The 57,671-nt window shown below is 74.3% G+C and carries 45 protein-coding genes, 1 tRNA gene and 1 pseudogene (2 of these 47 running past the window's edge); 29 read left to right on the forward strand and 18 right to left on the reverse strand.

The genetic code is table 11. The features are described from left to right. A protein-coding gene (locus tag GXP71_RS00785) for a glycosyltransferase family 2 protein (protein WP_162351096.1) crosses the window boundary here: on the reverse strand, window positions 1-135 show its 5' portion. The gene continues 795 nt to the left of window position 1, outside the view; 135 of the gene's 930 nt are visible here — the first part of the coding sequence; it begins with the start codon at window positions 133-135; the stop codon falls past the left edge of the window. Window positions 136-248: 113 nt separating this feature from the next. On the opposite strand from GXP71_RS00785, the gene GXP71_RS00790 reads away from it, so the two are divergent. The 9 genes from GXP71_RS00790 (at window position 249) to GXP71_RS00830 (ending at window position 17,130) form a co-directional block, all read left to right on the forward strand. Next, window positions 249-1,361 carry a glycosyltransferase family 4 protein gene (locus GXP71_RS00790; RefSeq protein WP_202924304.1) on the forward strand — a complete coding sequence of 371 codons (1,113 nt, stop codon included), beginning with the start codon at window positions 249-251 and terminating at the stop codon, window positions 1,359-1,361. A 184-nt stretch (window positions 1,362-1,545) separates the two neighbouring features. Continuing rightward, window positions 1,546-3,078 (forward strand): sugar transferase, encoded by a 1,533-nt coding sequence (locus GXP71_RS00795; protein ID WP_162351097.1) that lies wholly within the window; start codon window positions 1,546-1,548, stop codon window positions 3,076-3,078. 166 nt (window positions 3,079-3,244) lie between these two features. Further along, window positions 3,245-4,492, forward strand: coding sequence for a DUF1972 domain-containing protein (locus GXP71_RS00800; RefSeq protein ID WP_162351098.1), 1,248 nt, complete (start codon window positions 3,245-3,247; stop codon window positions 4,490-4,492). Then, the gene (locus tag GXP71_RS00805) at window positions 4,489-5,289 is read left to right on the forward strand and encodes a CDP-alcohol phosphatidyltransferase family protein (RefSeq protein ID WP_162351099.1); all 801 of its coding nucleotides are present in this window, start codon (window positions 4,489-4,491) and stop codon (window positions 5,287-5,289) included. The genes GXP71_RS00800 and GXP71_RS00805 overlap by 4 nt, the downstream gene beginning before the upstream one ends. Then, window positions 5,286-5,966, forward strand: coding sequence for a hypothetical protein (locus GXP71_RS00810; protein WP_162351100.1), 681 nt, complete (start codon window positions 5,286-5,288; stop codon window positions 5,964-5,966). Before GXP71_RS00805 ends, GXP71_RS00810 begins: the two co-directional genes overlap by 4 nt. Window positions 5,967-6,176: 210 nt before the next feature. Continuing rightward, a complete protein-coding gene (locus GXP71_RS00815) occupies window positions 6,177-9,707 on the forward strand; it encodes a PKD domain-containing protein (RefSeq protein WP_162351101.1) in 3,531 nt (1,176 codons plus the stop codon). A 270-nt stretch (window positions 9,708-9,977) separates the two neighbouring features. Continuing rightward, window positions 9,978-14,687, forward strand: a complete 4,710-nt coding sequence (locus GXP71_RS00820; protein ID WP_162351102.1) for a PKD domain-containing protein — start codon at window positions 9,978-9,980, stop codon at window positions 14,685-14,687. Window positions 14,688-14,725: 38 nt separating this feature from the next. Next, a complete protein-coding gene (locus tag GXP71_RS00825; RefSeq protein ID WP_238402538.1) occupies window positions 14,726-15,763 on the forward strand; it encodes a glycosyltransferase family 2 protein in 1,038 nt (345 codons plus the stop codon). After that, complete coding sequence (locus GXP71_RS00830; protein ID WP_162351103.1) at window positions 15,760-17,130, forward strand: flippase; 1,371 nt, start codon at window positions 15,760-15,762, stop codon at window positions 17,128-17,130. The genes GXP71_RS00825 and GXP71_RS00830 overlap by 4 nt, the downstream gene beginning before the upstream one ends. Window positions 17,131-17,185: 55 nt before the next feature. On the opposite strand, the gene GXP71_RS00835 is transcribed toward GXP71_RS00830, so the two are convergent. From GXP71_RS00835 to GXP71_RS00850, 4 genes are all read right to left on the reverse strand, one after another. Beyond that, window positions 17,186-18,229 carry a glycosyltransferase family 4 protein gene (locus tag GXP71_RS00835; protein ID WP_162351104.1) on the reverse strand — a complete coding sequence of 348 codons (1,044 nt, stop codon included), beginning with the start codon at window positions 18,227-18,229 and terminating at the stop codon, window positions 17,186-17,188. Window positions 18,230-18,401: 172 nt separating this feature from the next. Further along, window positions 18,402-19,451 (reverse strand): glycosyltransferase, encoded by a 1,050-nt coding sequence (locus GXP71_RS00840; protein ID WP_162351105.1) that lies wholly within the window; start codon window positions 19,449-19,451, stop codon window positions 18,402-18,404. After that, complete coding sequence (locus GXP71_RS00845) at window positions 19,448-20,671, reverse strand: O-antigen ligase family protein (protein WP_162351106.1); 1,224 nt, start codon at window positions 20,669-20,671, stop codon at window positions 19,448-19,450. Before GXP71_RS00845 ends, GXP71_RS00840 begins: the two co-directional genes overlap by 4 nt. 177 nt (window positions 20,672-20,848) lie before the next feature. Beyond that, window positions 20,849-22,642: a polysaccharide biosynthesis tyrosine autokinase gene (locus GXP71_RS00850; protein WP_162351107.1), complete on the reverse strand. Its 1,794-nt coding sequence runs from the start codon at window positions 22,640-22,642 to the stop codon at window positions 20,849-20,851. Window positions 22,643-23,050: 408 nt separating this feature from the next. Between GXP71_RS00850 and GXP71_RS00855 the strand changes: the two genes are divergently transcribed. Both GXP71_RS00855 and mfd read left to right on the forward strand, forming a co-directional pair. Next, a complete protein-coding gene (locus GXP71_RS00855) occupies window positions 23,051-23,503 on the forward strand; it encodes an adenylyltransferase/cytidyltransferase family protein (RefSeq protein WP_162351108.1) in 453 nt (150 codons plus the stop codon). A gap of 238 nt (window positions 23,504-23,741) precedes the next feature. After that, window positions 23,742-27,419 carry a transcription-repair coupling factor gene (gene mfd / locus GXP71_RS00860; RefSeq protein ID WP_162351109.1) on the forward strand — a complete coding sequence of 1,226 codons (3,678 nt, stop codon included), beginning with the start codon at window positions 23,742-23,744 and terminating at the stop codon, window positions 27,417-27,419. Window positions 27,420-27,480: 61 nt separating this feature from the next. Here the strand turns inward: mfd and GXP71_RS00865 are convergent, their stop codons facing one another. Further along, window positions 27,481-27,789, reverse strand: a complete 309-nt coding sequence (locus tag GXP71_RS00865) for a transcriptional regulator (RefSeq protein ID WP_124341021.1) — start codon at window positions 27,787-27,789, stop codon at window positions 27,481-27,483. Beyond that, the gene (locus tag GXP71_RS00870) at window positions 27,786-28,277 is read right to left on the reverse strand and encodes a hypothetical protein (protein ID WP_124341020.1); all 492 of its coding nucleotides are present in this window, start codon (window positions 28,275-28,277) and stop codon (window positions 27,786-27,788) included. Before GXP71_RS00870 ends, GXP71_RS00865 begins: the two co-directional genes overlap by 4 nt. 137 nt (window positions 28,278-28,414) lie before the next feature. Between GXP71_RS00870 and GXP71_RS00875 the strand changes: the two genes are divergently transcribed. The 13 genes from GXP71_RS00875 to GXP71_RS00935 all read left to right on the forward strand — a co-directional run bounded on the left by GXP71_RS00875 (window position 28,415) and on the right by GXP71_RS00935 (window position 44,320). Next, window positions 28,415-29,020 (forward strand): hypothetical protein, encoded by a 606-nt coding sequence (locus GXP71_RS00875; protein ID WP_162351110.1) that lies wholly within the window; start codon window positions 28,415-28,417, stop codon window positions 29,018-29,020. An 11-nt stretch (window positions 29,021-29,031) separates the two neighbouring features. Beyond that, entirely contained in the window at window positions 29,032-29,679 is a 648-nt protein-coding gene (locus GXP71_RS00880) for a MazG family protein (protein WP_238402540.1), read from the forward strand. Between the two features lie 238 nt (window positions 29,680-29,917). Beyond that, window positions 29,918-31,480, forward strand: coding sequence for a Re/Si-specific NAD(P)(+) transhydrogenase subunit alpha (locus GXP71_RS00885; protein ID WP_162351111.1), 1,563 nt, complete (start codon window positions 29,918-29,920; stop codon window positions 31,478-31,480). Further along, window positions 31,480-32,865, forward strand: coding sequence for a Re/Si-specific NAD(P)(+) transhydrogenase subunit beta (gene pntB / locus GXP71_RS00890; protein ID WP_162351112.1), 1,386 nt, complete (start codon window positions 31,480-31,482; stop codon window positions 32,863-32,865). The genes GXP71_RS00885 and pntB overlap by 1 nt, the downstream gene beginning before the upstream one ends. 136 nt (window positions 32,866-33,001) lie before the next feature. Next, the gene (locus GXP71_RS00895) at window positions 33,002-35,041 is read left to right on the forward strand and encodes an endo-1,4-beta-xylanase (RefSeq protein ID WP_162351113.1); all 2,040 of its coding nucleotides are present in this window, start codon (window positions 33,002-33,004) and stop codon (window positions 35,039-35,041) included. A gap of 156 nt (window positions 35,042-35,197) precedes the next feature. Continuing rightward, entirely contained in the window at window positions 35,198-36,481 is a 1,284-nt protein-coding gene (eno, locus tag GXP71_RS00900) for a phosphopyruvate hydratase (protein ID WP_162351114.1), read from the forward strand. A 357-nt stretch (window positions 36,482-36,838) separates the two neighbouring features. Continuing rightward, window positions 36,839-37,525, forward strand: a complete 687-nt coding sequence (locus tag GXP71_RS00905) for a septum formation initiator family protein (RefSeq protein ID WP_238402542.1) — start codon at window positions 36,839-36,841, stop codon at window positions 37,523-37,525. A 50-nt stretch (window positions 37,526-37,575) separates the two neighbouring features. Further along, window positions 37,576-38,139, forward strand: a complete 564-nt coding sequence (locus tag GXP71_RS00910; RefSeq protein WP_370520961.1) for a DUF501 domain-containing protein — start codon at window positions 37,576-37,578, stop codon at window positions 38,137-38,139. 179 nt (window positions 38,140-38,318) lie between these two features. Beyond that, window positions 38,319-39,272: an exopolyphosphatase gene (locus GXP71_RS00915; protein WP_162351116.1), complete on the forward strand. Its 954-nt coding sequence runs from the start codon at window positions 38,319-38,321 to the stop codon at window positions 39,270-39,272. A 220-nt stretch (window positions 39,273-39,492) separates the two neighbouring features. Beyond that, window positions 39,493-39,849, forward strand: coding sequence for a PadR family transcriptional regulator (locus tag GXP71_RS00920; protein WP_162351117.1), 357 nt, complete (start codon window positions 39,493-39,495; stop codon window positions 39,847-39,849). Further along, window positions 39,846-41,027 (forward strand): hypothetical protein, encoded by a 1,182-nt coding sequence (locus GXP71_RS00925; RefSeq protein WP_162351118.1) that lies wholly within the window; start codon window positions 39,846-39,848, stop codon window positions 41,025-41,027. The genes GXP71_RS00920 and GXP71_RS00925 overlap by 4 nt, the downstream gene beginning before the upstream one ends. A 138-nt stretch (window positions 41,028-41,165) precedes the next feature. Continuing rightward, complete coding sequence (locus tag GXP71_RS00930; RefSeq protein WP_162351119.1) at window positions 41,166-42,683, forward strand: GH1 family beta-glucosidase; 1,518 nt, start codon at window positions 41,166-41,168, stop codon at window positions 42,681-42,683. A 134-nt stretch (window positions 42,684-42,817) separates the two neighbouring features. Beyond that, window positions 42,818-44,320: an NAD(P)/FAD-dependent oxidoreductase gene (locus tag GXP71_RS00935; RefSeq protein ID WP_162351120.1), complete on the forward strand. Its 1,503-nt coding sequence runs from the start codon at window positions 42,818-42,820 to the stop codon at window positions 44,318-44,320. Window positions 44,321-44,493: 173 nt separating this feature from the next. On the opposite strand, the pseudogene GXP71_RS00940 reads toward GXP71_RS00935, so the two are convergent. Further along, window positions 44,494-45,144, reverse strand: a pseudogene (locus GXP71_RS00940) (alpha/beta fold hydrolase); the annotation flags it as partial. Between the two features lie 137 nt (window positions 45,145-45,281). On the opposite strand from GXP71_RS00940, the gene GXP71_RS00945 reads away from it, so the two are divergent. Beyond that, a tRNA-Leu gene (locus tag GXP71_RS00945) sits at window positions 45,282-45,355 on the forward strand. 44 nt (window positions 45,356-45,399) lie between these two features. Here the strand turns inward: GXP71_RS00945 and GXP71_RS00950 are convergent. Beyond that, a complete protein-coding gene (locus tag GXP71_RS00950; protein WP_162351121.1) occupies window positions 45,400-45,798 on the reverse strand; it encodes a VOC family protein in 399 nt (132 codons plus the stop codon). A gap of 80 nt (window positions 45,799-45,878) precedes the next feature. Here GXP71_RS00950 and GXP71_RS00955 point away from each other — a divergent pair, with 80 nt between their 5' ends. After that, complete coding sequence (locus GXP71_RS00955; protein WP_162351122.1) at window positions 45,879-46,400, forward strand: flavodoxin family protein; 522 nt, start codon at window positions 45,879-45,881, stop codon at window positions 46,398-46,400. A gap of 93 nt (window positions 46,401-46,493) precedes the next feature. Here the strand turns inward: GXP71_RS00955 and GXP71_RS00960 are convergent, their stop codons facing one another. The 6 genes from GXP71_RS00960 to GXP71_RS00985 all read right to left on the reverse strand — a co-directional run bounded on the left by GXP71_RS00960 (window position 46,494) and on the right by GXP71_RS00985 (window position 50,762). Further along, a complete protein-coding gene (locus GXP71_RS00960; protein ID WP_162351123.1) occupies window positions 46,494-47,720 on the reverse strand; it encodes a trans-acting enoyl reductase family protein in 1,227 nt (408 codons plus the stop codon). After that, entirely contained in the window at window positions 47,717-48,076 is a 360-nt protein-coding gene (locus tag GXP71_RS00965; protein ID WP_162351124.1) for an HNH endonuclease, read from the reverse strand. The genes GXP71_RS00960 and GXP71_RS00965 overlap by 4 nt, the downstream gene beginning before the upstream one ends. Window positions 48,077-48,106: 30 nt before the next feature. Beyond that, window positions 48,107-48,718, reverse strand: a complete 612-nt coding sequence (locus GXP71_RS00970) for a hypothetical protein (protein ID WP_162351125.1) — start codon at window positions 48,716-48,718, stop codon at window positions 48,107-48,109. 79 nt (window positions 48,719-48,797) lie between these two features. Then, the gene (locus GXP71_RS00975) at window positions 48,798-49,118 is read right to left on the reverse strand and encodes a hypothetical protein (RefSeq protein WP_162351126.1); all 321 of its coding nucleotides are present in this window, start codon (window positions 49,116-49,118) and stop codon (window positions 48,798-48,800) included. Between the two features lie 168 nt (window positions 49,119-49,286). Continuing rightward, window positions 49,287-50,153 (reverse strand): siderophore-interacting protein, encoded by an 867-nt coding sequence (locus GXP71_RS00980; protein ID WP_162351127.1) that lies wholly within the window; start codon window positions 50,151-50,153, stop codon window positions 49,287-49,289. A 153-nt stretch (window positions 50,154-50,306) separates the two neighbouring features. Continuing rightward, on the reverse strand, window positions 50,307-50,762 hold the full coding sequence (locus GXP71_RS00985; protein WP_162351128.1) for a MarR family winged helix-turn-helix transcriptional regulator: 456 nt from the start codon (window positions 50,760-50,762) through the stop codon (window positions 50,307-50,309). Between the two features lie 73 nt (window positions 50,763-50,835). Here GXP71_RS00985 and GXP71_RS00990 point away from each other — a divergent pair, with 73 nt between their 5' ends. Beyond that, entirely contained in the window at window positions 50,836-52,074 is a 1,239-nt protein-coding gene (locus GXP71_RS00990; RefSeq protein ID WP_162351129.1) for an MFS transporter, read from the forward strand. 2 nt (window positions 52,075-52,076) lie between these two features. Here GXP71_RS00990 and GXP71_RS00995 read toward each other — a convergent pair whose 3' ends face one another. The 3 genes from GXP71_RS00995 to GXP71_RS01005 all read right to left on the reverse strand — a co-directional run bounded on the left by GXP71_RS00995 (window position 52,077) and on the right by GXP71_RS01005 (window position 55,156). Beyond that, on the reverse strand, window positions 52,077-53,204 hold the full coding sequence (locus tag GXP71_RS00995; RefSeq protein WP_162351130.1) for a serine hydrolase: 1,128 nt from the start codon (window positions 53,202-53,204) through the stop codon (window positions 52,077-52,079). Window positions 53,205-53,348: 144 nt separating this feature from the next. Beyond that, complete coding sequence (locus GXP71_RS01000) at window positions 53,349-54,215, reverse strand: ABC transporter permease subunit (protein WP_162351131.1); 867 nt, start codon at window positions 54,213-54,215, stop codon at window positions 53,349-53,351. Next, a complete protein-coding gene (locus tag GXP71_RS01005; RefSeq protein ID WP_162351132.1) occupies window positions 54,212-55,156 on the reverse strand; it encodes an ABC transporter ATP-binding protein in 945 nt (314 codons plus the stop codon). Before GXP71_RS01005 ends, GXP71_RS01000 begins: the two co-directional genes overlap by 4 nt. A gap of 242 nt (window positions 55,157-55,398) precedes the next feature. Here GXP71_RS01005 and GXP71_RS01010 point away from each other — a divergent pair, with 242 nt between their 5' ends. Together GXP71_RS01010 and GXP71_RS01015 are read left to right on the forward strand one after the other, a co-directional pair. Continuing rightward, a complete protein-coding gene (locus tag GXP71_RS01010) occupies window positions 55,399-56,223 on the forward strand; it encodes a Bax inhibitor-1/YccA family protein (protein ID WP_162351133.1) in 825 nt (274 codons plus the stop codon). A gap of 88 nt (window positions 56,224-56,311) precedes the next feature. Further along, window positions 56,312-57,671 carry the 5' portion of a cystathionine beta-synthase gene (locus GXP71_RS01015; protein WP_162351134.1) on the forward strand. The gene runs 47 nt beyond the window's last position, so only the first 1,360 of its 1,407 coding nucleotides appear in the window; it begins with the start codon at window positions 56,312-56,314; the stop codon falls past the right edge of the window.

A 57,671-nucleotide genomic window follows, 5' to 3' on the forward strand; every position in this document is an offset into this window, starting at 1 on the left:
GCGCTCGCGCGGACCCTTGAAGTTGTCGACGACCACCACCGCGGCCGGTCGGCGCAGGGCGGCGACGTCGACGTCGGCGAGGTTCGCGCGCAGCAGCGAGGCGGAGCCGTAGCTCACGACGACGATCCCGAGCACGGACGAACGCTATCTTGTCGCACACCCCGCGACGGCGGCCGGGAGCGGGTGAGACCGCAGGCCGGACGGCCCTCCGGCCCCCGCGGGGTCACCCGGACGACGAGGAGAGACCCGTGACGACAGCGAGCGCCGCCGGCGCCGGCCGCACCGCGCTGCCGCGCGTCCGGCTCTACGAGACGCTGCGCACCGCGCACCTCGAGCGGGCCCACGAGCTCGCGCCCGCCTCGATCGTCTACCGGCGGCGTCGCTACGACTTCGACACGGCGCTCGCGCGCGGGCTCGACCTCGTCGAGGCGGGGCCCGCCCGCGCGGCGTGGGTGCTCGCGCGGTCCGACGTGCGCGAGGTCGAGGTGAACGAGCCGCTCATGGTGTCGAGCCTGCGGCGGTCCGCGCTCGCGCTCGCGGCCGTCGACCTGTCGCGGCGCGTCCGGCGCCGGCCCCGCGCCCTCGTCGTCACCTACGCGATCGCGAACGACGACCCCTTCCGCCCGCCTGCACGTCCCGGACCCGCCGGCCGCGCCCGGCGCTGGCTCGACGCGCGCCTGATCGCACGCGTCGCGGGCCGCGTCGACCGCGTCGTGTTCGGGACGCCCGCCGCGCAGGAGCTCTACGGTGCGCGGGTCCCCGCGCTGCGGCACGCGGACCAGGTGCTGCTGCCCGCGCTGCCGACGGCGTGCACGTGCGGACCGCTCGACGGCAAGGACGTGGACGAGGTGCTGTTCGTGGGCGCCTTCGAGGAGCGCAAGGGGGTGCGCGAGCTGCTCGCGGCGTGGCCCGCCGTCGTCGCGGCTCGCCCCGGGGCGCGGCTCACGCTCGTCGGCAAGGGCCCGCTCCTGGACGAGGTGCGGGCGGCCGTGGCCGACCGGCCCGAGGTCACGGTGGTGGTCGACCCGCCGCGGGCGGAGGTGCACGCCCACCAACGGCGGGCCGCCGTCGCGGTGCTGCTGTCGCAGCGCACGCGGACGTGGCGAGAGCAGGTGGGTCTGCCGGTCGTCGAGGGGCTCGCGCACGGCTGCGCCGTGCTCGCCACGACCGAGACGGGGCTCGCCGCGTGGCTCGCGGACCACGGTCACGGGGTCGTGGCGCCCGACGCGCCGCCCGCCGAGGTCGCCGCCGCGCTCGTCGACCTCCTCGCGTCGCGCCGCCCGGTGGCGTCGGTGCTGGCCGACCTGCCGGAGGTCGACGGCCGGCTCGCCGCGGACGCCTGGCTGCTGCGCGCGCGCTGACCTGGACGGACACCCTGCACGCGCGGAGAGCGCTGCCCGGAGGGTCCGGCACCGGGTGAACACGATCGGGTGTGAGTCAGGGCACAGTCGGGCGCACGGGTGAAAAGCGGTCTAGCGTGATGAATCAGACATACACCCCGTATTACGTTCATCCACAGTTCTCGCACGAGGGGGGTGGGTGTTCATGACGCTGACAGCCGGGCACGGGTCCGAACGGACCGACGCGTGGCTCGAGCGGCGCCGACCCGCCAAGTTCCCCCGACGCTCGTGGGCGTCCCCGGAGCCGTTCGTGCGCCGGGCGACCGAGCACAACTCCGGCGAGGACGCGCTCGGCGCGCTCCCGTGGGTGCACAGCGCGTCCGGCTACCAGCGCGTGACGGTCGCCATCGACGCGATCGCGGTCGGCGCGGGCGTGACCGCGGCCGCGGCTCTCGGCGGGGACTCGTGGTCCTCCGCCCTGCTCCTCGGCGGGCTGTCCGCCGTCGCGCTGCCCGTCACGGTCGCCGCGATGCGCGGCTACGAGCGACACAACCTGGGCGACGGTCCGGGCGAGTTCCAGGTGCTGCTGCGCTCGTCGGTGCTGCTCGCGGCGCTCGTCATGGCCATCGCCTACCTCACGACGCTGCCCGTCCCGCGTGAGGTCGTCCTCGTCGGCGTCCCCGTCGCGGCGGCCGCGGCGTGCACCGCGCGCTACGTGCACCGCCGGTTCCTGCACGCCCGACGCAACCGCGGGCAGGCGATGATGCGGACGATCGTGGTCGGCGACACCGTGGCCGTCGCCGACGTGATCGACGACCTCGGCCTCGCGCCCTACCACGGCTACCTCGTGATCGGCACGTGCCTGTCCGACGTCGAGCCCGAGACCGAGGTGCCGGTCCCGACGCTCGGCGCGCTCGCCGACATCCCGCAGATCGTGTCCGACTACGCCGTGTCGGTCGTCGTCGTCGCGGGCAACGCCCTGAGCGGGCAGGCACTGCGCCGCCTGTCGTGGGCGCTGCGCCGCGCGGGCGCCGAGCTCGTCGTCGCGCCGGGCCTCGTGGAGGTCGCGCAGGAGCGTGTGAGCGTGCACCCGACCGCAGGCCTGTCGCTGCTGCGGCTCGAGATCGAGCCCCCGCGCCGGCGCCTGGTCGCGAAGGCGGTCATGGACCGCGCGCTCGGCCTCGTGGCCCTCATGCTCGTCGCGCCGGTCATCCTGGTGGCCGCGCTCGCGGTGCGGCTCACGTCGCCCGGGCGCGCCTTCTACACGCAGACGCGAGTCGGCGTGGACGGGCGCGAGTTCACGATCTGGAAGCTGCGCAGCATGTACCGCGACGCCGACCGGCGCCGGGCCGAGCTGCTCGACAGCAGCGACCGTGACGGGCTCATGTTCAAGATGGCGCGCGACCCGCGGGTCACGCCCGTCGGACGCGTGCTGCGGCGGTTCTCGCTCGACGAGCTCCCGCAGTTCTACAACGTGGTCCGCGGCGACATGTCGCTCGTCGGCCCGCGCCCGCCGCTGCGCGAGGAGGTGCTCGGCTACCACGACGCGGTCCACCAGCGCCTGCGCGTCAAGCCCGGCATCACGGGCCTGTGGCAGGTGAGCGGCCGCTCCGACCTGCCGTGGGACGAGTCGATCCGGCTCGACCTGCGCTACGTGGACAACTGGTCCGTGACGATGGACCTCATGATCCTGTGGAAGACGTTCCGCGCCGTGGTCACCGGCGCCGGCGCGTACTGACGCAGCGCCGCCCGCACCGCGGCGAGCTCCCGGTCCGGTCGCGGCCGGAACGGACACAGACGGACGACCCGGACGGCGGTACCCCGCCGCGCCCGCGGCGAGGGATGCTCGACGTCCCCCCACGGACCGGGCCCACTCCCGCGTGCGGGACGACGGAAGGACCCACATGACGCGCTCGCAGGACGGGCCGCTGCGCATCGCGCTCATCGGCACGCGCGGCGTCCCGGCACGCTACGGCGGCTTCGAGACCGCGGTCGACGAGGTCGGCGGCCGGCTCGCCGCGCGAGGGCACGACGTGCTGGTCTACTGCCGAACGCCCGAGCCCGCGGACCGCGTCCCCACGTACCGCGGCATGCGCCTCGTGCACCTGCCCGCGCTGCGCCGTCGCTCGCTCGAGACGCTCAGCCACACCGCGCTGTCGGTCGGGCACCAGGTGGCGCACCGGCACGACGCGGCCGTCGTCTTCAACGCCGCGAACGCCGTCTTCCTGCCCGCGCTCCGCGCCGCGCGCATCCCCGTCGCGACGCACGTCGACGGCCTCGAGTGGCGCCGGGCGAAGTGGGGCGGCGCGGGCCGTCGCTACTACCGGGCCGCCGAGGCGCTCGCCGTCCGCTGGTCCGACGCGCTCATCGCCGACGCCGCGGGCATCGCGGACTACTACACGGCCGAGTTCGGCGCGCGCACCGAGCAGATCGCGTACGGCGCGCCGCTCCTCGACGGCCTCGGCACCGACAAGCTCGCCGACGCCGGGCTCGAGCCCCGCGGCTACCACCTCGTGGTGGCGCGGTTCGAGCCGGAGAACCACGTCGAGCTCGTCGTCGAGGGCTACCGCCGCTCGGGCGCCCGGCTCCCGCTGGTCGTCGTCGGGTCCGCGCCGTACGCCGACGAGTACACGCGCCGCGTGCACGCCGCGGCCGACGACCGCGTGCGCTTCCTCGGGGGCGTCTGGGACCAGGACCTGCTCGACCAGCTCTACGCGCACGCGCTCACCTACCTGCACGGGCACAGCGTCGGCGGCACCAACCCGTCGCTGCTGCGCGCGATCGGCGCGGGCGCCCCGACGGTCGCCTACGACGTCTCGTTCAACCGCGAGGTGCTGGGGGACGCGGGCCGCTGGTTCGCGACGCCCGACGACGTCGCGCGGCTCGTCGAGAACGCGGAGGCCGACCCGGCCGGTGCGCTCGTGCGCGGCGCGGCAGCCCGCCGACGGGCCGAGGACTACGACTGGGACGACGTCGCCGACGGGTACGAGCGGCTGTGCCGCCGGCTCGCCGCGGGTGAATTCCGCGGGCGGCGCCGGCCGTCGGGCCGCCGGCGCCCCGCGTCCGACGCGACGGCGGTACCGTCGCCTGACCCCGCACCCGTGCGCGTCCCCACCGACGCCGTCCCGGCCCGTCCGGACGGTGCCGCATGACGACCACGCCGCTGCACCAGGAGGAGCCGGTGACCACCTCGGTCTCGGAGTCGTTCAGCGAGACGCTCGGTCGTCTCGGCTCCGTCCAGAAGGGCGCCCGCGGGGCGCCCGCCTACTCGCGGTTCGTCAACCGCCGGGCGGGCCGCGTGCTGGCCGCGTGGGCCTACCGCGCGGGGCTCACGCCCAACCAGGTCACGGCGATCAGCGCGGTCTGGACGTTCGCCGCGATCGGCGTCCTCGCCCTCGCGCCCGTCGCGTGGTGGACCGGCGTGCTCGTGGCCGTCCTGCTGCTGGTCGGGTACGCGTTCGACTCGGCCGACGGGCAGGTCGCGCGGCTGCGTGGCGGCGGCAGCATCGCGGGGGAGTGGCTCGACCACATCATCGACGCGGTCAAGGTGTCGAGCCTGCACCTGGCGCTGCTGGTCGGCCTGTACCGCGCCGACGCCGTGCCGGACGCGTGGCTGCTCGTGCCGCTCGCGTACTCGGCGGTGTGGTCGGTGCTGTTCTTCGCGATGATCCTCAACGACCAGCTCCGCCGGCAGGCGGGCGTGACGATGCGGGCGACCGCGGGCGGCGAGCGGCCGTCGGTGCTGCGCTCGCTGGTCGTCGCGCCGACGGACTACGGCGTGCTGTGCCTGTCCTTCCTGCTGTACGGGTGGACCACGGGTTTCGGCGTCGTGTACGCGCTGCTCGCGCTCGCGACCGCCGGGTACCTCGCGCTCGCGCTGCGCTCCTGGTTCGCGGAGATGCGCACGCTGCGCCGTCCCGTCGGCGACGCCCGGGGTGGTGAGGCGTGAGCGAGGCACCGGCGCGCCGGCCCGTGCCGCGCTGGGCGGTCGTCGCCGTCGCGGTCCTCGTCGTGCTCGTGACGGGCGGGGTCGTCTGGGCCGCCGTCGCGCAGTCGGGGAGCGCGGAGGCCGGGCCCACGTCGTCCGCGACGCCGTCCCGCTCCACGGCCCGAGCGACCAGCGCACCCGCGACGCCCGTCGAGACGCCGACCGCACCCGCACCCGGTGAGCCGGGCGGCGGCGCGACCGACGACGCCGACCCCGCGGCCCCGTTCACACCGGTCACCGAGCCCGCCGTCGCCCTCGACCAGCCCGCGGCGTTCGCGTCGGGGGTCACCGCCGAGCTGACGAAGGTCGAGTCGGTGGCCGGCGAGGCGCAGGGCCCGGGTGAGGTGGCCGGGCCGGCGGTCCGGGTGACCGTCCGCCTGACCAACGGCACCGCTGCGGCGGTCCCGCTCACCCAGGCCGTCGTCAACGTCTACGCGGGGCAGGACCTGGCTCCCGGCGAGCCCCTCAGCGGGCCGGGCGGCAGGCCGTTCACGGGTTCCGTCCCGCCGGGGGCGACGGCGACCGGCGTCTACGTCTTCAACGTGCCGGCCGACCAGCGCGACCGCCTCCAGGTGACCGTGAGCTACGACCCGACCGTCACGACGGTCCTCTTCGAGGGCGCCGGCCCGAGCGCCTGAGCACCCGACGCACGCCCGGCCCGAGCCGCACCCGGCGCGGGCCGGGCGACGTGCGTCTGCGCAGGTCATCGCGTCCCTCCCGCTCGGACGGGTGTCCGAGTATCACCCGTCGTGACCGGTGTTTTCACCCGTCCTGTCCTGTTTTGCGCGGTTTCGCGCTCGTAGGATCGTGCGCGTTCGCCCACTGTCCGAGCGCCCCGGGGTGTCGTCATGTCTCTGCGTCCAGTCACCGACCGTCGTCCGGTCGCTCGTGCGTGGGCCCTTCTCACCGCTGCGGCGACGGTCGCCGTCGGGCTGGTCGTCGGCGCCGCGCCGGCGCAGGCCGACACCGCCCCGCCGCCCGGGCTGCCCCCGACGGTCGCCGCCGACGCGCTCCCCACGGTGCAGATCAACGGCGTCGTGTGGCAGCAGACGATGGTCGGCAACCAGGTGTACGCGGGCGGTGACTTCCAGAACGCGCGCCCGGCCGGCGCGGCGGCGGGAGTCAACACGGTCACGCGCACCAACCTCCTGCGCTTCGACGTGACGACCGGCGTGCTCGACGGCGGGTGGGCGCCCAACCCGAACGCGCAGGTCCGCGCGGTCGTGAAGTCGCCCGACGGGTCCCGCATCTACGTCGGCGGCAACTTCACCAGCATCGCCGGCGTCACGCGCTACCGGATCGCCGCTTTCGACGCCGCGACCGGCGCCCTGGTCTCGACGTTCAACGCGGGCACCAACGGCCAGGTCCGGGCGCTCGCCGCGACCAACACGACCGTGTACGCGGGCGGCATCTTCACGCAGGCCGGCAGCGCGACGCGGACGCGGCTCGCCGCGTTCAACGCCGCCAACGGTGCGCTGCTGCCGTGGAACCCGACCGTCGACGACGGCTCGGTGAGCGCCCTGACCGTCTCGCCCGACGGCGCGACCGTGATCGTCGGCGGCAACTTCACGTCGTTCAACGGCAGCACCGCGGCCCCGGACGGGCTCGCGCGCGTCGACGCGGTGACCGGCGCCCCGCTGTCGTTCCCGGCGACGTCGCAGATCCGCAACAGCGGCACCGCGGGGTCGATCACGGGCCTCACGGGCGACGCGGACAACATGTACGGCACCGGCTACACGTTCGGGCGCTCGGGCGGCACGCTCGAGGGCGTCTTCGCCGCGGACTGGGAGACCGGCTCGATCCGCTGGATCGCCGACTGCCACGGCGACTCGTACGCCGTGCACGCGCAGGGTCCCGTGATCTACGCCGCGAGCCACCACCACTACTGCGGCAACGTCGGCGGCACACCGCAGAACGACGAGTGGCTGTTCTACCGCGCCGACGCGTACACCAAGCAGCCGATGCGCAAGCTCGGCCGCGAGCACCTCGGCTACACCAACTTCGAGGGCACCGACGCGCCCGAGATGCTGAACTTCTACCCCGACCTGGACACCGGCACCTACACCGGCCAGAACCAGGGCCCGTGGGCCGTCACCGGCGACGACCGGTACATCGTGTACGGCGGTGAGTTCCTCAACGTGAACTTCCGCCGCCAGCAGGGTCTCGTGCGGTTCGCGGTGCCGAGCATCGCCCCGAACGACCAGGGTCCGCGGTTCACGGGCGCCGACTTCACGCCGTCGGCCCGCGGGATCGGGACGGGCGCGGTGCGCGTCTCGTGGACCGCGAACGCGGACTTCGACAACGAGGGCCTCACCTACCGCGTGCTGCGCAACGGGCAGCCCGTGTCCAACGAGGTCAAGCCGTCGACCATCTGGAAGCGGCCGACGCAGGGGTACACCGACACCGGGCTGACGCCCGGGCAGTCGTACACGTACGCGGTGCGGGTCTCCGACCCGTACGGCAACACCGTCACGAGCCCGTCGGTCCAGGTCGTCGCCGACGGCACCGGACCGGTGAGCCCGTACGCCCAGACCGTCATGACGGACGGCGCGTCGCACTACTGGCGCCTGGGCGAGGCGAGCGGCACGACCGCGCTCGACGCGGCCGGCACGGACGACGCCACGACGGGCACCGCCCTGACCCGTGGCACGACGGGCGCGATCGCGGGTGACGCCACGACGGCGACGACGTTCGCGGGCACGACGAACAGCCGCGTCGTCGCGCCGCAGCGCGAGCAGGACATGAACGAGCTGTCCGTCGAGGCGTGGATCCGCACCACGTCGAACCAGGGCGGCTGGGTGGTCGGCTTCGGCAACTCGACGAGCCTGACCGGCACGAGCGGCACGCGCGACCGCCAGCTCTACGTCGACTCGGCGGGCCGCGTGCAGTTCGGCGCGAGCCCCGGGCAGAACCGCACGGTGCGGTCGCCGCAGGCGGTCAACAACGGCCAGTGGCACCACGTCGTCGGCACGATGGACGGCCACGGCATGGCGCTCTACGTGGACGGCGCGCTTGTCGCGTCGCGCGCCGACAACCCGTCGGGCCGCAACTTCACCGGCTTCTGGCGGATCGGCGGCGACAGCCTCAGCGGCTGGCCGAACGCACCGACGTCGAACAACTTCAACGGCGCGATCGACGAGGTCGCGGTCTACCCGTTCGCGCTCGCGCCGGGGACGGTCGCGGCGCACCACACGCTCGGCGTGACGGGCGAGGCGCCCGAGCAGCCCCCCGTGGCCGCGTTCACGCCGACCGCGAACGGCCTGACGGTGAACGTCGACGGCTCGGCGTCCGCCGACCCGGACGGCACGATCGCGTCGTACGCCTGGAGCTTCGGCGACGGCGGCACCGGCACGGGCGCGACCGCGTCGCACACCTACGCGACCGGCGGCACGCACACGGTGACGCTGACCGTGACGGACGACGACGGCCACACCGCGCAGGTGTCGCACGACGTGACGGTGACCGCGCCGCCGCCGAACCAGCCGCCGGTCGCCGCGTTCACGACGGCGACGACCGGGCTCTCGGTGCAGGTCGACTCGGCCGGCTCGTCCGACCCCGACGGCACGATCGCGCAGCGCGCCTGGGACTTCGGCGACGGCGGGACGGCGACCGGTACGACGGCGTCGCACGCCTACGCGACCGACGGCACGTACACGGTCACGCTGACGGTCACCGACGACGACGGCGCGACCGCGCAGACGACGCACGACGTCACCGTGACGACCCCGCCGGCCGACGCGCCGTTCGCCGCGGACGCGTTCGCGCGGACCGTCGCGGGCGGCTGGGGCACGGCCGACACGGGTGGTGCGTGGACGGTCGCGGGCGGCGCGGCGAACTTCTCGGTCGCGTCGGGCGTGGGCGCCATGCGCGTCACGGGTGCCGGGTTCCGGCTGTCGTCGTTCCTGCCGGTCTCGTCGACCAGCGCCGACGTCCGGGTGGACGTGGCGCTCGACGCCGCGCCGACGGGCAGCGGGACGGACCTCGAGGTCGCGGGCCGCACGGTCGGCACGACCGACGGGTACCGCGCCCGGCTCAAGATGCTGAGCACGGGCGTCGTGCGCGCGTCGCTCATCGGGGTGTCCGCGGGGACGACCGCGACCGTGGCGCAGGTCAACGTCCCGGGCGTCACCTACACGGCCGGGCAGACCCTGTCGGTGCGCCTGCAGGTCGAGGGCACGGGCACGACCACCCTGCGGCTCAAGGTGTGGCCCGCGGGCTCGCCCGAGCCCGCCACGTGGACCCTCACCGGCACCAGCACGACGGCGGCGCTCCAGGTGGGCGGCGGTGTGGGCCTGTCGGTCTACACCTCGTCGACCACGACGACGCTGCCGCTGACCGCCCGGTGGAGCCAGCTGACGGCGCGTCCCGTCACCGCCTGACCGGCGCCCAGCACCGGCACATCGACGGCCTCGCCGTCCCGCGCACCCGCGGGAGGCGGGGCCGTCGGGCGTCCCGGGAGAGCACGGCAAAGGCTTCCCCTGGGCGGCCCCCCGCGCCGCGCCACCCGCACCGGCGAAACGATTCGTCCGAATCACCCGGTTGCGCGTCCAGTTCACCCGGTTCCACCCCCTTCGGGGCGGTTTCCGCTGCTTACGATCCTCGTGCGCGGCTCGCCCTGCCGCGCGCCCCCGTCGCCCCCGAGGTGCCCCATGACCCGCTTCCGCGGACTCGTCGCCCGATCCTCCGCGCTCGTCGCAGCCGCCGCACTGACGTTCGCCGGCGCGACGCTCGCGACGCCGGCCGCCGCCGACACCGCCCCGCTCGAGGGGACGCCGCTGACGGTCGCCGCCGACTCGCTGCCCACCGTGCAGATCGACGGCGTCGTCTGGCAGCAGGGGATCGCGGGGTCGCGGGTCTTCGTCGGCGGCGACTTCGCGAACGCGCGTCCGGCGGGGTCGGCGGCCGGCACCAACCTGGTGCCGCGCGCGAACCTCCTCGCGTACGACCTGGCGACCGGTGTGCTCGACGCCGGGTGGGCGCCGAACCCCAACGCGCAGGTGCGGACGGTCGCCGTGTCGCCCGACGGGACGCGCGTGTACGCGGGGGGCAGCTTCACGAGCATCGCGGGGCAGGCGCGGTACCGGATCGCGGCGTTCGACGCGGCGACGGGCGCGCTCGTGTCGACGTTCAACCCGGGCGTCGACTCCCAGGTCCGCACGATCGTCGCGACGAACACGACCGTGTACGTCGGCGGCTCGTTCACCAACGCCAACGGGTCGCCGCGCAACAAGGTCGCCGCGTTCAACGCGGCCGACGGCGCGCTCCTGCCGTGGGCGCCCAGCGCGGACGACGGCTCGGTGAGCGCGCTCGTCGTGTCGCCGGACCAGACGCAGGTCATGGTCGGCGGGAACTTCTCGACGTTCAACGGCAGCGGCAACCCGGGGTACGGCCTCGCGCGCGTCGACGCCGTCACGGGTGCGACGCTGCCCCTCGCGATCAACGGGCTCATCCGCAACGGCTCGACGCAGGCGTCCATCACGAGCCTGACGACCGACGCGACCAGCTTCTACGTCACGGGCTACGTCTTCGGCAGCACCGGCAACCTCGAGGGCACCGCGCGCGGTGACTGGGCCACGGGCGAGCTGGTCTGGGTCGAGGACTGCCACGGCGACACGTACGCGGCCTGGCCCGGCCCGGGCGACGCGGTGTACGTCGCGGGGCACCCGCACTACTGCGGCAACATCGGCGGTTTCCCGCAGACCGAGCCGTGGACCTTCTACCGTGCGCTCGCGTTCAGCAAGGCCGTGACGGGCGTCGCGACCGCCGACCCGTACGGCTACTACAACTACGCCGGCAAGCCCACGCCGACGCTGCTCAACTGGTACCCGGACATCAACTCGGGCTCGTACACGGGTCAGGGCCAGGGGCCGTGGACGGTCACGGGCAACGACCAGTACCTCCTGTACGCCGGCGAGTTCACGATCGTCAACAACAAGGGTCAGCAGGGCCTCGCGCGGTTCGCGCGCACGGACACCGCGCCCAACAAGCAGGGGCCGCGCCTGGCGTCGGCCACGTGGCCGCTGTCGGCGGCGTCGTTCCAGTCCGGCACGGTGCGCCTGAGCTGGCCCGCGAACTACGACCGCGACAACGAGAACCTCACGTACACGGTGTCGCGCAACGGTCAGGTGATCCACACCGTCACCGCGGCGTCGGTCGTGTGGAAGCGCCCGCAGATGGGCTTCATGGACACCGGGCTCGCCCCCGGCACGACCTACACGTACCGCGTCAAGGCGGTCGACCCGTTCGGCAACTCGGCGATCACCGACCAGGTCCAGGTGACGGTGTCCGACGACTCCTCGATCAGCCCGTACGCGCAGCAGGTCCGCACCGACGGCGCCACGTCGCTGTGGCGGCTCGGCGAGCCCAGCGGCACCACCGCGTTCGACTGGGTGGGCTGGTCCGACCTCACGCTCGGGTCCACGGTGACGCGCGGCGCGACCGGCGCGATCGCCGACGACCCGAACGCCGCGTCGACGTTCGACGGCACCGCGAGCTCCACGGGCGCCACCAGCACGCCGATCCAGGGGCCGGACTCGTTCGCGGTCGAGGCGTGGGTCAAGACCACGACGACGCGCGGCGGCAAGATCGTCGGCTTCTCCAACCTGCAGACGGGCTCGTCGGGCAGCTACGACCGGCACGTCTACATGGAGAACTCCGGGAAGATCACGTTCGGCGTCTACCCGGGCTCGGTCCGGACGCTCACGAGCTCCGCGGCCTACAACGACGGCCAGTGGCACCACGTCGTGGCGTCGATGGGCACCGAGGGCATGAAGCTCTACGTGGACGGGCGTCGCGTCGGGCAGCGGGCCGACACGACCACCGGGCAGGCGTACGCCGGCTACTGGCGGATCGGTGGCGACAACCTCGGCGGGTGGCCGAACCAGCCGACGAGCAGCTACCTCGCGGGCAGCATCGACGACGTCGCCGTCTACCCGGCGCCGCTCACGGTCGCGCAGGTCGAGCACCACTACACGCTCTCGGGCCGTACCGTCGCCAAGCCGCCGGCGCCCGCCGACGCCTACGGCAAGGCGGTCTACGACGCCGGCCCCGAGCTCTACTGGCGGCTCGGTGAGGGCTCGGGCACGACCGCGGCGGACTCCGGCCCGTACGGCACGCCGGGCGTGTACCGCGGCACGTTCCTGCGCAGCCAGTCCGGCGCGCTGTCGGGCGTGAGCAACACCGCGATCCGGTCGCTCGGCTCGAGCAACACGCTCGTCGCGAGCACGCAGCAGGTCTCGAACCCGACCGTCTACTCGCAGGAGCTGTGGTTCAAGACGTCGACGAACAACGGCGGCAAGCTCATCGGCTTCGGCGACACCAACACCGGGGTGTCGGGCAGCTACGACCGGCACGTCTACATGGAGACGAACGGGCGCCTGACGTTCGGCACCTGGACGGGCGTGGCCAACACCATCACCACGGCCGCGTCGTACAACAACAACCAGTGGCACCACCTGGTCGCCACGCAGGGCGCCGACGGCATGAAGCTGTACGTCGACGGCGCGCTGCAGGGCACGAACCCGCAGACGGGCGCGCAGGCGTACAACGGCTACTGGCGGATCTTCGGCGACACGACGTGGGGCCCGCAGGCGTGGTTCGCGGGCACGATCGACGAGGTCGCGGTCTACTCCTCGGTGCTCGACGCGCAGACGGTGACCAACCACTACGCGCTCGGCAAGACGGGCCAGCTGCCGAACCAGCCGCCCGTGGGCGCCTTCACGTCGACGCCGACCGACCTCGCCGTGGCGTTCGACGCCACCGGGTCGACGGACTCCGACGGCACCGTCGCGGGCTACGCCTGGACGTTCGGCGACGGCGCGACCGGCACAGGCGCGACCCCGTCGCACACCTACGCGGCGGGCGGCACGTACACGGTCACGCTGACGGTCACGGACGACAAGGGTGCGACCGCGCAGGTCGTCCACGACGTCACCGTGGTCGCGCCGAACCAGCCGCCGACGGCCGGGTTCACGGCGGCGCCGACGGACCTCACGGTCGCGTTCGACGCCGGGACGTCGTCCGACCCGGACGGCACGATCACGCAGCACGCGTGGACGTTCGGCGACGGCGCGACGGGCGACGGACCCGCCCCGACGCACACGTACGCGGCGGGCGGCGACTACCAGGTGACGCTCACCGTCACGGACGACCGCGGGGGCAGCGCGCAGACGGTCCGGACGGTCACGGTCGTGGCGCCGAACCAGGCGCCCGTCGCGGCGTTCACCGCGACGCCCACGGACCTCACGGTCGCGGTCGACGGCTCCGCGTCGGCCGACGCCGACGGCACCCTGACCGCGCACGCGTGGGACTTCGGCGACGGCGCGACGGGCACGGGCGCGACGGCGTCCCACACGTACGCCGCGGCCGGGACGTACACGGTCACGCTGACCGTGACGGACGACCGGGGCGACACCGGCACGACGACCCGCGAGGTCACCGTGGCGGCGCCGGTGCCGAACCAGGGCCCGGTCGCGGCCTTCACGGCGACGCCGACGCACCTCGCGGTCGCTGTCGACGCGTCGGCCTCGACCGACGCGGACGGCCAGATCACGTCGTACGCGTGGCAGTTCGGCGACGGCGCGACCGCGACCGGCGCGACGGCGAACCACACGTACGCGGCCGACGGCACGTACACGATCACGCTCACGACGACGGACGACGACGGCGACACCGGCACCACGACCCGCGAGGTCACCGTGGCCGCGCCGCCCGCGGACGCCCCGTTCGCGCTCGACCCGTTCGCGCGGTCGGTCACGGGCGGCTGGGGCTCGGCCGACACCGGTGGCGCGTGGACGGTCCAGGGCGGTGCGGCGAACTTCTCGGTCGCGAGCGGGACGGGCGCGATGCGCGTCACCGGCGCCGGGTTCCGCCTGTCGTCCTTCCTGCCGGTCTCGTCGACCAGCACCGACCTCACGGCGAAGGTCGCGCTCGACGTCATGCCGACGGGTTCGGGCACGGACCTCGAGCTCGCGGGTCGCACCGCGGGCACGACGGACGGCTACCGCCTGCGCCTGAAGATGCTGTCGACGGGCGTGGTCCGGGCGTCGATCGTCGGGATCTCCGCCGGCACGACGGTCACCGTGGCCCAGGTGAACGTCCCGGGGATCACGTACACGGCCGGGCAGACCCTGCAGGCACGCTTCCAGGTGACCGGGACGGGCACGACGACGCTGCGCGCGAAGGTGTGGGCCTCGGGCTCGCCGGAGCCGACCGCGTGGACGCTGTCGGGCACGAGCACCACGGCCGCGCTGCAGGCCGCGGGCGGGATCGGCCTGTCGGTGTACACGTCGTCGACCACGACGACGCTGCCGCTCACCGCTCGGTGGAGCGAGCTGGTGGCGCGCCCGGTCGTGCCATGATCGCCGCTCAGGGGGAGCGACGTCCGGCAGGGGGACTGATGGAGGACGGCTCGAAGACGGTGGCGGCGCACGACGCGGCGGCGGCCGGTCACGGCGACCCGCGCACGGTCGTCGGGGTGCTGACGTACAAGCGCCCCGACGACCTGCGGGCGGCCCTGCCGATGCTCGTGGCGCAGGCTGCGCTGCTCGACCCGCCCGCGGAGGTGCTGGTGGTCGACAACGACCCCGACGGCGGCGCGCGCGGGGTCGTGGAGGACGCGGCGGCGCGGTCCGCGGCCGGCGGCGGTCCCGTCGTCCGGTACGCGCACGAGCCGCAGCCGGGCATCGCCGCGGCGCGCAACCGCGCGTTCGACGAGTCGGCCGACGCGGACGTGCTCGTGTTCATCGACGACGACGAGCGGCCCGTCCCGACGTGGCTGCGCCTGCTGGTCGACACGTACCTGGTCGACCGCCCGGAGGGCGTCGTCGGGCCCGTGGTCTCGGAGTTCGAGCAGCAGCCCGACGCGTGGGTCGCGGCGGGTCGGTTCTTCGACCGCCGACGCCTGCCGACGGGCACGACGACCGACGTGGCCGCCACGAACAACCTGCTGCTCGACCTCGCCCGCGTGCGGGCGCTCGGCCTGCGGTTCGACGAGCGGTTCGGGCTGTCCGGCGGCTCCGACCAGCTCCTCACGCGGCAGCTCGCGAAGGCAGGCGGGCGGATGGTGTGGTGCGACGAGGCCGTCGTGGTCGACGTCGTCCCGCCCGACCGCGTGACGCGACGCTGGGTGCTCGCGCGCGCGTTCCGCAACGGCAACACGTGGGGCCGCACGTCCGTCGTGCTGGCCGACGGCCCGCTGGACCGCGCGCTCGTGCGGGCGCGCGTGACGGGTCAGGGGGCGGTCCGGGCCGCTGGGGGCGCGGCCCGCTGGGCGCTCGGCACCGTCACCCGCTCGCACGTCCACCAGGCGAAGGGCCGTCGCACGTTTGCACGCGGGACGGGCATGATCGCGGGGGCGTACGGCACGGTGTACGTCGAGTACGCGCGCGACGGGCGGCGTACGGTGCGCGCCGGGAAGGTGCCGGGCGCGTCGTGACCCGCAGGACCGGGGAGACCGGGGGGCCGGCGGTGGAGGACCGCACGAAGGCGAAGGGCGGCACCGCCCGCAGCATGACGATCACGCTGGTCGGGAACCTGTTCCCGCCCGTGGTCGCGCTCGCGAGCGGCCCGATCCTCGCGCAGTCGCTGGGCGTCGACGGACGCGGTGCGGTCGCCGCCGCGACGGCGCCGCTCGGGCTCGCGATCGCGCTCATGACCTTCGGCGTGCCGGAGGCCGTGTCGTACGCGGTCGCGCGGCACCCGCGGCTCGTCCGGGTCGCGGCGCGCAACGGTGCGGCCATCGTCGTGCTCGCGGGCCTGCTCGCGACCGGGGCCGTGTTCGCGGCGCGCGAGTGGCTGTCGGGCGGCGACCTCGAGATCCAGAAGCTCATGGCGGTCGCGTCCCTCGCGGTGCTGCCGACGCTCCTGCTGGGTGTCCTGCGCGGCATCGCGTCCGGCCTGCAGCGCTGGTCGATGGTCGCGTGGGAGAAGGTGCTCGCGTCCGCCCTGCGGCTCGCCGTGCTCGTCCCGTTGTGGCTCACCGGTCATCTGACGCCGTTCACCGCGACCGTCGTGCTCGCCGTCATGCCCGTGATGGGTGCGCTCGCCTACCTCACGCTGCCGCGGCGCCTGCCGCCCGCCGAGCCCGACACCGAGGGCCTCGCCTCGACGCGCGCGCTCACCGGGTACGGTCTGCGGCTCTGGATCGGCACGATCTCCGGGATCCTGCTGTCCCGCGTCGACCAGACGATCATGACCCCGCTGAGCAGCGCCTACGAGCTCGGCCTCTACGTCGTCGCGGTCAACGTGAGCGAGCTCCCGCTGGTGATCCACCGGGCCGTGCGCGACGTGACGTTCGTGACGGACGCGAGCCGCAGCGAGGACGCGCGCCTCGCCGCCGCCGCCCGCATCTCGACGCTCATCTGCACGGTCGTCGCGCTCGTGCTCGGCGGCACCATGATCTGGTGGCTCCCGCTGCTGTTCGGCGAGGAGTTCGCGCCCGCGGTGCCCCTCGCCTGGCTGCTGCTGGTCGCCGTCGTCATCAGCACGCCCGGGTCCATCGCCGGCGCCGGCCTGTCCGCGCGCGGACGGCCGGGCCTGCGCAGCATCGCGCTCGTCATCGCGTGCGTGCTCAACATCGGCCTGCTGGTCCTGCTCGTCCCGACGTACGGGGCGATGGGCGCCGCGTGGGCGACGCTGCTCGGCTACGTCGTCTCGTCGGGCCTGAACCAGTGGTTCCTCAAGCGGTTGTTCGGCGTCTCGATGCTGTCGTTCTACGGCGTCCGCCGGACCGACCTGACGATCCTGCGCGGCTACGCGGGCTCGCTCGTCGGCGGCGTCACCCGCCGCCTCCGCCGCCGCTGACGCGCCCCGCCGGAGTCCCGCCCGGCCGCTGACGCGCTCGCGCCCCCGACGACCGTCAGACGAGCCCGACCGCGCGGGCCATGCCGTCGACGAGGTGCGCGGACGTGAAGCGGTCCTCGACGGCCTGCCGCGCGCGCTGACCGAGCGCGACCGCCGCGTCGGGGTCGTCGAGCAGCCCGAGCACCCGGTCCGCGAGGTCCGTCGGCTCCTGCGGCTCCACCAGCAGCGCCGTCTCACCGTCGCGGTGGTAGTCCTCGTGGCCGGGCGTCGCGGTGAGCACGACGGGACGCGCGGTCGCCATCGACTCGAGGCTCACGGTGAGCCCGGACATGTGCAGGTTGGGGCGGGTCGCGATCGCGACGACGCTCGCGCGCGCGTACAGGTCGCGCAGCTCGGTGTGCGACAGGCGCGGCACCTTCGTGACCCCGGGGGGCGCGGGCACGTCGGAGGCGTTCTGCACGACGATCTCGACGTCGGGCCGCGTCTCGTGCACGCGCGAGAGCGCGGCGAACAGCGTGGTGGGGTCCCGGTCCCGGTCGCCGCCGACGCTCACGACGAGCGGTGCGGGGGCGGGTGGCTGCGCGGAGAAGAACTCGTGGTCGACGCCGAACGTGAAGAACGACACCGGCGGGCCCGACCGGCCGAGCGCGGCCTCCAGCGGCTCGACCTGGGCGCGGCTGTTGACGAACACGCCGTCCATGCGCCGCAGCACGTCGAGCGCACCGCGCACCCGCTCGGACGACGGGTCGATCTCGAGGGCGTCCGTGAGCCAGATGGTCCCCGCGAACATGCGGGCGTGCGGCGACAGGACGAGCATGCGGCGCGCGAGGTTCTCGTCCCAGGCGATCCCGACGTCGGAACGGCTGCGGTGCGGCACCGCGGAGCGCAGCAGCGCGCGCACGCGGTCGGCGCGCGTCGGCTCGGGCAGGCTCGCGGTCGTCACCGCGGCACCGGTGCGCTCGAGCAGGTCGAGCCCGTACGGCCAGCGGCCGGGCACCTCGCCGCGTGCGTGCCGGTCCTCCCACGACGCGACGTCCCGCTCGGCTCGGAAGACCACCTCGACGGCGGTGCGGGTCGCGGTGACCGGGGTCGCGGTCATCGGGGCTCCTCGGGGTGCGGGACGACGGGACGCGGCGCGCCGACGGCGCGTGCGCGAGCGGGACGCGCCGCGCGTGCGCGGCGCGCGAGGGCGGCGGGGGCGCGGTGCGGCGGACGGCCGGTGCGCCCGAGAGCGGGGCGTCCCGCACAGGCACCAGCGGACACGGGCGGGCTCACGACGCGTCCTGCGTCACGAGCTGCGGCGTGGTGCGCCCGCGGGCGCGCGCGACGGCGTCGTGGAAGACGGCGGCGTGCCCCGCGGCCACGGCCGGCCAGTCGCGTGCCGACAGGTCGGGGCGGTCGCGGCCCAGGTCGAGCGCGGCCGCGCGGCCGAGGCCGGTCCGCAGGTCGGCGGGCGTGACGGACCCGGCGAACGTCGTGACCCAGGCGTCGCCGACCTCGTCGGCGAGCGCGGTCGACGTCGGTCCTTCGGGGACCAGGACGGGCCGGTCGAGCGACAGCGCCAGCAGCGCGGCGCCGGAGTTGTGCAGCCGGCGGTAGGGCAGCACGACGAGCGACGCGGCGGACACCTCGGCCGCGAGCACGTCGTCGTCCACGTACGCGAGCCGCAGGCCGACGCGCGGGTCCGCGGCGGCGAGGGCCTCGACGGTCGCGCGCAGCTCCGCGGTCTCGGGGCTGCCCACGACGCGCAGCTCGAGGTCGTCGCCCGGCGTCGCGCCGAACGCCTCGATGAGCTCCTCGACGCCCTTGTAGGGCCGGACGAGCCCGAAGAACAGCACGCGACCGGGCCGCGCGTCGCCGCGGGGGTAGGTGGCGTACCAGTCGCGGTAGTGCGGGTGCGGCACGGTCACGAGCGGGGTGCCGGGGCGGGCGTCGTCGGGCAGGGGTGTCGTCCCGTTGAGTCGCACGAACACGGTCGTCCGGCGGTCGACGACGCGCAGGAGCCACCGTTCGAGCGCGCTCCCGGACTCGTGCGGCTCGACGTTGTGCAGGGTCCGCACGACGGCCGTGCGGGTCAGCGTGAGGCGCGCGAGCAGGGCGGCGGTGGTCACGAACCGTGCCGCGGTCTTGAGCCGTGACGTCCCGCGGAGCAGCTTCTCGGGCCAGTGCACGTGGAAGACGTCGTAACGCCCGAGGAGCGCGGTGCGCCAGTCGAAGGTCAACGCGTGCACGTCCTCGGGCAGCTCGACGAGCAGCTGCGCGAGGTACGGGTTGGTGGTGCGGCGGGGCCGCGGGAACGACTCGAGCACCGTGACGGTCATGCGCGCCCTTCCGGCAGGGGGTCCGGCACGGCGGCCGGTCGGGTGTCGTCGAGGGTCGCCTCGCCGGCGTCGACGCCGGGTCGGGGGAGCAGCAGCATGCCGAGAGCGAGCACGATGATCGGCATCGAGCTGTAGATGGGGCCGAACGCGAAGTTCCAGAGCATGACGCACGTGAGGTAGATCGCGAGGCCGGACGCGACGCGGCGCGCGGCGGCGCTCGCGATCGACCATACCGAGAGCCCGAGGATCCAGGCACCGAGCGCGACGCCCGGGATGCCGAAGTTCGACCACAGGTCCGCGATCACCGCGTGCAGCTTGATCTCGCTGCCGAACATGTAGTTCTCGACGTACCCGTTGTCGGGGTCGTAGTTGAGGGCCGCCATGCCGGACTTCGCGACGAGGATGTCGTCGAGGTTCGCCTGGACGCCGACGCCGTAGCCCATGGGCCGGGACTCGGCGAGCGCGAGGCTCGCGCCCCACTCGGGCCGGCCGCCCAGCAGGATCGAGCCGGAGGTCTGCACCTGCTCCTGCGACCGCTGCTGCGTCTCGGCGCCGAGGTACCCCTCGAGGATCAGCGTGGTGCCGACCGAGTAGACGCAGGCCGCGATCCCCGCGAACAGCGCGACGGTCGCGAGCGCGCTCGACCGCCGGCCGAGCGTCGTCGGGCGCAGCTGGTAGGCGACGAGGAGAGCGGCGAGCACGAGCGTCGCGAACGCCGACCGGGAGTCGTTGAGCATGCAGACGGCGGCGAGCGCGAGCAGAAGCACGATCTCGACGGGTCGTGGCCGCTTCCGCACGACGAGCCCGAGGGCGAGGACGGTCACCGCGTAGGAGAAGTTGTACTTCCACGGGTTCGCCGGGTTGATGGGCTCGAGCCCGATGCGCAGGACGAGGCCGGCGGCGGCGGACAGCGCGACGGTCCGCAGCGGGAGCACCGTGCGCGCCCACAGCAGCAGGCCGATCGCGCAGAACCCGCCGACGACCAGCAGGAGGTTCGCGCGCAGCACGACGGGGCTGATGGTGTGCGACGCCGACGACACCGCGGTGAGCCACACGCCCGACGCGAGCGCGATCCCGCCGAGCAGCAGCAGCCCGCGCGCACCGACGAAGCGCTTCGGTGCCGACCACCAGACCGGCACGAGCGCGAGCGGCACGACGATCGCTGTCGTGAACGCGTCGACGAGCTGGTAGTCGAGCGCGACCATCGCGACGGCGGCCATCGCGACGTACCGCGTCGATCTCCGGGCGACCGGCAGCGCTGCGGGCAGGCGCGGGTGCGAGCGGGCGTGCGTCGACGCCGTGCCGGCCCGTGCCACGGCGGCGCCCGGGTGCGGGGCGGGAGCGGTGCGCGTGCTCACGCGGCACCGTCCTGCGCGGCGGGGGACGTCACGACGGGCTCACAGCCAGGAGGCGTGCGCGCCGCGCTCCTGCGCCATCGGGCGCGGCGCCGACAGCTCCAGGTCGTCGAGCCCGGTGAGCTCCCGCCCGGGGAGCAGCGCCTCGCCGGAGCGTGCCGCGGGACCCGAGCCGTTCGTCCCGCCGGACGCTGCGCCGACGGCGACGGGTGCCGGCCGGGACGCCGCGGAGGCCGTGGGCGTTGCGGTCCCGGACGTGCCGGTGTCGGCGGGGGCGCCGTCGCGCTCGGGTGCGGCCTCGCCGGGGTGCGTGCTCGGCACCGTCGCACCCGCGGGCGCGGTGGCCCGTCCGGGAGCCGGCGGGACAGGCCCGACCAGGGGCGCTGCGGCGGCCTCTGCCGCCGGCGCCTCGGTCGGCGTCGAGGTCCCGTGACGGCCGGCCCGGCGACGCCCGGCACGCTGCCCGAGGGACCATGCCTTCGCGGTCGACTGCGGCGTCGAGCCGTACGTGTAGACCGCGCCGGACGCCTTCGCGGAGACCTGGTTGAGCAGGAGCCCGAGGACGCGCGCGTCGACCGCGGTGAGCGACGCGAGCGCGTCGGACAGCTGCGGCCGGTGCACGGCCCGGCAGCCGACGACGACGAGCGCGCCGTCGGTGAGCCGCGACAGGACGGCCGCGTCGGTGACGGGCAGCAGCGGCGCGGAGTCGAGCAGGATCACGTCGTAGCTCAGCGCGAGACGCTGCAGCAGCCGTCCCATCGCGGGGGAGTCGAGCAGCTCGCTGGGGTTGGGCGGGATCTGCCCGGCGGGCAGGACGTCGAGCGAGCCCTCGCCCCACGGCTGGATGACGTCCTCGGCCGTCGCCTCGCCGATCAGCACCGTCGTGAGGCCGACCGCACCCTCGATGCCGAGGTAGCGGTGCACCGACGGGCGGCGCAGGTCGGCGTCGATCAGCAGGATGCGCTGGTTGCCCTCGGCCATCGCGATCGCGAGGTTGATCGCGGCGGTCGACTTGCCCTCGGTCGGCAGCGACGACGTCACGACGATCGACCGGCTGGGGCCGGCGATCGTGAGGAACCGCAGGTTGGTGCGCAGCCGCCGGAACGCCTCGGCCTGGTCGCCGAACGGGTCGCGGCGCATGAGCAGCGGGCTCTTGCGGTTCTTGCGGTCCCAGCGCACCGACGACAGGACGGGCGTGTCGGTGACGCGGCGCAGGTCCTTCATGGAGCGGATGCGCGTGTCGAGCAGCGTGCGGGCCAGCGCGATCACGACGCCCGCGACCAGGCCGAGCACCATGCCGGTCGCGGCGTTGAGCTTGGTGTTCGGCGCGAACGCGTACGACGGCGGCGAGGCCTGCCCGACCAGCGTGATCTGCACGTTCGGCTCGCCGTCGGCCGAGTCGCCCTCGAGGTCCTCGACGGCGACCGCGAGCTGCGTGGCGACCGCGTTGGCGATGTCCGCCGAGCGCTCGGGGTTGCCCGACACGACGGAGATCTCGAGCATGGTCGCGTTGAGCAACGCGGACACGTCGACCGACTTCGCGAGCGAGCGACCCGTGGTGTCGAGGCCGAGCTGCTCGATCACGGGGTCGAGCACGTAGGGCTTGGTCGCGAGCTGCGCGTAGTTCTCGATGCGGTTGAGCGCGTAGGTGGACCCCTGGACGAGCTCGCCGGGCGAGCTCGTGCCGGTCGCGGTGACGTAGACGCTGGACGTCGCGCGGTAGCTCGACGGGATGGTCGTCGAGTAGGCGTAGCCGGCCGCGAAGCCGAGCGCCGCGAGCACGCCGATGAGCAGCCAGTGCTTGCGCAGCGCTGCGAGGTACTCCGCAGGCTCCATGCCGATCCCCTCTCGTTCCGGTGCACCCCTGTGCAGGACGTCCACCGGGGATCACCGTCGCCCGAGCTGCCCCCACCCGTGGTCAGTGCTCTTGATTGTCGACGATCCTGCCTCGGAAAGAGCCGTGGCGGTGTGGGCGAAATGTGAAACCTCGTGGGTTTTCGCCCGGTCGGCCCACCGCGACGCCGCAGGTCCACCCGATCGCCGCGCCGCCGGAGCCCGATCGTGGCGCCGAGCCGGACAAGTGGGTGAAAAACGGTTCGTGCGGGTGACGTCGACGGTGCGCTATGTCCGGGTTGGGGCGATTCCCTCTACAGTCGGCTGGTCGGGCTGCGGCAGTGCAGCCGACGACAGGAGGTCCTCGACGGCGCGGGCCCGTGGTCCGTCTCGTCAGCAGGAGGGTGTTGCATGGCACGCATCGTGGGGTACGCGCCCGGCGCGTACGACCTGTTCCACGTAGGACACCTCAACATCCTCCGGCACGCGAAGCGCCGCTGCGACTACCTGATCGCCGGTGTCGTCGCGGACGAGGTGCTCGAGCTCACCAAGGGCCGCCGGCCGATCATCCCGCTCGCGGAGCGCATGGAGATCCTGCGGCACATCTCGTACGTCGACGAGGTCGTCGCCGAGGTCCAGCCCGACAAGGTCGAGACCTGGCGCAACGTCGGCTTCGACGTGATCTTCAAGGGCGACGACTGGCGCGGCACCCCGAAGGGCGACCGGCTGGAGCGCGACTTCGCCGCGGTCGGCGTCGAGGTCATCTACTTCCCGTACACCGTGCACACGTCGAGCACCGCGCTGCGTCGTGCGCTCGCGGCGATCGACGGCCCGGAGGAGCTCGTCGCGTCCGAGGTCGGCTGACCCCGACCGCACGGCCGGCGCCGCCGACCGGCACGGCCGCCTCGGCCCACGTCCGACCGGCACGGCCGCCTCGGCCCACGTCCGACCGGCACGGCCGCCTCGGCCGACCTGTCCCGCGAGCGCTGTCGGCGGGGGCTCGTAGACTCGTGCTGCACCCCGGATCCACGCGGATCCGGGGCGTTCGTGCTGTGCCCGGACCGGGCCACCAGCGCTCCGTCGAGCCCTCCGCGAAGGAACCATGGACCTCACCGGCCTGCTGCCCGCGCTCCTCGACGACCCCGCGCTCGCGGAGGCCGTCTCGCTCGTCCCCGCGCGGGGCGAGCTCGACGTCGTCGGTCCTGCGGGCGTGCGACCGCCGCTGCTCGCCGCGCTCGCGGGCGCGCACGCGACGGCCGGGGCGTCGGGACCGGGCACGAAGGGGCGGCCGCTCGTCGTGGTGACCGCGACGGGCCGGGACGCGGACGAGCTCGCGGCCGCGCTGCGCTGCTACCTGCCCGACGACGCGGTCGCCGTGCTGCCGGCGTGGGAGACGCTGCCGCACGAGCGGCTGTCGCCGCGGTCCGACACGGTCGCACGCCGGCTGGCGGTGTTCCGCCGGCTCGCGCACCCGACCGCGGACGGTCCGACCGGCCCGGTGCGTGTCCTCGTGCTGCCGGTGCGCGCGCTCCTGCAGCCGGTCGTCGACGGGCTCGGCGAGCTCGAGCCCGTCGCGGTGTCCGTCGGCGACCGCGTCGACCTGGACGACCTCACCGAGCGGCTCGTCGGCGCGGCGTACCAGCGCGTCGACATGGTCGAGAAGCGCGGCGAGTTCGCGGTGCGCGGCGGCATCCTCGACGTGTTCCCGCCGACCGACGACCACCCGCTGCGCATCGAGCTGTGGGGCGAGGACGTCGAGGAGATCCGCTGGTTCTCCGTCGCGGACCAGCGCTCGCTCGAGGTCGCGCAGCACGGGCTGTGGGCGCCGCCGTGCCGGGAGATCCTGCTGACGGACGCGGTCCGTGAACGCGCGGCGTCGCTCGCGGAGCGGCTGCCCGGCGCCGTCGACATGCTCGACAAGCTCGCGCAGGGCATCGCGGTCGAGGGTATGGAGTCGCTCGCGCCCGCGCTCGTCGAGCGCATGGTGCCCGTGCTCGACCTCGTGCCGGACGACGCGCTGCTCGTCGTCGCCGACCCGGAGCGCGTGCGGCGTCGTGCGCACGACCTGGTCGCGACGACCGAGGAGTTCCTGGCCGCCGCGTGGACGTCGGCCGCGGCGGGCGCGGCGACGCCGCTCGACCTGTCGGCCGCGTCGTTCGCGTCGTTCGCCGAGGTGCGCGCGCTCTCGGCCGTGCGCGGGCTCGGGTGGTGGACGCTCAGCCCGTTCACGCTGGACGCCGACGCGACGGTGGCGGCGGGTGCGCCCGGCGCGGACGCGGGCGATGCACTCGCCGCAGGCCGGGCGCTGCCGGACGACCTGGCCGCCGACGGGCACACCGTCGTCGTCGCGGCGCGCGACGTCGAGCGGTACCGCGGGGAGGTGGCCCGCGCCGTCGCGGACGTGCGCACGCTGCAGCAGCAGGGCTGGCACCTGGTGCTCGCGACCGAGGGGCACGGGCCCGCGCAGCGCATGGTCGAGCAGCTCAAGGCGTCGGACGTCCCGGCACGGCTCGTGACGTCGGTCGACGACCGGCCCGAGGGCGGGGTCGTCCTCGTCGTGCCCGCACCTGCCGGGCCGGGCTTCGTCGCCGAGCCGCTGCGGCTCGCCGTGTTCTCGGAGGCCGACCTCACGGGCCGGGCGGGCAGCAGCACGCGGGACATGCGGCGCATGCCGAGCCGGCGGCGCAACGTCGTCGACCCGCTCCAGCTGCGGCCCGGGGACTTCGTGGTGCACGAGCAGCACGGCGTGGGGCGGTTCGTCGAGCTCGTGCAGCGGACGATCGGGACCGGCGCGAACGCGGCGACGCGCGAGTACCTCGTCATCGAGTACGCCAGCAGCAAGCGCGGCCAGCCCGGCGACCGGCTGTTCGTCCCGAGCGACCAGCTCGACCAGGTGACGAAGTACGTGGGCGGCGAGGCGCCGACGCTCAACAAGATGGGCGGCGGCGACTGGGCCAAGACGAAGGGCCGCGCGCGCAAGGCGGTCAAGGAGATCGCGGCCGAGCTCATCCGGCTCTACAGCGCGCGCATGGCGACGCCGGGGCACGCGTTCGGCGCGGACACCCCGTGGCAGCGCGAGCTGGAGGACGCGTTCGCGTACGTCGAGACGCCCGACCAGCTCGCGACGATCGACGAGGTCAAGGCGGACATGGAGAAGGCGGTCCCGATGGACCGTCTGGTCTGCGGCGACGTCGGCTACGGCAAGACGGAGATCGCGGTGCGTGCGGCGTTCAAGGCCGTGCAGGACGGCAAGCAGGTCGCGGTCCTCGTGCCGACGACGCTGCTGGTACAGCAGCACCTCGACACGTTCTCCGAGCGGTACTCCGCGTTCCCCGTGACGGTGAAGGCGCTGTCGCGGTTCCAGTCGGACAAGGAGTCGAGGGAGGTCGTCGCGGGCCTCGCCGACGGGTCCGTCGACATCGTCATCGGCACGCACCGGCTCATCACGGGCGAGGTGCGGTTCAAGGACCTCGGGCTCGTCATCATCGACGAGGAGCAGCGGTTCGGCGTCGAGCACAAGGAGACGCTCAAGGCGCTGCGGACCAACGTCGACGTGCTCGCGATGAGCGCGACCCCGATCCCGCGCACGCTCGAGATGGCGGTCACGGGGATCCGGGAGATGTCGACGCTCGCCACCCCGCCCGAGGAGCGGCACCCCGTCCTCACGTTCGTCGGCGCGTACGACGAGAAGCAGATCACCGCCGCGGTCCGGCGCGAGCTGCTGCGCGAGGGCCAGGTGTTCTACGTGCACAACAAGGTCGACTCGATCGAGCGGGCCGCGTCGCGGATCGCCGAGCTCGTGCCGGAGGCTCGCGTCGCCGTGGCGCACGGGAAGATGAACGAGCACCAGCTCGAGCGCGTCATCGTCGACTTCTGGGAGAAGAGGTTCGACGTCCTGGTCTGCACGACGATCGTCGAGACGGGCCTCGACATCTCCAACGCCAACACCCTGATCCTCGAGCGCTCGGACCTGCTCGGCCTGTCGCAGCTCCACCAGCTCCGCGGACGTGTCGGCCGTGGACGTGAGCGCGCGTACGCGTACTTCCTCTACCCGCCGGAGAAGCCGCTCACCGAGACCGCGCACGACCGGCTGCAGACGATCGCCGCGAACACGGACCTCGGCGCGGGCATGGCGGTCGCGATGAAGGACCTCGAGATCCGCGGCGCGGGCAACCTGCTGGGCGGCGAGCAGTCCGGGCACATCGAGGGCGTCGGCTTCGACCTGTACATCCGCATGGTGGGCGAGGCCGTGGCGTCGTTCCGCGGCGACCAGCCGGAGGAGCTGCCCGACGTCACGATCGAGCTGCCGGTCGACGCGCACATCCCGCACGACTACATCGCGCACGAGCGCCTGCGTCTCGAGGCCTACAAGAAGATCGCGGCAGCCGCCGACGCCACCGCGCTCGGCGAGGTGCGGGCCGAGCTCGCCGACCGGTACGGCGCGGTCCCCGCGGCCGTGGACAACCTGTTCGAGGTCGCCGAGTTCCGCCAGAAGGTGCGGGCCGCCGGGCTCACCGACGTCACGGCGCAGGGCAAGTTCGTGCGGTTCGCGCCGATCGAGCTGCCCGAGTCCGCGCAGCTGCGGCTCAAGCGGCTGTACCCGGGGTCGATCCTCAAGCCCGCGACGCGCACGGTGCTCGTGCCGTTCCCGACGACCGCGCGCATCGGCGGGCGGCCTCTGCACGGGCGCGAGCTGCTCGCGTGGGCGCGCCAGCTGGTCGACGCGGTCGTGCTCGGCGACGTCGCGGCGGCGGCGAGCGTGGGGACGGGCGGCCGCTGACGCTCCGGTCGCCCGGTGGCCCGGGTCGACCCGCAGGACGTCGTCGAGCAGTCGTGCGCGGTCAGCCGCGGGCGATCTCCGCGAGCGCGGCGAGGTGCGCCTCGACCGCGCGTCGCCCGTCAGGGGTCAGCGTGACCCACGTGAGCCGGCGCGCGTCGGCGCGGGCGGGCGACCGTTCCTTGCGGACGCTCACGTAGCCGGCGTCGGTCAGCACGCGCAGGTGCTTGGACAGGCTCGTGTCGGTCAGCCCGAGCGTGTCCCGCAGCACGGCGAACTCGAGCTCCGTGCCGCGTCGCAGCACTCCGGCGATGCGCAGCCGGGCGGGCGCGTGGACGACCTCGTCGAAGGCCGGGACGACCTCGCCGGTCATGCGTGCGGGTGCTCCGCGGCGAGCTCGCGTCGCTGCGCGTCGTCGTACCAGGGGCCGAGGACGACGGCCGCGACGAAACCGACGGCGGCGGGCACGAGCGCCCACACGTACGCGACGTCGGTGAGCCGGACGACCAGCGTGGCGGCGAGGACGAGCACCAGGACGACGATCAGCGCGCGGTACAGCGCACGCGACCGCGGGCCGGCGGGCTCGGCGACCCAGACCCCGTAGCGCCGGCGGTAGAGCACGACGAGCGCGGGCAGCCCGAACAGCGCGACGGGCAGCAGGACCAGCGACGCGGGCGACGGGAGGGCCTGCGTGCAGACGATCAGCGCGACGACCGCGCCGAGCGTCGGGTGGTACCACCAGGGCGTGACGACGCGCGCGGCGAGCGACGCCCGGTCGGCCGCGAGGTCGGCGAGCGCGCTGCGCGCCTCCGCCGGCGTCGGTCGGGGCGAGGGCACCGCGCCGTCCAGGTCGTTTTCCATGTCGGCAAGTCTACGGATGACTTGCCGATCGGGAAAGTGTCTTCTGCGGGCGAGCCCGTCGGGGGAGGGATGCGGGATGCACGGCCGGACCGCCTACGATGACGCCGATCGACGAGCGACGACGCGGGAGGTCCCTGGTGGCGGTGCAGTGGCGTGCGGGTACGGGCGTGCGACGGGTCGGTGTGGTGCTGGCCGGCGGTGTGGCCGCGGGCGTGCTCGCCGGGTGCGCGGGACAGCCCGGTGCGGCGGCGGTCGTCGACGGGACGGCGATCCCCACGTCCGACGTGCGGGTCGCGTCCGACGAGCTGCGGCCCTACCTGCAGGACGTGTCGCCGGCGAACGTGCTCACGGTCCTGGTGCACGAGCCGACGATCGTCGCGATCGCGGAGGAGAACGGCGTCGGCGTCTCCGAGGAGGAGGCCGCCGAGCTGCTGGACTCGGTCGCGAAGCAGCGCGACCCGGAGGCGGACGCGACCTTCTCGCAGCCGTCGCTCGACGTCGCGCGCTACTCGCTCGCGTACACGCGCCTGCAGGAGCTCGAGGACGCGCAGGAGGTCCTCGGTGACGCGCAGGACCGCATCGCGAAGCTCGACGTCGAGGTCAACCCCCGGTTCGGCACGACCGACGACGTGAACACGATCCTCCCGCCGACGGCCCGCCCGTGGATCGTCGTGCCGGCGACTGGCGGCACCCAGGGCGACGGCACCGCGCCCGCACCCGAGCCCAGCCCGTCGGCGTCCTGACGGGGGGCGACGTGAGCGCCCGGTCGGGCCCGCACGACGACGCGCTCACGCAGCTGGTCGCCGTCATGGACCGGCTGCGGTCGCCCGGCGGCTGCCCGTGGGACGCGCAGCAGACGCACCGCTCGCTCGTCCCGTACGCGCTCGAGGAGGCCGCCGAGCTCGCCGAGGCCGTCGAGGCCGACGATCGCGCCGGGCTGCGCGAGGAGCTCGGCGACCTGCTGCTGCAGGTCGTCTTCCACGCGCGGATCGCGCAGGAGGACCCCGACGACCCGTTCGACGTGCAGGACGTCGCGGCGGACCTCGTCGCGAAGCTCGTCCGGCGGCACCCGCACGTGTTCGGCGATGCGGAGGCGGTCCACGACGAGGAGGGGCAGCACGTCGCGTGGGACCGCGCGAAGCGGGCCGAGAAGCAGCGCGTGTCGGTCTTCGACGGTGTGCCGCTGGGTCTCGGCGCGCTCGCGCGGGCGCAGAAGCTCGTCGCACGTGCGGAGCGCGCGGGACACGACGTGTCCGTACCGGCGGCGGCGCACGACGCACCGCTCGGCGACCGGCTGCTCGCCCTCGTCGCCGAGGCGCGCGCGGCGAACCTCGACGCGGAGGGCGAGCTGCGCCGCACGACGGCCGCGTGGGAGCAGGGCCACCGGGCGGCGGGCGTCTGACCCCGCGGGCCGCCTGGCGTGGAGCGTCTGTCGCGCTCCGCGCGACACCTCCTCCACGCGAGCGGCGTCCGGAGGGCGCAGGCTGCGGGGTCGCGCTGCCACCTGCGCGGCCGGGGCATGCTGGCAGAAGGATCGGGTTCCTTCCCGGACGAAGGTCTCGCGTCGGAAGGCGCTTTCCCGGGTACGCTCTGCACCGTGACCGGGCACGACCCGGCCGCTCGAACCGACGGAGGTACGTGTGACGACCATCGGGGTGCCGCGCGAGGCGCGACCCGGCGAGCGGCTGGTGGCCGCGACGCCCAAGACCGTCGCGCAGCTGCGCGCGCTCGGCTACGACGTGCTCGTCGAGCACGGTGCCGGCGCGGGTGCGACGTTCGACGACGCCGCCTACGAGGCCGCGGGAGCGACGACCGTCGACGCCGCGCAGGCGTGGGGGGCCGACGTCGTCACCGCGGTCGGCGCGCCCGACGCGGAGCAGGTCGCCGCGCTGCGGCCCGACGCGGTCCTGGTCGCGATGCTCAACCCGGGCGGGCGCGGGGACCTCGTCGACGCCCTCACCGCGCGCGGCGTCACGGCGCTGTCGCTCGACGCCGTGCCGCGCATCTCGCGCGCGCAGAGCCTCGACGTGCTCTCGACGCTCTCGAACGTCGCCGGCTACCGGGCCGTCGTCGAGGCCGCGCAGGAGTACGGGGGCATGTTCGCCGGGCAGGTCACGGCTGCGGGCAAGACGCCGCCCGCGAAGGTCTTCGTGATCGGCGCGGGCGTCGCAGGGCTCGCGGCGATCGGTGCCGCGGACAGCCTGGGGGCCCAGGTGCGGGCGTTCGACGTCCGGCCCGAGGTCGGCGAGCAGATCGAGTCGATGGGTGCGACATTCGTGCGCGCCGAGTCCGCCCAGCAGCAGGTGAGCGCCGACGGGTACGCGTCCGCGCTGACGCAGGACCAGGAGGCCGCGACGGCCGCGGTCTACGCCGCCGAGACGGCCGCCGCCGACGTCGTCATCACCACGGCGCTCGTGCGCGGCAGCGCGCCGCGGACGATCACCGCGGCGATGGTGGCCGGGATGCGGCCGGGCAGCGTCATCGTCGACCTGGCCGCGTCCGGCGGGGGCAACTGCGAGCTCACCGTGCCGGGGGAGCGCGTCGTCACCGAGAACGGCGTCGTGATCCTGGGCTGGACCGACCTGGCCGGTCGGCTCCCGCAGCACACGTCGCAGCTGTTCGGCACCAACGTCGTGCACCTGCTCCAGCTCCTCACGCCCGGCAAGGACGGCGAGCTCGTCCTCGACCTCGACGACCCGGTCCAGCGCGGCATGACCGTCACGCGCGCGGGCGAGGTGCTGTGGCCGCCGCCGCCCGTCGCCGTGTCGGCCGCGATGCCGCCGCCCGCCGACACGGCGCCGAGCCTCGAGGAGATGGCCGCCGCCGAGGCCGCCGCGCACGCGCTCGCCGAGCGCCGCACGCAGCGCCGCACGGTGACGTTCGCGCTCGCGGCCGTGCTCGTCGCGCTCGCGATCTCGTTCGCGCCCGCCGCGTTCCTCGGCCACTTCACCGTGTTCGTGCTCGCCGTGTTCGTCGGCTACTACGTCATCTCGAACGTCAGCCACTCGCTGCACACGCCGCTCATGGCCCAGACCAACGCGATCTCCGGGATCATCCTCGTCGGCGCCCTGCTGCAGATCGGGTCCGACGACGGGGTCGTCACCGTCCTCGCGTGCGTCGCGGCGGCCGTCGCGAGCGTCAACATCTTCGGCGGCTTCCTCGTGGCGAACCGCATGATCCGCATGTTCCGGAAGGACGCCTGATGTCCCTCACGTCCGTCGCGCAGGCGGTCTACCTCGTCGCCGCGGTGCTGTTCATCCTGTCGCTCGCCGGGCTGTCCCGGCAGGAGACCGCACGCCGCGGGAACCTGTCCGGGATGGTCGGCATGGGCCTCGCGCTCGCCGCCACGGTCGCGCTCGCGCTCGACGGCAGCGAGCGGGAGGTCGGCGTCACCGCGGCGCTCATCGCGGCCGTGCTGCTGGTGGGCCTCACGGTCGGCACGTGGCAGGCGCGACGCGTCGAGATGACGCAGATGCCCGAGCTCATCGCGATCCTGCACAGCTTCGTCGGCCTCGCCGCGGTGCTCGTCGGGTTCAACTCGTACCTCACCGAGCCGGCCGACCCGGTGCACCTCGTCGAGGTCTTCCTCGGCGTCCTCATCGGTGCGGTGACGTTCACGGGCTCGGTCGTCGCCTACCTCAAGCTCTCGGCGAAGATCCCCTCGGCGCCCCTCATGCTGCCGCGGCGCAACACGCTCAACCTCGCGGCGCTCGTCGCGTCGGCCGGCCTCGGCGCCTGGTTCGTCACGGCCCCGTCGATCGTGCCGCTGCTGGTCATGACCGTCCTCGCGCTCGCGCTCGGCTGGCACCTGGTCGCGTCCATCGGTGGCGGCGACATGCCCGTCGTGGTGTCGATGCTCAACTCGTACTCCGGGTGGGCCGCGGCCGCCGCCGGCTTCATGCTGAGCAACGACCTGCTCATCGTCACCGGCGCCCTCGTCGGGTCGTCGGGTGCGATCCTCAGCTACATCATGTGCAAGGCGATGAACCGGTCGTTCGTCAGCGTGATCCTCGGCGGGTTCGGAGCCGAGGAGGGCACGGTGGCCGCGGTCGACCGGGACTACGGCGAGCACCGCGAGACGTCCGCGCAGGACGTCGCGGACCTGCTGCGCGACGCCAAGCGCGTCGTCATCACACCCGGCTACGGCATGGCCGTCGCGAAGGCGCAGTACCCGGTCGCCGAGCTCGTCGCGAAGCTGCGGGCGCGCGGGGTCGAGGTCCGGTTCGGCGTGCACCCCGTGGCGGGCCGCCTGCCCGGGCACATGAACGTGCTGCTCGCCGAGGCCAAGGTGCCGTACGACATCGTGCTCGAGATGGACGAGATCAACGACGACTTCGGCGACACCGACGTCGTGCTCGTGATCGGCGCGAACGACACCGTCAACCCGGCGGCGCTCGACGACCCCGGCTCGCCCATCGCGGGCATGCCCGTCCTCGAGGTGTGGCACGCGAAGCAGGTCGTCGTCTTCAAGCGCTCGATGGCCACCGGGTACGCGGGCGTCCAGAACCCGCTGTTCTTCCGCGACAACACCGCGATGCTCTTCGGCGACGCCAAGGAGCAGACGGAGAAGATCGTGCACGCCGTCTGACACCCGACCGAGGGCACGTCCCCGCCGCCACCTGCGGGGACGTGCCCTCGAAACGCTTCACACCTGGACCCCGCCCCGGCCCGCTCCGTAGCGTCACGCGCGCCCCCGCCGCCTGCCGCGAAGGACCTGCCCGCTCATGCCCCACCCCGGCGCCCGCACGCCCCTGCGCACCGCGACCGTGCTGGTCGCCGCGCTCGCGCTCGTCCTCACCGGTGTGCTCGCCGCGCTCCGCGCCCAGCCCGCGGCGGCGGCCACGGTGACGGTGCTGAGCGCGGACTTCGAGGCGGGCGTCGCCGGCTGGGCCGGGCGCGGCGCCGCGAGTGTCGCGGTCGACGGGACCGACCACCCGCGCGGGACGCAGAGCCTGAAGGTGACGGGCCGGACGGAGTCGTGGAACGGCGCGACGCGCGACGTCACGACGCTGTTCGAGCCGGGCACGACGTACACGGTCTCGGCGTGGGTGCGGCTGCCCTCCGGCTCGTCGGGCACCGCGGGCGTGCGGCTGTCCGCGCAGCGCGACAACCCGAGCGGGACTGCCTACGAGACGATCGCGACGGCCGACGGCGTGACCTCGGGCTCGTGGTCGCAGATCACCGGCTCCTACACGCCCGGCCCGTTCGCCACCGCGTCGCTCTACGTCGAGACGACGGGCTCGCTCACGGACCTGCTGCTCGACGACGTCCTCGTCACCAGCACGGCCCTCACCCCGGACCTGACGCTGCCGTCCCTGCGGGAGACGTGGGCGTCGTCCTTCCCGCTCGGCGCGGCCGTCGAGGCGCCCGAGACGCTCGGCGCGCGCTCCGACCTGCTGCTGCGGCACTTCGGCCAGGTCACCGTGGGCAACGCGATGAAGCCCGACGCGACGCACCCCGCCGAGGGCACCTGGACGTTCGCCGGCGCCGACCAGATCGTCGACCACGCGGTCGCGCACGACCTGCGCGTCTACGGGCACACGCTGCTGTGGCACCAGCAGACGCCGGCGTGGTTCTTCCAGGACGTCGACGGCACCGCGCTCACGACGAGCGCCGAGGACCAGGCCCTCCTGCGGTCGCGGCTCCAGACCCACATCCAGACGCTCGCCGACCACTTCCGCACGACGTACGGCGAGTACGGGACCGCGGGCAACCCGATCTTCGCGTTCGACGTCGTCAACGAGGTGATCGACGAGAACCAGCCCGACGGCCTGCGCCGCAGCGAGTGGTACCGCGTGCTGGGCCCGTCGTACATCGCGGACGCCTTCCGCTACGCGCGTGCCGCGTTCGGGCCCGAGGTGCAGCTGTTCATCAACGACTACAACACCGAGTTCTCGAACAAGCGCGCGCCCTACCTCGCGCTCGTGAGGAGCCTGCTCGCGCAGGGCATGCCCGTCGACGGCGTCGGCCACCAACTGCACGTCGAGGTCGGGCGGTCGATCGCCGGCATGGAGGACACGATCACCGCGTTCGAGGCGCTGCCCGTCACGCAGGCCGTCACCGAGCTCGACGTCTCGACCTACCGGTCGTCGGGGGAGTCGTGGACCGCGCCGCCGCAGTCGAGGATCGTCGAGCAGGCGTACTACTACCGCGACGTGTTCGCGATGCTGAAGAAGCACGCGTCGTCGCTCGAGTCGGTGACCCTCTGGGGGCTCGACGACAGCCGCACGTGGCTGCGGTCGGGCGCCGCGCCGCTGCTGTTCGACGGCACGCTCACGGCGAAGCCCGCCTACTGGGGGCTCGTCGACCCGTCGCGCATCGAGGGCACGCCGACCCCCACCCCGACGACGACGACGCCGACTCCGACGACGCCGACCCCCACACCCACCACGCCGACCCCGACGCCGACGACGCCCACCCCGACGCCGACGTCCGGCGGATCGTGCGTCGTCGACTACCAGGTGAGCAGCGCCTGGCCGGGCGGGTTCGTCGGGCAGGTGACGGTCGTCAACGACGGGACCACGCCCGTCGACGGCTGGACCGTGCGCTGGACGTTCGGCGCGGGCGAGCGCCTGTCCCAGGCGTGGAGCACGACCGCGACGCAGCAGGGCAGCACCGTCACCGCGACCCACCTCTCGTGGAACTCCCGGCTCGCCGCCAGCGGCGGGTCGACGACGTTCGGGTTCATCGGCACGTCGACGGCGACGCCGGCCGCGAACCCGACGGCCGCCAGCCTCAACGGCACGGCATGCGTGGTGCGCTGACCGCAGACGGAGCACCGGCGTTGCGCCGTGCGGGGGACGGGGTCCGCCCCTACCCGCGCGGCGCAGCCGTGTCCAAGGCCGGACGTCCCAGCACGGTCCTCCGTGCACCCCACTAGGGTGAGGTCGTAAACCCACCCGCTCGTCGAAGGAGCACCCATGGCCAGCATCGAGGCCGTCGGCGCCCGCGAGATCCTGGACTCGCGCGGCAACCCCACCGTGGAGGTCGAGGTCGCCCTCGACGACGGCACCATCGCCCGCGCTGCCGTGCCCTCGGGTGCGTCGACCGGCGCGTTCGAGGCCGTCGAGCGCCGCGACGGAGACAAGTCCCGCTACCTGGGCAAGGGCGTCGAGGAGGCCGTGAACGCGGTCATCGACGACATCGCCCCCGAGCTCATCGGCTTCGAGGCCACCGAGCAGCGTCTCGTCGACGCCGCGCTCATCGACCTCGACGGCACCCCGAACAAGGGCAAGCTCGGCGCCAACGCGATCCTCGGCGTCTCGCTCGCCGTCGCGAAGGCCGCGGCCGACTCGGCCGACCTGCCGCTGTTCCGCTACATCGGCGGCCCGAACGCGCACGTCCTGCCCGTCCCGATGATGAACATCCTCAACGGTGGGTCGCACGCCGACTCCAACGTCGACATCCAGGAGTTCATGGTCGCCCCGATCGGCGCCACGACGTTCCGCGAGGCGCTCCGGACCGGCACCGAGGTCTACCACTCGCTCAAGTCCGTGCTGAAGAGCAAGGGCCTCGCGACGGGCCTCGGCGACGAGGGCGGCTTCGCGCCGAACCTCGAGTCGAACCGTGCCGCGCTCGACCTCATCCTCGTCGCCATCGAGCAGGCCGGCTTCACGGCCGGCACCGACGTCGCGCTCGCGCTCGACGTCGCGGCGACCGAGTTCTTCAAGGAGGGCGCCTACCAGTTCGAGGGCCGGGCGCACACCCCCGACGAGATGGTGGCCTACTACGAGCAGCTCGTGGCCGACTACCCGCTCGTCTCCATCGAGGACCCGCTGTCCGAGGACGAGTGGGGCACGTGGTCGCAGCTCGTCGGCCTGGTCGGCGACAAGGTGCAGATCGTCGGCGACGACCTGTTCGTCACCAACCCGGAGCGTCTGGCCAAGGGCATCGAGCTCAAGGCCGCGAACTCGCTGCTGGTCAAGCTCAACCAGATCGGCACGCTCACCGAGACGCTCGACGCGGTGACGCTCGCGCAGCGCAACGGCTTCACGACGATGACCTCGCACCGCTCCGGCGAGACCGAGGACACCACCATCGCCGACCTGTCCGTCGCGACCAACGCGGGCCAGATCAAGACCGGTGCTCCCGCCCGTGGCGAGCGCATCAACAAGTACAACCAGCTGCTCCGCATCGAGGAGGAGCTGGACGACGCCGGCCGCTACGCCGGGCGCTCCGCCTTCCCGCGGTTCCGCCAGGGCTGACCCGACCGGGTCCCGCTCGACGACCGGAGGCCGGTCACCCCACGGGGTGGCCGGCCTCCGGCGTCCCCAGCGGCCGGCGTCCCCAGCGGCCGGCGTCCCCAGCGGCCGGCGTCCCCAGCGGCCGGCGTCCCCAGCGGCCGGCGTCCCCAGCGGCCGACGTCCCCAGCGGCCGGCGTCCCCAGCGGCCGGCGTCCCCAGCGGCCCGACCCCGGCGGCGGGCCGACGACGCGACCCGCCCGTCGCACGTCCGGGCTGGTGGCGTCGCCGGAGGGCACAATCGACGCCATGCCCTCCCCGCGCCGCCCCGTGCCGCCGAGCGGCCCGGGTCGACGGACCGGGTCGCCACGGACGGCTCCGGTGACCCCGGCGGCCGGCACGCCGGCGTCGGGCACCCCGGCGGCGCGCGCGGCGAACCGGCCGACCGCGCCGCGCTCCGGCCCGGTGCCGCGCGTCGGGTCGCCGCCCGGCGGGTCGCGTCCGGCGGCACGTCCCGGCGCGTCCGCCCGCCCGGCCTCGCGCGGGTCGTCGTCGACGCCGCCGCGCGGCACGCCCCGCGCCGAGCGGGTGCAGGTCCGCCTGCCGCGCCTGTTCACCGTGCGGGTCCTCGTGTTCTCGCTCGTGCTGCTGCTCGCGTTCGTGCTCGTCTACCCGACGCTGCACTCCTACCTCCAGCAGCAGCAGGAGCTCGCGCAGCTCCGCGCGCAGGTCGCCGCCGCCGAGCAGCGCAACGACGACCTCGAGGCCGAGAAGGGCCGGTGGGACGACCCGGCGTACGTCGCCGCGCAGGCCCGCGAGCGGCTGTCGTTCGTGCTGCCGGGGGAGAAGGCGTTCCGCGTCCTCGACCCCGAGACGGTGCCCGACACGCCCGCCGTCGACCCGGGACCGTCGTCGACCGTGCTCGACGAGAGCGCCACGCAGCCCTGGTACACCTCGGTGTGGCAGTCGGTCGAGATCGCGGGGACCGCACCGAGCCAGGAGCGCGCGCCGACGACCGAGCAGCCCACGACGCCGGCCGAGGGCGACGAGCCGGCGCCCACGCCGTAGTCGCAGCGGCCACGCACCGCGGTACGGCGACGGGCGGTCGGCGGGGGAGAATGCGTGCCGAGGGTGCCGCGCCGGCGCCCGGACCCCGTCCCCGACCCGATCGGACCGTCGTGACCCCGACCGCCGCCACCGCCGTGACCGACCAGGACCTCGTGGTGCTGGCGGAGCAGCTCGGCCGCCCCCCGCGCGGCGTCGTCGGGATCGCCGCGCGCTGCGTCTGCGGGCGCCCGCTCGTCGTGCGCACGGCGCCCCGGCTCGACGACCGCACGCCCTTCCCGACGACGTACTACCTCACGTGCCCGCCCGCGGTCGCCGCGGTGAGCACGCTCGAGGCGTCGGGGCTGATGAAGGAGCTCACGGCGCGGCTCGCGGAGGACGAGGAGCTCGCCGCGGCCTATCGGCGTGCCCACGAGGCCTACCTCGCGGACCGCGAGGAGCTCGGGCACGTCGAGGAGATCGCCGGGATCTCGGCGGGCGGCATGCCGACGCGTGTGAAGTGCCTGCACGTCCTGGCGGGGCACGCGCTCGCGGCGGGACCGGGCGTCAACCCGATCGGCGACGAGGTCCTGGCACTCGTGCGCGACGAGTGGCGCCCGGACCGCTGCACCTGCTGACCGCACGGTCGTCCCGCTTGGCGGCGACCGCCGCCCGGTCGGGGTGAGGTCGCGCGGCGCGCGGTGCCGCGGTGGTGCGGTGCCCGGTCTCGCGTGCCGTCGCGGTCCGCGTCGCGCGCCGCCGCGTGAGCACGTGCCGGCGACGCGAGACGCCCCCCGCCGGATGGGAGGATGTGCCGGTGACGCGTGTGGCTGCCATCGACTGCGGGACCAACTCCATCCGGCTCCTGGTGGCCGACGTCGACCCCGACGCCGGGACGCTGGTCGACCTCGACCGGCGCATGGAGGTCGTGCGGCTCGGCCAGGGCGTCGACCGCACCGGCCGGATCGCCCCGGAGGCGCTCGCGCGGACGCTCGACGCGGCCCGTCGGTACGCGGACGTGTGCGACGGCCTGGGCGTCGAGGCGGTCCGGTTCGTCGCGACGTCGGCGTCGCGCGACGCCGAGAACCGCGCGGACTTCGTCGACGGCGTGCGCTCGCTGCTGGGCGTCGAGCCGGAGGTCGTCGGGGGTGAGGAGGAGGCCGCGCTGTCGTTCCGCGGCGCGACGGGCGTGCTCGCGGCGACCCATCCGGGGCCGTTCCTCGTCGTCGACCTGGGCGGCGGCTCGACCGAGCTCGTGCTCGGCACGTCGGCGCCCGAGGCGGCGTACTCGATGGACGTCGGCTGCGTCCGGCTGACCGAGCGGCACCTGCGGTCCGACCCGCCGACCGCCGACGAGGTCGCCGGTGCGCGCGCCGACGTCGCGGCCGCGCTCGACGTGGCAGCCGGCGTCGTGCCGCTCGGCAAGGCCGTGACGCTCGTCGGGCTCGCGGGGTCGGTGACGACCGTGACGGCGCACGCGCTGGGGCTCGACCGCTACCGGCCCGAGCGCATCGACGGTGCCGTGCTGTCCGTCGACACCGTGCTCGCGGCCTGCGACGACCTGCTCGGACGGACGCGTGAGGAGCGCGCGGCGCTCGGCTTCATGCACCCCGGCCGCATCGACGTGATCGGTGCGGGCGCGCTCGTCTGGCACGACGTGGTGACGCGGGTGCGCGACGAGGTGGCGGCTGCCGGTGGCACGCTCACCGAGGTCGTGACGTCGGAGCACGACATCCTCGACGGCATCGCCTGGAGCGCCGTCCCCGCGTGACCGGCGCCGACCGTGCAGGCCCGGCGCCGCGCTCCTGACGGCGCCGGCCTCGCGCGACCCAGCGGCGCGCTGCACCACCGCGTGTGCGACACGGCCCGGAACGTGGCCCGCTAGTGCGCACTGTGTACTAGTGTGCGCCGTGCGGGAGCCTGGAGGGAGGTTCCCGCACCAGACACGACGGCCCCGCGCCACGGGCGCCGCGACCGGACGGAGGCGGCCGATGGACACGACCCAGCTGCTCAAGGGGGTGCTCGACCTCGCGGTGCTCGCGGTCGTCGCCGACGAGGACGGGTACGGGTACGACGTCGTCCGCCGGCTGCGCGCCGCGGGCATCGAGGAGGTCGGCGACGCGTCCGTCTACGGCACGCTGCGCCGGCTGTACTCGTCGGGCGCGCTGACCTCGTACGTCGTGCCGAGCGACGAGGGACCCCACCGCAAGTACTACGGCATCAACGCGCAGGGCCGGGCGATGCTCGAGGCGCAGCGCAAGGACTGGCAGGAGTTCGCGGGCACCATGGCCCGGCTGCTGGACACGGACGTCCCGGGCGGAGCGCGGGGCCGGAAGGGATCGCGATGAGCACGCAGGCCGTCACCTCGGACGTCGCGCAGTACGCCGCGGCGGTCCGCCAGCACCTCGCGGGTCTCAGCCCCGAGCAGGTCGAGGACCTGACCGACGACCTCGAGCTCGACCTCCAGGACGCGCTCGACGACGACCGCCGCGTCGGCCACGGCCGCACGCTCGCCGACCTGCTCGGGACGCCCGAGGCGTACGCGACCGACCTGCGCACCGCCGCGGGCCTCGACGCGCCCGCGCCGCAGCGTGCGCGTCGTCCGGTCCGCGACGCGCTCATCTGGCCGGTCCGCCGCGGGCGCGAGCTCGGGCGCCGTGTCCTCGCGACACTCCGGCAGCACGCGTGGTGGCCGCCCGTCGAGTCGTTCGCCCTGTCCCTGCGGCCGGTGTGGTGGGTCGCGCGCGCCTGGGTCGTCTACGTGCTGGTCGTCGCGCTGCTCGTCGGCGGCTATCAGTGGGTCCCGCACACGGCCTGGACGTGGCTGCTGCTCGGGGCCGCCGTGGTCGCGAGCGTGCAGTGGGGACGCGGCTCCTGGGTGGCGTCCCGGCGGACCAGGTGGATGCCGCTCGTCGCGAACGTCGTCGCCGTCGTCGCGATCCTGCCCGTCCTGTCGACGCTGCAGAGCGACGTCCGGACCGCCCGCTGGTACCCGACGACCTCCGCCGGGACCGCGGTCGAGTACCGCGACCAGATGGTCGACGGCGTGGTCGTCGACGGCGTCCAGGTGAGCAACCTGTTCGTCTACGACGCCGAGGGCAACCCGCTGAGCGACGTGCAGATCTTCGACGACCGCGGGCGTCCGGTCCGCACGACGTTCGACGAGGGCTGGGAGCCGTGGACCCTCCCGGGCGTCGACGAGCCGTGGCAGTTCGTCGGCGCGACGGCCGCGGACGGTCGGACGCGGTGGAACGTCTACCCGCTGCGCGGCGGTCCGACGTCGCAGTTCGGGTATGACGACGACGGCGGCCGCATGGTCCTGAACGCCGGGGTGCGCGCGGATCTCCCGCCGCTGCCCTTCGCGAAGGCGCCCGCGGTCGACGTGCCCGCGGCGCAGGGCGCGACGTCGTCGGGCGGGACGGTCGTCGCGGACGGTCAGGACGGCGCCGCTGACGCGGGTGCCGACGCGGGGACGCCGTCGCCGCAGCCCACCGGACCGGCCGCGGGGGAGACGTCCGCACCCTGACCGCGGGACCGTCACGCGGCGCCGGGACGTCGCGCGACACCGGACGACGCGTCGCGGCCGGTGTCGCGCGACACCAGGACGACGCGTCGCCGCCGATGCCGGGCGACACCTCGACGACCCGTCGCCGCAGGTGGGAGCATGCCGATCGTGCCCGACCACACGGTCCGCCGGACGACGTCGGCGTCCGCCTCCCCGGTCTCGCGCCGCGACGTCCTGCGGCTCGGCGGGGGAGCGCTCGCGGCCGCCGCGCTCGCCGCGTGCACGCCCGGCGCCGACGCGCCGTCGCCGACCGTGAGCGCCACGCCGACCTGGACCCCGCCCGCGGGGCCGATGCGGCTGCCGGACGGGTTCGTGCTCGGCGCGGCCACGTCGGCGTTCCAGGTCGAGGGCTCGACGACCGCCGACGGCCGCGGCCCGTCGATCTGGGACACGTTCGCCGCGCAGCCGGGGAACGTCCGCGGCGGTGCGACGGGCGACCCGGCCGCGGACCACTACCGCCGCTGGGCGCAGGACGTCGACCTCGTGGCGGACCTCGGCCTCGACGGGTACCGGTTCTCGGTCGCGTGGCCGCGCATCCAGCCGACGGGTTCCGGCCCGGTCAACCCGGCGGGCGTCGACTTCTACCGGCGCCTCGTCGATCGGCTGCTCGAGCGCGGCATCGAGCCAGCGGTCACGCTCTACCACTGGGACCTTCCGCAGCCGCTGCAGGACCGCGGGGGCTGGGCGGCGCGGGACACGGCGTCGCGGTTCGCCGACTACGCCGCGATCGTCGTCGACGCGCTGCCGGACGTCACCGGCCCGTGGCTGACGATCAACGAGCCGAAGACCACCGCGTACGTCGGCTACGGCAGCGGCTACCACGCGCCGGGCGTCCGCGACGTCGAGCAGATGGTCGCGGCGGTCCACCACCAGCTGCTGGGCCACGGGCTCGCGGTGCAGGCGTTCCGCGCGTCGGGCGCGTCGGCACCGATCGGCATCGCCCTCAACCTGCAGCCCGTCTACCCCGCCGGGGCGGGCGCGGACGACGCGGCCGTCCGCGCCGACGCGGTCGAGAACCGGCTCTTCCTCGACCCCGTCCTGGTGGGCGGCTACCCGGACGACGCGATCGGCGACCGGCCGGGTCAGATCCCGACCGACCCGGCCGTCCTGGACGCGCTCGTGCGGGACGGCGACCTCGCGACCGTCAGCGAGCCGCTCGACGTCCTCGCCATCCAGTACTACGGCGTCACGGGCGTCGACAGCAGCGGGCAGAACGTGCAGCTGTACCCGACGTCGGACGCGCCCTGGCAGCAGATCCACCCCGAGGGGCTCTACGAGACGCTGACCCGCGTCCGCGACGACTACCCCGGTGCGCCACCGCTCGTGATCACGGAGAACGGCATCCCCGACCGCACGCCCGAGGGCACGACGGACGACGCCGAGCGCGTCGCGTTCCTGCGCGCGCACCTCCAGCAGGTGGCCCGGGCGGTCGACGACGGCGTCGACGTGCGGGCGTACTACGCGTGGTCGCTGCTGGACAACGTCGAGTGGGCCGAGGGCCTGGACCAGCGCTGGGGCCTCGTGCACGTCGACTTCGAGTCGCAGGAGCGCACGCCGAAGACGAGCGCGCGCTGGTATGCCGACGTCGTCGCGCAGCACGCCGTCCCACCCGCCTGACGGGCGTCGACGCAGCGCCGCAGCCGTGCGACGCCGGTCCCTGAGACCAGGCTCACAGCCGTTTCCCAGCCCGTGTGCGCAGCATCACCGTCGACCGGACGGCGTGGTTCGACGGTGGCGGATACCGTGGAGATATGCCGACTTCTGCCCAGACCCCGGTCGACGCCGCACCCGCGGCCGGTGCGGTCGTCCCCCGTGGCAAGCCCCGCAAGGTCCCGCGCGTCGTGATCCTCGGCGGCGGCTCGGTCGGTCTCACGACCGCCCGCCGTCTGCGCAAGCGACTCGGCAAGCGCGAGGCCGCGATCGTCGTCGTGGACCCGCGCCCGTACATGACGTACGCGCCGTTCCTGCCCGAGGCCGCGGCCGGCTCGATCGACGCTCGCAACGTCGTCGCCCCGCACCGCCGCGCGCTCAAGGGCGTCGACGTGCTGCAGGGCAAGGTGTCGCAGATCCACCACGCCGAGCGCACGGTCGAGATCACGCCCGAGGAGGGCGAGCCGTACTGGATCACGTACGACCACCTCGTCGTCGGTCTCGGCTCGGTCGCCCGCACGCTGCCCATCCCGGGGCTCGCGGAGCAGGGCATCGGGTTCAAGAACGTGGAGGAGGCCATCGCGGTCCGCAACCACGTGCTCAACCGGATCGACGTCGCCTCCAGCACCTGGGACCCGGAGCTGCGCAAGCGCATGCTCACGTTCGTCTTCGTCGGCGGCGGGTTCGCCGGGATCGAGGCGCTCGCCGAGGTCGAGGACATGGCGCGCTACTCGGTGCGCCAGTACAAGCAGATCGAGCCCGACGAGCTGCGCTTCGTCCTGGTCGAGGGCTCGCCGCGCATCCTCCCCGAGGTCAGCGAGGAGCTCGGCGGCTACACGCTCGAGCAGCTGCGCAAGCGCCACATCGAGATCTTCCTCTCGACGTTCCTCAACTCGTGCGTCGACGGCCACGTCGTCCTGTCCAACGGCCAGGAGTTCGACGCGGAGACGATCATCTGGACCGCCGGCGTCAAGGCCAACCCCGTGCTGCAGCAGTCCGACCTGCCGCTGGACAAGATGGGCCGCGTCACCTGCAACGCGTTCCTGCAGGTCGTCGACGCCGACGGCACGCCCGTCCCCGACGCCTACGCCGCGGGTGACTGCGCCGCCGTGCCGGACCTGTTCAACCCCGGTGGCTTCTGCCCGCCGAACGCGCAGCACGCGGTCCGCGAGGGCAAGCACCTCGGCGACAACCTCGCGCGCGTGCTCCGCTCGGCCGAGCTGACCGAGTACAAGCACAAGAACATCGGCGCCGTCGCGTCCCTCGGCATGTACAAGGGTGTCGCGCAGATGTTCGGCAAGATCAAGGTCCGTGGCGTGCTGGCGTGGTTCCTGCACCGCACGTACCACGTCTACGCCATGCCGACGATCAACCGGAAGCTGCGCATCATGGCCGGCTGGACCGGCTCGATCCTGCTGCGCCGCGAGGTCGTCGCGCTCGGCTCGGTGCACGACCCGCGCGCCGAGTTCCGCGCGGCTGCCGTCCCGCCGAAGCCGCGCGCCGTGGACACGGCCGCTCTGCCGCCGCAGAAGGCCGAGGCAGGCTCGCCCGCCGAGAAGCAGCAGGCGACGGGAAGCGGCCAGGCCGCCAAGAGCGCCAGCTGACGAACGCCGCGACGTCCGCCGACGAGGCCCGGCTCCCCACGACGGGGGCCGGGCCTCGTCGCGTCAGCGGCGTGCGCCGCCACGACCGCGACCTCGTCGAGCCACGCCGCCAGCGCGGCGGCGGTCGCGCGCGGCTGGTCGAGGTGGACGTTGTGGCCGGCCGCGTCGAGCACGACGTACGACGCGCGCGGGTAGTGGTCGAGCCGCCGCCACGCGTCCGCGTACCCGACGACGTGGTCCTGCCGCCCGCACAGCACGAGCGTCGGTGCGGTGAACGGCTCGGGTGACGCGTCCTCGGGCTCGACGTCGAACGGGTACCGCGCGCGCAGGACGTCGAGCGCGCCCTGGTCGGCCTCGTCCTCGCCCGGCTGCACGAACCTCCGGTATGCCTCGAGTCCCTCCGCGGACTCGACGACCGCCATCGCGCGGTAGCCGGCCGCGACCGCGGGGTCGACGCCGGTGAGTGCCGCCGGGTCCTCGCGCAGCACGGCCCGCGGGGGCAGCACGCGCGCGTCGACCTCGCCCGCCCACAGGCCGGCGACCGTCGCGAGCCCGAGCACCTGGTCGCGCAGGTCGTGCGCGAGGCGTCGCGCCATCATGCCGCCGTACGAGCTGCCGACGACGGCGAACGGCTCGTCACCGAGCCGCTCGCGCACCGCGTCGAGCAGCGCGGCCGCCACGTCCTCGCTGCTGCGGACGCTGCCCAGCGGCGTGCGGGCGGTCCAGGGGAGCGAGACGTAGAGGCGGCGCCACGACCCGTGCTCGGCGAGCACGGGGTCCAGCGGCAGCATGATCCGGTGGTCGACGCCGAACCCGTGGATCATGACGACGGGGGTCCCGGCTCCGCGCTCCTCGATGTGCACGCGCAGGACCCTAGGGTCGACCACCGACAGCGCCGGTCGCGGCGCTGGCAGGATGAGCGTGCACGTCGACCGCCGTGCTCCCGCGACGGTCGGACGCCGCCCCCGTAGCCCAATCGGCAGAGGCAGCCGGCTTAAACCCGGCCCAGTCCGGGTTCGAGCCCCGGCGGGGGCACTCCCTCCCGTGGCGCGGACGACCTGCCGCGGCGGCGCCGGCCCTCAGGCCACGCAGAACTCGTTGCCCTCGGGGTCGAGCATCACGACGTGGCCGAGCACGGTGCGCCCGGTGTCGTCGCCGTACCGCTCCTCCCGCACGACGGTCGCCCCGGCCCCGACGAGCACCTCGACCTTCGCGCGGATCGCGAGCTCCCGCTCCGCCCAGTCCCACGGCGGCTCACCCGCCACGCGGATGTCGACGTGCAGGCGGTTCTTCGCCGTCTTGGGCTCGGGCACGCGGAGCCAGCTGATCGCCGGGCCGACGCCGTCGGGGTCGACGATCGACGCGCCGTCCGGCTCGTCGTAGCCCGGCTCCGGCACGTAGCCGAGCGCGAGCGCCCAGAACGCGGCGAGACGGTGCGGGTCGGCCGCGTCGCCGCCGAGGGTCCATCGGGTCGCCATCACCGCACCGTACGACCACGTGCCGACACCCAGGACCAACGGCCGCGGCGCCCGGTGCGCGCGGCGAGGAGCGTGGGGGCATGACAGCGATCGTGGTGTTCGAGTCGATGTTCGGCGGCACCCAGGCCGTCGCGGAGTCCGTCGGGGCCGGCATCGCGTCGTGCGGGCTGCCCACCGACGTCGTGGAGGTCGGGCGGGTCGTGGGCGACGGCGAGCGCGCGCCGTGGTGGCCGGAGGACGTGCTGCTGCTGGTCGTCGGCGGCCCGACCCACCGGCGCGGCCTCAGCACGGAGTCGACCCGCGCAGCCGCCCGCACGCGCGGCGACGTCGTCTCGGGCCTGACCGGTCTGGACCGGTGGCTCGCGGCGGCACCCGCGCGGACGGTCGGGACGCTGCCCGTCGCCGCGTTCGACACCGCGTGGGGGACGCCCGACGGGGGGTCGGCGTCCGCGGAGATCGCCGAGCGGCTCCGCGCGATGCGCGGCCGGCTCGTGGTCCCGCCGGAGACGTTCCGCGTGGTCGGCACGTCCGGCGGGCCGTCGCAGGGCGAGGTCGACCGGGCGTGGGAGTGGGGGCGGGCGCTGGTGTCGGCCGTCCGCTGAGGGGGCGGCGGTCGTCGCGCCACCCTCGTCCGGACCTGGGCTGAGGCGACCATCCGGCCCGCCGGCCGCCATCACGCGGCGTCGCCTCCCAGGTCAGCGCGCGCGGACCTCGTACGTCTGGCCCGCCGCCCGCAGCCGGTCGACGAGGACGTCGCCGAGGCCCGCGGCCGGTGTGAGCGAGCCGGCGCGGTCCGGCAGACGGTCCTCGTCGTGCGTGAGCGCGAGCGCGGCCTGCCCGAGCATGACCGCCGTCGCGGCGTAGCCGGGGTCGCCGGGACCGGACGCCCGCGCGCGGTAGTGCCGCCCGCTCGCCGTGACGGCGACGAGGTCCATGCGGAACCAGCCGGTCTCCCGGGCGGTCGCGTCCGGCCCGGTGCCCGCAGCGGGCAGCGCGCGACGCACGAGCGCACGTGTCGGCGGGAGCACGAGCGCGGCGGCGACGGCGCCGAGCCCCGCGGTGAGGCCGAGCGCGGCCGCGCCTCCGCTCAGGCCGTGACCGACACCCATCGCCTCGGCGTACCGCAGGTCGCGGCCGTAGGCCCAGCCCTGCAGCGCGTTGCTGCGCCGTACGACGCGCGTGTTGAACGACGCCATCGGGAACGGCGCGGTCCAGCGGCCGCCGGGCAGGACGCGCACGGGCTGGGTGTCGGGCGGCTGGGGCGTCGACGGCTCGGCGGCGCGGTCCGGGCTGAGCGCGTACGGGTCGGCCAGCAGGCGGCGCACCGCGGACGAGCGGGCGGCCTGCTCGACGATCCCGACCGCGGAGTCGACGGTGCCCCCGCTGACCCCGCCGCGTGCGCGTGCGAGCAGGCGCACGTCGCGCAGCGGCCCGGCGTCGTCGGCCGTCGCCCGACGGTGCAGGACGAGCACCCCGAGGTCGGACGGCACGGAGTCGTAGCCGCACGCGTGCACGATCCGCGCGCCCGACGACCGCGCGGTGGCGTCGAACAGGTCGGCTGCCTCCCGGACGAACGGCGTCTCCCCGGTGAGGTCGGCGTAGTGCGTCCCGGCGGCCGCGCACGCGGCGACGAGCGGCAGCCCGTGCCGGGCGTAGGGGCCGACGGTGCTGACGACGACGCGCGTCGACGCGGCGAGCCGTGCGAGCGCGGCGTCGTCGTGAGAGTCCGCGACGAGGAGCGGCCAGTCGTGCGCGGACGGCGGGAGGCTCTCGCGGACCTCGGCGAGCCGCTCCGCGGACCGCCCCGCGAGCGCGACGCGGGTCTCCGCCGGCCCGTGCTCCGCGAGGTGCCGGGCGACGAGCCGGCCGACGAACCCCGTCGCGCCGAGCAGGACGACGTCGTGCTCGCGGTCCGCGCTCACGGCTCGACCGGCAGCGCGGTGAGCAGGGCCACGACCTGCGCCTGACGGACCAGGAACGCGCCCTCGTCGAGTCGCTTGCGGCGCATCCACGTGGTGACCTCGGCGTTGCACTTGCTCGCGTTGCACGCACGGCAGGCGGGGACGACGTTGCCGAGCGTGTAGCGACCGCCGCGCGAGATCGGCAGCACGCAGTCGCGCTGCAGGTCGCCCGTGGTCGAGCCGCAGTAGGCGCAGCCCGCCCACGCGTCGCGCAGGGCGGCCCAGTCGGCGGTCGTGAGGTCGTGGTCGACCTGCGCGAGACGCCGACGTCGGCGACGGTCCGCGCGGACGCGCCGGGTGCTCCGGGTGGTGGCCATCGGCCCGACCCTACGAGGCGCGGCGGCCGATCACCACGTCTCGAGGCCGAGCTCGGCGACGCAGTCGACGGCCCCGGAGGTGTCGCGGCTCACCTGGAACGCCTGGTCGACGAGCTCGGTCCCGTCGGCGTCTGCGGCCGTGCGGATGCCGTTCTCCTCCAGGCAGGCACGCACCGTGGGTGCCTGTTCCTCTGCGAACGACCGGCGCCGCTCGATGGTCGTCGGCTGCAGCTGGTACACCTTGTTGACCCAGAGCGACTCTCGCGTCACGCAGTCCTCGATCTTCCGGTCCGACGTGAGGGACTCCTCGCCGGACGCGAGCGCGACCACGTAGTCGGGCAGGACGAGCCCGTCGGCGAGGGTGCTCTCCGAGTACTGCGCGTCGAGACCCGCGCCGACGAGGCAGTCGACCGTCCGTCGCGCGGCCTCCCTGGCCATGTCCACCGTGACGTCCCGTGCGCTGGCCGCCCGCTCCAGGTCGGCGAGCTGCGCGCTGCCGGCGCCGTTCGCGCCGGCCTCAGCGAGTGCGTCGGCGAACACGTCCGTGGTCGCGGGGGCTGGTGGCTCGCCTGCGCACCCGGGCAGGAGGGCCAGTGCCGCAAGTCCGCCGAGCGTGCTCAGCAGCCGTCGGGCGGTGATCATCGCTCCCTCTCCGTCGTCGACGGGCCCGGTGTGCCGCGACGTCCCGTCGCGGCACACCGTCAGCCCAGCGGGCCGAGCCTCACTTGTGGTGGATCATCACCTGCGTGATGTTCGTGCGGTCGATGCGCACGTCGCGCAGGGCCCACTTGGTGGCCGTCACGTAGGTGACGCCACCCGAGACGTACTTCGCCGTGAGACCGACGTCGCCCGCGCAGTTGGTGTTCTCGGAGGCCAGCACGTAGTTCGTGGAGCCCGACTGCACGATGCTGCACCCGTGGATCGTGACCACGCGGCTGGCGTTGTTCGGCAGCCAGCCCGTGCTCAGCTCGGCGTGGGCTGCACCAGCCGCCGCGAGGAGCGCGACTCCCGCGACGGCGGAGACGGCCGCGGTCCTTGTCATCCAACGCATGTGTTCCCCTTCTCTGGTTCGAAAGGGGGCAAAAGTATGACAAGCCCCCGGCCGAGAAGGTAGCGTCTCCGTCACGCGATGGTCAATGACGTGTCGACCACGGTCATCGATTCTCATGACTGCCCGGATCGTTCGGCGTCCGATCGCCGACGCCCATCGTCAGGAGAGGCCGGCGGAGGCCTCCGCCTGCTCGATGTCCGCGAGCCACGCACGCTTGCCCGCGCGCCACCCCTCGTCGTCGGTGCCGAGCCGCCAGTAGCCGGACACGGAGAGCTGCTCGCGGCCCACGCCCCGGTCGGTGCGCAGGTGGCGGCGCAGCTCGCGGACGGCACCGGCCTCGCCGTGCAGGAACGCGCTGACGGGTGCGGGCAGCGCCGGCAGGGCGAGCACGGCCTCGACGAGCGCGACGCCGGGAACCCCGAGCCCGCTGTGCACCCACTGCACGCGGACACCGGCGGGCGCCGCGAGGGGCAGCTCGTCCTGCGGGTCGTGGACCTCGACGACGGCGTGCCCGACGGCGTCCGCGGGGAGCCGCTCGAGGGCGACGGCGATCGCGGGCAGGGCGCTCGCGTCGCCGACGAGCAGGTGCGACGCGGCGGCGGGGTCGGGCGACCAGGCGCCGCCCGGGCCGATGACCAGCACCTCGTCGCCGGGCTGGGCGGTCGCCGCCCAGGGTCCGGCGACGCCCTCGTCGCCGTGCACGACGAAGTCGAGGGTGAGCTCGCGCGTCGCGGGGTCGAACGCCCGCACGGTGTAGGAGCGCAGGCGCGGCGCGTCGGCCGGGTCGAGCGCGGCGCGCACGGCGTCGAGGTCGAGGCGTCCGTCGTCGCGCCGGGGGCGGTGGCCGTCGGCGGCGGGCGGGAGGAAGACGAGCTTGACGTAGGAGTCCGCGTGCGGTGCCGGCTCGAAGGCGTCGAGCCCGGGCCCGCCGACGACGACGCGCACGAACGACGGCGAGAGGCGTTCGGTGCGCAGCACCTCGGCGACGAGCGGGGCGGGGCGGGGACGGGCGGGCGCGTCGGTCACCGGGTCACCGTAGTCGCCACGCCCGGGGGCCGCCGGACCGTCGCGAGGCGCCGGCGACGGACCGGACCAGGCCTGGCGGGTCTGCGGGCGCTGGCGTGGCGTGGACGACCGCGGAAGGGCGAACCGGCGCCCGCGCGCGCGCTGGTCCGGGCGTCAGCGGTCGTCGGCGGCGCGGTCGAGGTCGGCGTCGAGGTCGCTGTTGAGCCGGATGAGCGCGTCGGCGAGGGCGCGGCGGTCCTCGGTCGACCAGCGGCGCAGGATCTCGTCGTAGACCTCGGCGCGGACCGCACGCGTGCGCGCGAGGGCCTCCTCGCCCGCGGGGGTCGCGGCGACGACGGCGCGGCGGCCGTCGGTGCTGTCGCGGCCTCGCGTGACGTAGCCGTCCTCCTCCATCGCGACGACCTGACGCGTGACGGTCGACGCGTCGAGCCGCAGGCGGTTGGCGAGGTCGTTGATGCCTGACGGTCCGGCCACGGTGAGGTGGCGCAGCGCGATGTAGGCGGACCGGTCGAGCGTGCCCTCGAGGCGGCTGCTGCGGCGGCGGTTGCGGTCGGCGAGGCGGAGCAGGAGTGCGACCTGCTCCTCGACGTCGGGGACGGCGTCGTCCATGACGGCGACTCCTTCACTAGATAGATGTATGATACAGATAATCCCACCGACGCTCGTCTACCCGAGGATCCGCATGGCCTCCCGCCACCACGAACCGCACCGCACCGCCATCTACGCCACCGCCCTCACCGCGTTCTTCGCGATCGCCGGCATCGCGATCGTCGACCCGATCCTGCCCGCGATCGGTGCCGCGATGGGAGCCACGACCTGGCAGGTCGAGCTCCTGTTCACCGCGTACATCGCCGTCATGGCCCTCGGCATGATCCCCGCCGTCCTGCTCACGGGGAAGTTCGGCTACAAGAAGATCCTCGCGACGGGCGTGAGCGTCGTCGCGGTCGCCGCCGTCGCCGCGTCGCTGACCGGCGGGATCGGCGCCCTCTCCGCGCTCCGCGGACTGTGGGGGCTCGGCAACGCCATGTTCTTCGCGACCGCGATGGTGCTGCTCGTGTCCCTCGCGCAGGACCGCGAGTGGGTCGTCGAGCTCTTCGAGACGTGCGTGGGCCTGGGCTTCGCCGTCGGCCCGCTGCTGGGCGGGCTGCTCGGCCAGATCTCGTGGCGCGTGCCGTTCCTGCTGTGCGGCCTCTTCATGCTCGTGGCGCTCACGCTCTCGGTGACCCGGCTCCAGGACCCCGCCGAGCCGCCCGCGCCGCTGCGCCTCCGCCAGGTGTTCACGCCCTTCCGTCGGCCCGCGTTCGTCGCGCTGTGCGTCGTCACCGCGACCTACAACTTCGTGTTCTTCGTCGTGCTCGGCTACACGCCCGTGTTCCTCGGCCTCGACGTCGTCCCGCTCGGGCTCGTCTTCACCGCGTGGGGCATCGGCCTCGCGGTCGGCATCCTCGTCGTCGGGCACCGGCTCGCGCACCGCCTCGGAGCCGTGCAGACCGTCGGCCTCGCCGTCGTCGTCCTGCTGCTCGCGCTCGTCGGCCTCGCCACGTCCGGCGGCACCGCGCAGTCCGTCGCCGTGCTCGTCGTCGCGGGCGTCGCGATGGGCGTCGCCAACGCCAACCTCACCGACCTCGCGCTCGCGACCGGCTCGCCCGACCGCCGCGTGACGACCGGCGCGTTCAACCTGGTCCGCTGGGGCTTCGCCGCCCCGGCGCCGGTCGTCGCCGGACTGCTCGCCGAGCACGCGAGCCCGACGTCGCCGTTCTGGGTCGGCGTCGGCGTGCTCGGCGTGGGCGTCGTCGCGTTCCTCGTCACCGGCCACGTCATGGCGCGCAGCGTCGGGGAGCGCGTGCTGTGGCAGCGCTGGGACCGCGGCGCGCGCGCCGTCGAGCGGACGCCCGAGGAGGCGCTCGGCGAGGTCGTCTGACCTCACACGCGCTCGACGGCCAGGAGCCGCGTGCCGACCGCGTCGACGCTCGACGCCACGTCGGACAGCACGACGACGCCGCGCCGCGCGGCGCGGTCCAGGCCGACGAACGACGCGAACCCGCCCGTCATGCCGTTGTGCCACGTCGTCGTGCCCACCTCCGTCGAGCGGGTCAGCCAGAACAGGCCGACCCGCTCGGTCGCGTCCAGGTCGGCACGCGGGTCCAGGGCCCACGCGCCCGGCGCCGTACCGTCGAGCAGCGCCGTCAGCAGCACCGCGAGGTCGGCCGTCGTCGACCGCACGCCGCCGGCGGGCGCGAAGCCGTCCATCGCCCACGGCTCTTGCGGGCGGCCCCGGCGGTTCGTGCCCGGCTCCATCGGGTCGTCGGGCGGGCGGGTCGGCGGCGCCGACGTCGCCGCCATCCCGAGCGGACCCGTGACGCGGTCGGCCAGCAGCTGCGCGTAGGTCGTGCCCGCGCGCGCCGCGAGGGCCTGGCCCACGAGCGCCGCGCCGAGGTTCGAGTACTGCGGGGCCGCGGTCGTCGTGAGCGGTGTGCGGGTGGCGGCGTCGAGCAGCGCCGCGACGTCGACACCGTCGTAGGGGTTCCGGCCGGTCAGGGACGCCCGGGTGCCGCGCAGCAGGAGGCGTGGGTCGACCGGCAGGCGGGGGAGCCGACCCGCATGCGCCGCGGCGTCGCCCAGCCGCACGCCGGCCACCGCGCAGCTGCCGACGTCGAGGTGGTCGCCGAGCCGGTCGTCGAGCGTCACCTCGCCGCGGTCGACCGCGTCCGCGAGCAGCAGCCCGGTCATCGCCTTCGACACCGAGCCGATCTCGAAGACCGTCCGCTCGTCCGCGCCGAACCCCGCGAACGTCACGCGCCCGCCGTCCACGAGCGCGACCGCGAGACGGTGCGCCCGCACGCCGGGCAGCGCGTCGCGCACCGCCGCGCCCAGCGCGACGTCCCCCGTCATCCCGGCCGCGAGCACCGGGCGCCGTGCCCGCGCCGCGAGCGCGGTCACCACGGCCATGAGCACGAGCACGACGACGGCCGCCACGACCGCGCTCGGCACGGGCCCGTCAGCGGTCGGCACGGGGCCGTCCGCGGTCGCCACGGCGAGCGCCTCGGTCAACGGTCGGTCCTCCGGTCGAGGGGTGGGGGTCGGGGACGCGACGGGCGCGCCACCGCTGCGTCGAGCCGGGGCTCGAGGCCGGGGACGCGCCCGTGCGTGGGACGGTCCGTCGTCGCGCAGGGGCGACGACGGACCGTGAGGACGTCAGACGTCGCGTCGCTTCATGAGCACCGCGGCCACCCCGAGCAGCACGACCACCCACGCCACGAGGACGCCGTAGCCCTGCCACGCGGTGAGGTTCGCGCCGTGCTCGGACATCGAGTTGACCATGTCGACCGTCACGTCGGTCTGCGTGATCTTCGACCCCGCCGTGGCCGGCAGGAACGGGCTCACGTACTGCAGCGGCTCCCACGGGATCGCCGCGACGACGTTCTCGACGACGAGCAGCAGCGCGAGGATCGTCGCGAGCGCCGCGGCCGAGTGGCGCAGCAGCGCACCGATCGCGAACGCGAACGCCGCGATCGTCGCAAGGTACAGCGCGCACCCGCCGAGGACCCGCAGGACCTGCGGGTCCGAGAGCTCGGGCGCCAGGTCGATACCCGACAGGAACAGGTACGCGACCGCGTAGCCGAGCGCGACCGCGACGGCCGCGACGACGAGGATCGTGGCGGTCAGCACCGCGAGCTTCGACCACAGCACGGGCGTGCGGCGCGGGGCCGCGGCGACGCTCGACCGGATCATGCCCGTCGTGTACTCGCCGGAGATCGCCAGCACGCCGAGCACGACGACCGCGATCGACGCCATCTGCACCGCGGGCAGGAACGGGGTGAGGCCGAGGTCGACCGCCTCGGCACCCGTGGGCGCGTCGTCGATCTGCGTCGACATGACGCCCGCGACGGCGGCGACCAGGCCGACCATCACGACGACGGTCATCGCGAGCGTCCAGATGGTCGAGCGGACCGTCCAGAGCTTGATCCACTCGGCGCGCAGCAGGTGCCCGAACGTCACCCGGTACGGGCTCGCCGACGGCGCCTTGGCCGGGGCGGTGGGGGACAGGGTCGCGGTGCTCATGCGGACTGCTCCTGGGCGGTCGTGGCCGTGCCGGGCACGGTGGCGGAGTGGTACTCGACGGCGTCCTGCGTGAGGCTCATGTAGGCGTCCTCGAGCGACCCGGTGACGGGCGTGAGCTCGTGCAGGACGATGCGCGCGGCGGCCGCGGCCTCGCCGACGCCCTCGGACGTCGCACCGAGGACCTCGAGCACGCCGGGCTCGACGGCGCTGACCGTGACCTCGGGACCGCTCAGCAGCTGGGCGAGCTGCGTCGCCTGGGGCGAGCGCACCCGGACCGTCGAGCGCGTCGCGCGCGCCACGACGTCGGACACCGGGCCGTCGGCGATGATCCGGCCCTTGCCGATGACGACGAGGTGGTCGGCCGTGAGGGCCATCTCGCTCATGAGGTGCGACGACAGGAAGACCGTCCGTCCCTCGGAGGCGAGGTACTTCACGAGGTTGCGGACCCACAGCACGCCCTCGGGGTCGAGGCCGTTGACGGGCTCGTCGAGGATGAGCGTCCGCGGGTCGCCGAGCAGGGCGGCCGCGATGCCGAGGCGCTGGCCCATGCCGAGCGAGAACCCGCCGACGCGGCGCTTCGCGACCCCGTCGAGACCCGTCATGCCGATGACCTCGGTCACGCGCTTCTCGGGGATGCCGTGCGTCGCCGCGAGCGCCCGCAGGTGGTTGCGCGCCGAGCGGCCCGTGTGGACGGCCTTCGCCTCCAGGAGCGCGCCCACCTCGGTGAGCGGCGACCGGTGCTGCGCGTACGGGCGGCCGTTGACCGTGACCGTGCCGTGCGTCGGGCGGTCGAGGCCGACGATCATGCGCATCGTCGTCGACTTGCCGGCACCGTTCGGGCCCAGGAAGCCCGTCACCTTGCCGGGCTGGACCGTGAACGAGATGTCGTTCACCGCGGTCTTGCTGCCGTATCTCTTCGTCAGGCCCTGTGCCTCGATCATCGTCTTTCCTCAAGTCGGGAGCGTTGTGGCCGTGATCGACCCTAGGCCCGCGCGGACGCGCAGGTCATCCGTCAGAAGACCTGAGATCGAGGTCAGGGTCACCCTGAGGTCGCATCAGGGAGATCGCCCTCCTCCTCCCTTGGAACGATCCGGGCACCGATGACGTTCCGTACGATGAACGCCCGATCCCGGCGTGCCCGACCAGTGACCGACCGCCTGCCCAAGCCGTCCCGGAGGACGCCATGAGCAACCCCGTCTTCAGCAACAGTCCCGTCTTCGGGGACCCGAACGACCGGCGCAACCGCGCCCGTGCCCAGGCAGGTGCCGGCAACGGCGCCATGGCGACCCAGACGATCGACGCGGTGACGCTCGACAAGATGTACGAGGCGCCGTCGGCGACGGCGCGCGACACCGGTCGTCTCACCTACGACGACGTCATCATCAAGACGGCAGGCCTCTTCGCGCTCCTCGTGGTGAGCGCCGCGGTCGCGTGGACCCTCGTGCCCGGCCTGTGGGTCGTCGGCGCGGTCGTCGGTCTCGTGCTCGGTCTGGTCAACGCGTTCAAGCGCGAGCCCAGCCCGGTCCTCATCTCGCTGTACGCGGTCGCGCAGGGCGTGTTCCTCGGCGGCATCAGCCTCTACTTCGAGCAGCGCTGGCCGGGCCTCGTCGTCCAGGCGGTGCTCGCGACGTTCGCGGTGTTCGCCGCGTCGCTGTTCCTGTTCCGCTCGGGCCGCGTGCGGGTCACGCCGAAGTTCACGCGCTGGCTGATCGTCGCGCTCGTCGGCTACCTGGTCTTCTCGCTGGTCAACGTCGTCCTGATGGTCTTCAACGTCGGCGGCGGCGAGTTCGGCCCGCTGCGCAGCGGCCCGCTCGGGATCGTCGTGGGCCTCGTGGCCGTGGGCCTCGCGGCGGCCAGCCTGATCGTCGACTTCGACTCGATCAAGCGCGGCGTCGACATGGGTGCCCCTCGCAAGCTCGCGTGGTCGGCCGCGTTCGGCCTGGTCGTCACGCTGGTGTGGCTCTACCTCGAGATGCTCCGCCTGCTGGCGATCCTGCGCGGCGACTGACCGCGGCTCGTCGCTCGCGACGACCCCTCGCACGACCTCACCGGCCGGTAGCGCGTCACCTGCGCTACCGGCCGGTAACGTCATGTCGGTGAAGTACGCCGAGCACATCTCCGAGCTGGTCGGCGGCACGCCGCTCGTCCGGCTGTCGTCCGTCACCGCGGGCCTGAGCGCCACGATCCTGGCGAAGGTCGAGTACATGAACCCCGGCGGGTCCGTGAAGGACCGGATCGCGCTCAAGATGGTCGAGGCCGCCGAGGCGAGCGGTGCGCTCCGCCCGGGCGGCACGATCGTCGAGCCGACCTCCGGGAACACCGGGGTGGGGCTCGCCCTCGTCGCGCAGCGCAAGGGGTACCGCTGCGTGTTCGTGTGCCCCGACAAGGTGAGCCAGGACAAGCGCGACGTGCTCCGTGCGTACGGAGCCGAGGTCGTCGTCACGCCCACCGCGGTGCCCCCGGACCACCCGGACTCGTACTACTCGGTGTCCGACCGGCTCACGCGCGAGATCGAGGGCGCCTGGAAGCCCAACCAGTACGCGAACCCGAACGGACCGGCGAGCCACTACGAGTCGACCGGCCCGGAGATCTGGGCCGACACCGACGGGCGGGTCACGCACCTCGTCACGGGTGTCGGCACGGGCGGCACGATCACGGGCACCGGCCGCTTCCTGCACGACGTGTCCGCGGACCGGCCCGCGGCCGACGGCGGTCGCGTGGTCGTCATCGGGGCGGACCCGGCCGGCTCGGTCTACTCGGGCGGCGACGGGCGGCCCTACCTGGTCGAGGGCGTCGGCGAGGACTTCTGGCCCGCCGCGTACGACCCGACCGTGCCCGACGCGATCATCGCGGTGTCCGACGCCGACTCGTTCGCGATGACGCGGCGCCTCGCGCGCGAGGAGGGGCTGCTCGTCGGCGGGTCGTGCGGCATGGCCGTCGAGGCGACGCTGCGGTACGCCCGCGACCTGCAGGAGCGCGATCCCGACGCCGCCGCACGGGCCGTGATCGTCGTGATCCTGCCCGACAGCGGGCGCGGCTACCTGTCGAAGATCTTCAACGACTCGTGGATGCGGTCGTACGGGTTCCTCGCCGACGACCAGGGCGCGACCGTCGCCGACGTGCTGCGCACCAAGACGGGCTCGCTGCCCGACCTCGTGCACACGCACCCCACCGAGACCGTGCGCGACGCCATCGAGATCCTGCACGAGTACGGCGTCTCGCAGATGCCCGTCGTCGGGGCCGAGCCGCCCGTCAAGGTCGGTGAGGTGGCCGGGTCCGTGAGCGAGCGCGACCTGCTCGACGCGGTCTTCTCCGGGGCCGCGGCGCTGTCCGACCGGGTCGACCGGCACATGTCGGCACCGTTCCCGCTCATCGGGTCGGGGGAGTCCGTGCAGGACGCGCGCGAGGCCCTCCAGAAGGCCGACGCGCTCATGGTCGTCGACGACGGCGAGCCGG

The organism is Cellulomonas sp. H30R-01, from assembly GCF_010119915.1.
GTDB classification, from domain to species: Bacteria; Actinomycetota; Actinomycetes; order Actinomycetales; family Cellulomonadaceae; genus Cellulomonas; species Cellulomonas algicola.

Coding starts and splice junctions, on each gene's coding strand:
- GXP71_RS00795 (WP_162351097.1), top strand. CDS start 1,546: ATGACGCTGACAGCCGGGCACGGGTCCGAACGGACCGACGCGTGGCTC.
- GXP71_RS00800 (WP_162351098.1), top strand. CDS start 3,245: ATGACGCGCTCGCAGGACGGGCCGCTGCGCATCGCGCTCATCGGCACG.
- GXP71_RS00805 (WP_162351099.1), top strand. CDS start 4,489: ATGACGACCACGCCGCTGCACCAGGAGGAGCCGGTGACCACCTCGGTC.
- GXP71_RS00815 (WP_162351101.1), top strand. CDS start 6,177: ATGTCTCTGCGTCCAGTCACCGACCGTCGTCCGGTCGCTCGTGCGTGG.
- GXP71_RS00820 (WP_162351102.1), top strand. CDS start 9,978: ATGACCCGCTTCCGCGGACTCGTCGCCCGATCCTCCGCGCTCGTCGCA.
- GXP71_RS00825 (WP_238402538.1), top strand. CDS start 14,726: ATGGAGGACGGCTCGAAGACGGTGGCGGCGCACGACGCGGCGGCGGCC.
- GXP71_RS00835 (WP_162351104.1), bottom strand. CDS start 18,229: ATGACCGCGACCCCGGTCACCGCGACCCGCACCGCCGTCGAGGTGGTC.
- GXP71_RS00840 (WP_162351105.1), bottom strand. CDS start 19,451: ATGACCGTCACGGTGCTCGAGTCGTTCCCGCGGCCCCGCCGCACCACC.
- GXP71_RS00845 (WP_162351106.1), bottom strand. CDS start 20,671: ATGGCCGCCGTCGCGATGGTCGCGCTCGACTACCAGCTCGTCGACGCG.
- GXP71_RS00850 (WP_162351107.1), bottom strand. CDS start 22,642: ATGGAGCCTGCGGAGTACCTCGCAGCGCTGCGCAAGCACTGGCTGCTC.
- GXP71_RS00855 (WP_162351108.1), top strand. CDS start 23,051: ATGGCACGCATCGTGGGGTACGCGCCCGGCGCGTACGACCTGTTCCAC.
- mfd (WP_162351109.1), top strand. CDS start 23,742: ATGGACCTCACCGGCCTGCTGCCCGCGCTCCTCGACGACCCCGCGCTC.
- GXP71_RS00865 (WP_124341021.1), bottom strand. CDS start 27,789: ATGACCGGCGAGGTCGTCCCGGCCTTCGACGAGGTCGTCCACGCGCCC.
- GXP71_RS00870 (WP_124341020.1), bottom strand. CDS start 28,277: ATGGAAAACGACCTGGACGGCGCGGTGCCCTCGCCCCGACCGACGCCG.
- pntB (WP_162351112.1), top strand. CDS start 31,480: ATGTCCCTCACGTCCGTCGCGCAGGCGGTCTACCTCGTCGCCGCGGTG.
- GXP71_RS00895 (WP_162351113.1), top strand. CDS start 33,002: ATGCCCCACCCCGGCGCCCGCACGCCCCTGCGCACCGCGACCGTGCTG.
- eno (WP_162351114.1), top strand. CDS start 35,198: ATGGCCAGCATCGAGGCCGTCGGCGCCCGCGAGATCCTGGACTCGCGC.
- GXP71_RS00910 (WP_370520961.1), top strand. CDS start 37,576: ATGCGTGCCGAGGGTGCCGCGCCGGCGCCCGGACCCCGTCCCCGACCC.
- GXP71_RS00920 (WP_162351117.1), top strand. CDS start 39,493: ATGGACACGACCCAGCTGCTCAAGGGGGTGCTCGACCTCGCGGTGCTC.
- GXP71_RS00925 (WP_162351118.1), top strand. CDS start 39,846: ATGAGCACGCAGGCCGTCACCTCGGACGTCGCGCAGTACGCCGCGGCG.
- GXP71_RS00930 (WP_162351119.1), top strand. CDS start 41,166: ATGCCGATCGTGCCCGACCACACGGTCCGCCGGACGACGTCGGCGTCC.
- GXP71_RS00935 (WP_162351120.1), top strand. CDS start 42,818: ATGCCGACTTCTGCCCAGACCCCGGTCGACGCCGCACCCGCGGCCGGT.
- GXP71_RS00950 (WP_162351121.1), bottom strand. CDS start 45,798: ATGGCGACCCGATGGACCCTCGGCGGCGACGCGGCCGACCCGCACCGT.
- GXP71_RS00955 (WP_162351122.1), top strand. CDS start 45,879: ATGACAGCGATCGTGGTGTTCGAGTCGATGTTCGGCGGCACCCAGGCC.
- GXP71_RS00965 (WP_162351124.1), bottom strand. CDS start 48,076: ATGGCCACCACCCGGAGCACCCGGCGCGTCCGCGCGGACCGTCGCCGA.
- GXP71_RS00970 (WP_162351125.1), bottom strand. CDS start 48,718: ATGATCACCGCCCGACGGCTGCTGAGCACGCTCGGCGGACTTGCGGCA.
- GXP71_RS00975 (WP_162351126.1), bottom strand. CDS start 49,118: ATGACAAGGACCGCGGCCGTCTCCGCCGTCGCGGGAGTCGCGCTCCTC.
- GXP71_RS00985 (WP_162351128.1), bottom strand. CDS start 50,762: ATGGACGACGCCGTCCCCGACGTCGAGGAGCAGGTCGCACTCCTGCTC.
- GXP71_RS00990 (WP_162351129.1), top strand. CDS start 50,836: ATGGCCTCCCGCCACCACGAACCGCACCGCACCGCCATCTACGCCACC.
- GXP71_RS01000 (WP_162351131.1), bottom strand. CDS start 54,215: ATGAGCACCGCGACCCTGTCCCCCACCGCCCCGGCCAAGGCGCCGTCG.
- GXP71_RS01005 (WP_162351132.1), bottom strand. CDS start 55,156: ATGATCGAGGCACAGGGCCTGACGAAGAGATACGGCAGCAAGACCGCG.
- GXP71_RS01010 (WP_162351133.1), top strand. CDS start 55,399: ATGAGCAACCCCGTCTTCAGCAACAGTCCCGTCTTCGGGGACCCGAAC.